We start from the raw sequence: 57,671 nt of genomic DNA, 5'->3' as shown, positions 1-57,671 counted from the left end.
GCGCGCGAGCATTGCGGCGCGTGGCCGATAATTTCGGTGCGGCGGCGCGTGCGCAGTATGTGCAAGGCATCGTCGCGGGCGAGCGGCTTGCCGCGCGTGGTCGCTGGGATCTCGGCGAGCAGTTGCGCTGGCTTGCATCGATTCGCGAGTACGTTGCGTTCGCGCATCGCATCAGCGCGCGCATCGACGCCGAGTGCCCGGGCATCGACCGCGAGACGTTCGTCGAACCGCATGAAATGTGTTCGACGACGCACGTGCACAACGATCATCGCCTCGTCACGATCGAGGAGGGCGACATGCTCTTCTGGGGCAACGTCGGCATGCAGCACGCAATGCACAAAGGCGACATGGTGCTGATCCCCGATGGACGTCTGCATGGCTCGACGGTGGTGTCGAACGAATGCACGTATCACCAGCCGATCATTCCCGATGCGTGGATCGAGGCCCTCGTCGCCGAGCTCGACGAACCGGCGACGGCCACGACGTAAGCGAATACAAACAAGAAGAAAACCGCAGCACCATGCAGGCGCCCACGGCGAAGATCGACAACAGAGGTGCCTCTTCCCCACGACAGTATCGACGTCCCGGCCACGCGGTCCGGGATGCCTCGCGCGCTCGGCGCGCACAACAGTGGGTCAGGAAGAGAGAGCGAACGATGCAAGCAGGCAACAGTGCTGTCGGAGACGCCGATCGATTCGAGGTCAGCGACTGGAAGAGCCGGATCATTGCCGGCAGAGCGACGGGCGCCGCGGTGTCCGCGCCCGCGTGGCTGGACGCTTCGTATGCGACGCTGCGCGAGCAGGTGCTCAATCCGGCGTATCCGTGCTTTTTCGGCACGATGGCGGAGCGGCGCGGCGAGATGTTCTATTCGTTCGTGAACGGCCGCGATCTGCGCGATCTTCCCGCGACGATGCAAACTTTCGCGGAGCTCGCGGTGCGGCCGGAGTACAGGAGAAACAACATCGCGGTATTCTTCGAGCCGGACCCGGAGCCGCTTTCGCACGATGCATATCGAACGCTTTTCTGGGGCATTCTGCAGCGGTTGCACGACATCGACCCGGACCCGGCGGCAGACCAGCAGCCGGACCCGATGGATGAAGCGTGGGAGTTTTCATATGCGGGTGTGCAGATGTTCGTGGTGTGCGCGTGTCCGTCGTTTCGCGCGCGCCATAGCCGTAATTTAGGTCCTGGAATGGTGCTGCTGTTCCAGCCGCGTTCGGTATTTGTCGATACCATCACCAACAAGGTGATTGGCCGTGAGGCACGCAATCAGGTGCGCAAGCGTCTGGAAACATGGGACGACATTCCCGCGCATCCGGATCTCGGCTTTTACGGCGATCCGGGCAACCTCGAATGGAAGCAGTACTTTCTCGACGATGCGAACGCGCCCATCGAGGAACGCTGTCCGTTCTTGAAGCGCCGCGCGCAGGCCGCGGCACATTCGGCGCAGGCGCGCCGTCATGTGCCCGCGCACGGCGCGCGTAACGAACACGAAAAAGCCTTCGCGCATTGGGACGATGCGCGGGGCGCCGATAACTGACGCGGCCCCTTGCATTGACGCCGCGACGAAAGGAGCTTCATGTCCGTACTTTTGCAACTGGTCAGCAAATCGCGCTGGATGATAGCGGTCGCGCTGATCGCGAGCGTGCTCGGCGGCCTCGGCAATGCCGCGCTGCTCGCCCTCATCAACCAGGCGCTGGTCGCGACGCCCGATGGCCTCGCGCGGCTCGGCTTGCAGTTTCTTGCGGTGGGCCTCGGCGTGCTCGCGATGCGCGCGCTCGCGCAGTCGCTCTTCATGTGGCTCGGTCAGCAGGCGAAGGCAACGCTGCGCATGCGCACGATTCGTCGCATCGGCGACGCCGCGTTTGCGCATCTGGAAAAGCAGGGCGCGGCGAAATCGCTCGCGGTGCTCACGCAGGACCTCGATACCATCGTCGTGTTTTTCGTGAGCCTGCCTTCGCTCGCGATGCAAAGCGCGGTGATCGTCGGCTGCCTCGCGTATCTCGGCTATATGTCGTGGCCGATTCTCATCGTCGCGATCGTGACGATCGTGCTCGGCATGACGGGTTTTCGCTACGCGCATAGCCGCGCGATGTTTCATCTGCGCGCGTCGCGCAAGCGCGAGGACGATCTGGTCAAGCACTTCCGCGCGCTCTTTGACGGCGCGAAGGAACTGAAGCTGCATCGCGCCCGCAAGCACGCGTTCGTCGAAGACACGCTTGCGAGCAACGTCGAAGCGGTGCGCGTGCAGCGCACGCGCGGCTACATGTTGTACGCGGCGGCGTCGAGCTGGGGCAACTTCATTCTGTTCGCGTTCATCGGCCTGACGCTCTTCGTGTTCGCGCGCTACATCCGCGTCGATCCGCATGTGATGTCGGGCTACGCGATCGTGTTCGTCTACATGATCATGCCGATCGAAGCCGTCCTCGCCGCGATGCCGAGCCTGAGTTCGGCGCGCGTCGCGCTCGAGCGCATCGAACAGGTCAATGCCGAACTACCGAGCGAGGTGATGCTCGAGCCGTCTGTCGCGGCATGGTTCGAAAGCATTGCGCTCGACGGCGCCACGCATCGCTACTTCCGCGAAAAAGAAAACGAGGTGTTCACGCTGGGACCGATCGACCTCGCGTTCCGTCCGGGCGAACTCGTGTATCTGATCGGCGGCAACGGCAGCGGCAAGACGACGCTCGCGAAAATGCTGGTCGGACTTTATGTGCCGGAGAGCGGCCGCGTGCTGCTGAACGGCGAGCCCGTCGACGAAGCGCGGCGCGACGCCTACCGTCAACATTTCTCGGTCGTGTTCAGCGACTTCTTTCTGTTCGATACGCTGCTCGGCATGCATACCCACGGACTCGATGCGCTCGCGCAACAACTGCTCGCCGATCTGCAACTGGATCACAAGGTCAGCGTGAAGGACGGCAAGTTCTCGACGCTCGATCTGTCGCAAGGGCAGCGCAAGCGGCTCGCGCTCGTCGTCGCGTATCTGGAAGACCGGCCGTTCTACGTATTCGACGAATGGGCCGCGGACCAGGACCCGCTTTTCAAGGACGTCTTCTACAAGCGTCTGCTGCCGGAGCTGAAGGCCAAGGGCAAGACCGTGCTCGTCATCACGCACGACGACCGTTACTTCCATCTCGCCGAGCGCTTTATCAAGCTCGATTTCGGCCAGATCGTCGAAGACGGCTCGGGCGCCGCGCATGCCGCGAGTCTCGCGTCCGCTTATCACTGATCAGGATTCACCGCTCATGAATGCCAATCCGTCCGTTATTTCCGCGTCCGCGCAGCTTGCGCACGGCGAGCCGATGTACGAACTCGACGGCGTGTCGTTTCGCATCGGCGAACGCGTGCTGTTGCATCCGCTCGCGCTCACGCTGCCGAAGGGACGCGTGTGTGGTCTGATCGGCCACAACGGCTCGGGCAAATCGACGCTGCTCAAACTGCTCGCGCGTCAACAGTCGCCGAGTGCGGGCACGCTGCGTTTCGCGGGCCGTCCGTTGCGCGAGTGGGAGAACCGCGAGTTCGCGCGCCAGGTCGCGTATTTGCCGCAGCAGCAGCCCGCGGCGAGCGGCATGACGGTGCGCGAACTCGTCGCGCTCGGCCGCTATCCGTGGCATGGCGCGCTTGGCCGCTTTACCGGCGTCGACGGCGAGAAGGTTCATGAGGCGATGGATCTGACGGACATCACGCGTTTCGCGGATCGCGCAGTGGACAGTCTGTCGGGCGGCGAACGGCAACGCGCGTGGATCGCGATGCTGGTCGCGCAGGACAGCCAGTGCCTGCTGCTCGACGAGCCGATCTCGGCGCTCGACATCGCGCATCAACTGGAAGTGCTCGACCTCGTGCGTACGCTGAGTCAGCAGCGCGGTCTCGGCGTGGTCGTCGTATTGCACGACGTCAACATGGCCGCGCGTTTCTGCGACGACCTGATCGCGCTGAAGGGCGGCCGCCTGCTTGCGAGCGGCAGCGCGCACGAGCTGATCGAAGAAGAGATGCTCGGCGCGATTTATGGCGTGCCGATGGGCACGGTTGCGCATCCGCGCGGCGGCACGCCAATCAGTTTCGCGTATTGATCGTCATGTGCCGGGCCGCGTTTGCATCGCTGTGATGCACCGTAACCGGCACCGCATGACCCGCATCACATAACGGCGTTCCCAAGAGACGCCTTGCTCCCCGCAATGACTACGAAATTGACGCCCGCCGTCGCAACGCATGCGACGGCGGCGATCGCTGTGCGCCGCGCGATGCGGTCCAGCGCGACGACGGCCGCGCGGCGCGCGGCAAATCTCGGGAGGCGAGGATGTCTGTTATCAATACGCCGCGCCACGATGGCGCGGACAAGCACGCGGCGAATTGCGCTGCTCACGAACACGCGGTAAGCAATACGGCGGCATTCGATGACGCGCCGTTCCAGACCGCGGCGGCGCCCGCGAACGACCTTGTCTCGGTGATGAAGCTGCACGTTGCCGAGCGCCCCGATCAACTGGCAGTGCGCTTTCTCGTCGACGGCGACACCGACGCGCACGAGCTCACCTACGCAGCGCTCGACGCGCGCGCCCGGCGTCTTGCCGCGGTCCTTCGCCAACACGGTGCGCCGAACGACCGCGTGCTGCTGATGCTGCCGAGCGGGCTCGATTACGTCATGTCGTTCTTCGCCTGCCAGTATGCGGGAATGATCGCGGTTCCCGCGTATCCGGCCGAAGCGCTGCAAAGCGGACATATCGAACGGCTGCGGCGCATGTCGGGCGACTGCATGGCGCGTCTCGCGGTGGTCGAGCGCGCATCGCGGGCGTCGCTTGCTGCGTTGAATCACGAGCCGGGCTTGAACGGCGCGACGCTCGTGTCGCCGGACGAAAGCAGCGACGACGGCTTCTGCATCGAGCGCGCCGAACCCGATGCGATCGCGTTCCTGCAATACACGTCCGGTTCGACCGCGTCGCCGAAAGGCGTCATCGTTAGTCATGCCAACTTATGTGCGAACGTGAGTGCAATGTCGCGCGGCATGGGTTGCCGCGCCGGCGACCGCATGTTCTCGTGGCTGCCGCTTTATCACGACATGGGACTGATCGGCAGCGTGTTGATGCCGGTGCTGTGCGGCTTCCAGGTCACGCTGATTTCGCCGCTGCATTTTCTGGAGCGGCCGGCGCGCTGGCTCGCCGGCATCGCACGAGAACGCGCGACCGTCACGGGCGGTCCCGACTTCGCGTATCGACTCTGCACGGACCGCGTGCGAGATGCGCAGCTTGCAGGACTCGACCTGTCGTCGCTGCGTGTGGCGTTCTGCGGCTCGGAGCCGATTCGCCAGACGACGCTCGACGGTTTCGCCACGCGCTTTAGCGCCCACGGTCTCGATCCCCGCGCGATGTACGCCTGTTATGGGCTCGCTGAGGCAACGCTGTTTCTGACCGGCGTTGAGGTCGGCACAGGTTCGCCTGAGACGCGCTTTTCGGCATCGGCGCTCGCGCAGCCGTCGCCGATTGCGCGGGCCGTCGCTTCGAACAACGAGAGCAATGACGATAGCAAGGCTGTCGTCGGTTGCGGCGTGACGGCGTTCGGTCACGAGCTTGCGATCGTCGACGCGCGCACAGGCGAGCGCTTGCCGGAGCGGCATGTCGGCGAGATATGGTGCGGCGGCCCGAGCATCACGCACGGTTACTGGCAAAACCCGGAGGCCACAGCCGCTGTGTTTCTCGAAGACGCGCCCGGTTTCCGCGGACGCTGGCTGCGCACGGGCGACCTGGGTTTCGTCGACGGCGGGCGGTTGTTTTTTTGCGGACGGCGCAAGGACATGATCGTGCTGCGCGGCGAGAACGTGTATCCGCAGGATCTCGAAACAATGCTCGCGGATCGCGTCGAGTGGCTGCGCCGTGGGCGCATCACCGCGTTTCCGGTTGAAGCAGCGGATGGCGCCGAAGCGATCGGCGTCGCGGCGGAAGTGCCGCGCGGCAGAACGCGGCAGGTGTCGCCGGAGACGATTTTCGATGCGATCGCGGCCGCGCTCGGTGACGTATTTCAGTACGAAGCCGCGTTGATTCTGCTGCTCGAACCCGGCGATTTGCCGCGTACTTCGAGCGGGAAACTGCAGCGCAGCGCGTGCGTTGCCGCATGGCAAAGCGGTGCGTTGGTGCCGTTTGCGGTACGTGATTCGAGATTTGCTCCGACGCAAGGTGCCGCGATGGGTGCACTCGCTTCAAACACGAAGGACGGTGCATTAACGCCGACCGCGCAAGTCATCGCTCGCGTGTGGAGCGAGGTGCTCGACGTGCCGACACCTTGCGCATCGGATGATTTCTTCGCGCTCGGCGGGCGGTCGCTGCTGGCCGCGAAGGTTGCGTCGCGGTTGCGCGCGCAGTTCGGGCGCGAAGTGCCGGTTGGCCTGTTGTTTGGTCATCCGAAGCTTTGTGTTCTGGCGGATGCGCTAGATAAGCGCTGGGCCGCCCCGTCGCAGGACACATCAACGGTTGCCGCTCTCACGCGCCGCGCTGAAGGCGAGCGCGGCGAGGCGCCGCTCTCGTTGCCGCAGGAACGTCTATGGGTATTGTGGCAACTCGACCCGGATAGTCCCGCGTACAACATCTCGGCGGCGCTCGCGATGAGCGGTCCGCTCGACGGCGACGCCGTCCAAAGCGCGCTCGATGCGCTGGTGCATCGTCATGAGATGTTGCGCACGCGTTTTGACGATAGCGGCGACGCGCCGCGTCAACTGATTGCGCCGGTAGAAGACCTGGCGGCTGTTCGCAACGCGTGGCATTGGGAAACCGTCGACGCACGCAACCTAACCGACGACGCCTTCAACGCGCAATTGCGCCGCCTTGCCCGCGAGCCGTTCGATCTGACGCGCGGTCCGTTGTTTCGCGCGACGCTGTTCATCCGCGACGATGAGCGACATGTACTGCATTTCGTCATGCATCACATCGTCGCGGACGGTTGGTCGATCAATGTGCTGCTGCGCGACTTCGCTGCTTGTTATCGCGCGGCGCGGCAGGGCGCGGAGCAGGCACTAAACGCGCTGCCTGCGTTAGCGATCCAATACGCCGATTACGCCGCGTGGCAGCGCGAGCGTTTCGCGATCCATGGCGGCGCGCAACTCGACGCGCAACTCGACTACTGGCGCGGCCGTCTCGCGGGTTATGACACTTTGCTCGATCTGCCGACCCTGCACGAACGCGGCCGTCCTTATGAGCCTCGCGCCGCGCGCGTCGGCGCACACATTCCGGCTGCGCTTGCGAGCCGTCTCGAGTCGCTTGCGCGCGCGGAAAACGCCACGTTGTTCATGGTGCTGCTCGCCGCGTTTGCTGCGCTGCTCTCGCGCTACAGCGGCGCACAGGACGTGGCGATCGCGGTGCCCGTCGCCGGCCGCGACCGGCTGGAAACGGAGCCGCTGATCGGCTTCTTCGTCAACACGCTCGCGATACGCGCGTCGGTGAAGGGCGCGAAGCCGTTCGCCACATTGCTGCGCGAAGTGCGCGACGACAGCATCGACGCGCAGACGAATGCCGACGTGCCGTTCGAGCGCGTCGTGGCCGCGTTGCACTCGGGGCGCCGTGCGGGTGGCAGTCCGCTCGCGCAGATCAAGTTCGTGCTGCACGACGAGTTCGACACGGCGCTCGACCTCGACGGCGTGCATTGCGCGTTGATCGATGCGGACGCAAGCGACGCGCGCTTCGAACTCGCGCTCGACGTGCTGCGCGAGGGCGACCACGGACTGCGCTGCGTGTTCGCGTACGCGGCCGAGCTTTACGACGACGCGTTCGTCGCGCAGTTCGCGCGGCACTACGTCGAGCTGCTCGAACAGGTCGTGGACACGCCGCGTTGCGCGATCGGCGAATTGCGTCTTGATGACGAAGAAGCGGCCAACAGCGCGTCGCCGGTTGCGGGCGCGTACGCGCTCTGAGCGCGCTGCTTATCGCGTGTCGACGCGCATCGACTCATCTCGGCCCGCGCTTACGCGCGCGGGCGTCAGACATCTGAATACATCTGCATTCTTCACGGACACCATGCAAGCCATCCATTTCGATACCGATTTTTTGCCCGCCCGCGTCGCGCGGTTCGCCATCGAACGGGCCGACGCCGTTGCGCTTGTCGATAGCGACGGGCCGCTGTCGTGGCGCGATTTGTGGGCCTGGTCGGGGCGGCTTGCCGCGGCGCTCGCCGACCAGGGCGTGCGGCCGGGAGACCACGTGGTGCTCGCGCTACCGCGCTGCTCGGCGCTCGTCGCGGCGATACTGGCGGTGTGGCGATTGCGCGCGTGTTACGTGCCGCTCGATCCGGCGTCGCCGCAAGCGCGGCTGCGCTGGCAGGCTGAGGATTGCGGCGCGCGGGTGGTTGTGATGGGCGGGGCTTTAGGGGTGGTGGTCGACGCGAAGCCCGCAGCGAACGCTTCAACGAATCTCTTCACAACTGCCGCCACGAACTCAGGCGCTAACGCGGCACTAAAATCAGCCGCGCCCTCATGGCTACCCGACGGCATCGCGACGCTGAACCCACACACGCTACGCGACGCTACTAACAGCGCCGCACTCGCCGCTCATCCCGGCGATGCCGCCGCCAATCCGCAACCCACCGACGCCATCCTCGTCTGGCCCGCCTACGTGATCTACACATCGGGCTCCACTGGCCGCCCGAAGGGCGTCGTGCAAAGCCATGCCGCGCTCGCTGCATATCTGCGCGGCGTCTCCGAGCGGCTGCCCGGGGACATCGCGAGCGCCGCGTATCTGTCGACGCCTGCCGCCGATCTCGGCCACACGTCGTTGTTCGGCGCGCTCTGGCACGGCTGGACGCTGCACCTAATCGACGCCGACATCGCCGCCGATCCCGATGCCTTCGCCGCCTACATGCACACGCATTCCGTCGACCTCCTAAAGATAGTGCCGAGCCATCTCGACGCGCTGTTGCAGGCGCAGTTGCCCGAGCGCGTGCTGCCGCGCCGTTGCCTCGTGATGGGCGGCGAGCCCGCGCCGACGCGTCTTGCCGAGCGCATCGCGACGCTGCGTCCCGAATGCCGGTTGATCAATCACTACGGGCCGACAGAGACGGCTGTCGGCGTGCTCACGCGCTGCGGCGCGCAAAGCCGCGCGGCGACGTTGCCGCTTGGGCATCCGCTCGCGCACGTCGACGCACGCATCGTCGATGCTGACGGCAACGCGGTGCCGAAGGGCGCGGCGGGCGAGCTGTGCATCGGCGGCGCGACTGTCGCGTATGGTTATCTGAACAGGCCGTCGCTGACGGCTGAGCGCTTCGTGCCCGACCCCGACGGTCGGGGCACGCGGCTTTATCGAACGGGCGACCGCAGCCGCCGTCTGCCGGACGGCGAATTCGCGTTTCTTGGCCGTCTCGATGACCAGGTGAAGATCCGCGGCTTTCGTGTCGAGCCCGAAGAGATCGCCGCGCGTCTGCGTGCCGAGGATGGCGTGCGCGACGCGGTCGTGATCGCGCACACGGATAGCGAGGGCGCGGCCAGCAGCGCGCCGCGCCTCGTCGCCTATCTGAGTTCCGCCGAGGCGCTCGACGTTGACGCGATCCGCGCGCGTCTCGCCGCGGAACTGCCCGACTATATGGTGCCGTCGTCGCTGCAAGTGCTCGGCGCGTTGCCGCTCACCGCGAACGGCAAGATCGATCGCGCCGCGTTGCCCGCGCCGCGCGAACACGAGGCCGCGAATGCCGCGCGCGTCGAGCCGCGCAACGACACCGAGCGCACGCTTGCCGGGATCTGGAAGCGTGTGCTGAAACGCGAGGACATCGGCGTAACGGACAACTACTTTGAGATCGGCGGCGATTCGATTCTCAGCTTGCAGATCATCGCGAAGGCGCGCAGCGCGGGGCTCAAGCTGACGCCGAAGCAGATGTTCGACTATCCGACGATCGAGGCCGCGGCGCGGGTCGCGGTGGCGGTGGTGGGGAATGCGAGTGCGAATGCTGGGGCGGGCATGCAGGCGAGCGGTGGGGGAAGCGTTGGCGCATCGGGCGGTGCGTCTGCGTATGACTTCGTGGGTACTCGCGTCGGCACCAACGCAACCAACGCAACCAACGCAACCAACGCCACCCCAATCGCGGCAGCGCAAGCCACGAACGCCACCACACATCCATCGCCCACCGCGCAACTCGCGGCCGGCGACGACCTCTTGTTCGCACAAGCCGGCGCCTCACGCGAGTCAGTAGAGGCCGTCTATCCGGCCACGCCAATGCAGCAGGGTCTGCTATTTCACGGGATGCTCGACGGCGAGCCCGGCATGTACGTATCGCAATTGCGTCTGACGATCGACGCGCTGAACCTCGACACGATGCGCGCGGCGTGGCAGGCGGTGATCGCGCGTCATCCGGTTTTGCGCACGCGTTTCGTGTGGCCTGCTGGCGGCGAGCCGTTGCAAGTCGTCGAGCGGCGCGTACGTATGCCGTTCGAAGTCCATGCGTGCATCGTTCCTGTTGCGCCTGGTTCGTCGGATACCACGTCGATAAATGCTCAGTACGACGACGCATATGAAACCGCGCGGACGGCACTCGTCGCGCGCGGTTTCGAGCCGAGCGTTGCGCCGCTAATGCGCGTCGATGTATTCGAGCGTCCCGACGGCGCGCACGATCTGTTGTGGACTCACCATCATGCGCTGACCGACGGCTGGAGCACCGCGCAGGTCGTCACCGAAGTGGCGCGCGCGTACGCCGCGCTCGACGCAGGCCGCGCGGCCGATGCGTCGCCTGGTGCGCCGTATGCGGATTACGTCGACTGGCTGCGCAACCAACCCGACACCGAGGCGTTCTGGCGCGCACGGCTCGCGACGCGCGATGACCCAGCGCGTCTTGCCGATGCGCTCGGCAGTGCGTTCCGATCATCGTCGTCGAACGGTGTCGACGGTTCGGTGGCGCAAGCACTGATCCGCGAAGTCGACGGCGACTCACACGCGCGCCTGAAGCGCGCCGCGCAGCGTGCACAGGTCACGCTGAACACGCTCGTGCAGGCAGCGTGGGCGCTCGTGCTCGCGCGTTTTTCGGGGCGCACGCAAGTGGCATTCGGCATGACCGTGTCCGGTCGGCCGGTGGATCTGCCGAATGCGCAGGCGATCGTCGGTCTCTTCATCAACAGCTTGCCGCTGTGGGTCGATGTGAAGTCCGATGCGCCGTTGCGCTCGTGGCTCACCGCGTTGCAGCGGCATAACGCGGAGTTGCGCGAAGTCGAGCACACGCCGCTCGCGAGCTTGCAGCAGTGGGCGGACTCGAGCGTCGACGCGTTGTTCGACAGCCTGATCGTGTTCGAAAACTATCCGCTCGACGACGCGCTCGATGCGATCGGCGGCGTGCCGCGCGTGCGCGCCGTCAACGCGCACAACCGCAGTCATTTTCCGCTGATGCTCGTCGTCGCGCCGCGTCACGTCGGCGGCGGCGATGCACTGAGGCTCGAGTGGCATCGGCATGCGGCGCGTGTGCGGGCGGAAGATGTCGCACGCGTCGCCGAATATTTCGAGCAGATGCTGGATGGGCTCGCGAAGGCGCTTGTCGACAGCAATGGCACCGATGTGCGGCTGCGTGATTTGACGAGTGGTCTTGCTGCGGATTCGGTCGCGGTTGCTAAAGCCTCGTTTGCGTACGAGCCGGTGACTGCGCGCATTGTTGCGCAGGCGCACGCGCGGCCTGACGCTGTTGCACTCGTCGATGGCGAAGAGGAGGTGACCTATGCGCAGCTCGATGCGTGGTCGCGCGCGATTGCGCGTGAGTTGATTCGTCTCGGCGCAGGAACTGAAGTGCGTGTGGGTGTCGCGATGCAGCGCTCGGCGGCGCTGGTTGCATCGCTGCTCGGCGTGTTGCGCGCGGGTGCCGCTTATGTGCCGCTCGATCCGTCGTATCCGGCGGAGCGCCTTGCGCATATCGTCGATGACTCGCAGTTGCGTCTGATCGTCACCGATGCGCCGAGTCTCGCGCAGCATGCGGCGTTGTTCGGCACGCGGCCGACGCTTGATGCTCTAGCGTTGCGCGATGCGTTGCAGAATGATGAGCCGCTCGACGTCGCGATGTATCCGCATTCGCAACAGCTTGCCTACGTGATCTACACCTCGGGCTCGACGGGCACACCAAAAGGCGTAGGCATCACACACGAAAACATCGCACGCCTGTTCGACGCAACGCAATCCCGCTTCGCATTCGATGCAGCCGATGTCTGGACCCTGTTCCATTCGTACGCATTCGACTTCTCGGTATGGGAAATCTTCGGCGCCCTCGTGCATGGCGCGCGTCTCGTGATCGTGCCGCACTGGAGCGCACGCGAACCCGCGGCGTTTCATACGTTGCTGCGCAAAGAGCGCGTGACGGTGTTAAACCAGACGCCCTCGGCCTTCATGCAACTGACGCACGCCGACGACGACAACACGCTTGATTCACTGCGCGTGGTGATCTTCGGCGGCGAGCGTCTGGAGCCTGCGTCATTGGCGCGATGGGCGGACGGCGCGCGTCGCAAGGGCGTGCTGCCGTCGCTCGTGAACATGTACGGCATCACCGAGACGACGGTTCACGTCACGCATCGCGCACTCGATGACGCAGGGCTGCGCGATGCGCGCAGCGTGATCGGCGCGCCGCTCGACGATCTCACGCTGCATGTGCTCGATGCCGATATGAACCGCGTGCCGATGGGCGCGGTGGGCGAGTTGTATGTAGGCGGCGCGGGTCTCGCGCGCGGCTATCAGGGCCGCGCCGAGTTGACCGCACAACGCTTCGTGCCCGATCCGTATGGTGCGCCGGGCGCGCGTTTATACCGCTCGGGCGACCTCGCGCGACGGCTGCCCGATGGCGACCTCGAATACCTGGGCCGCAATGACGATCAGGTGAAAATCCGCGGCTTCCGGATCGAGCTCGGAGAGATTCAGTCGGCACTGCTTGCGCATCCGGAAGTGCGCGAGGCTGCGGTGCTCGTGTCGGGCGGCAGTGCGAACGCAAACGCCAGTGACCAGCGCCTCGTCGCCTACATCGTGCCGCGCGAAGAACCGCATACGCGCGACATCGCGCGCTGGCAGACATGGCTTGCCGAGCGTTTGCCGGCGCACATGGTGCCGGCATCGTATGTGGAGATGGAGCGCTTTCCGCTGACGCGCAACGGCAAGCTCGATCGACGCGCGTTGCCTGCGCCCGAGGACGTCGCCAACGCAAAGGGCCGTGCATCTTACGTCGCGCCGCGCGACGAAACCGAGGCGCGGCTTGCAGCGATCTGGCAACAGGTGCTCGGGGTTGAGCGTGTCGGCGCACTCGACGATTTCTTCCTGCTCGGCGGGCATTCGCTGCTGGCGGTGCGCGTCGTGTCGGCGGTGCGGACGGCCTTCGGCGATGCGCCAGGATTGCGCGCGTTGTTCGAGCATCCGCGGCTCGACGACTTTGCGACGCTGCTGCGCGGCGCGCAAATTTCCAGCGGTGATGCGCTGGCGCGGGCGTCGGAAGTAGTCGGCGCTTTTATTGCTACTGTGGACACCAGTTCGTCTGATGCGCGCGCAGTGCCAGCCACCACAGGACAACTATTCACCAACACACCCACTCAATCCACCCTAACCGCACCGATTCCTCTATCGCCATCGCAGCAAAGCCTGTGGTTTTTATGGAAGCTCGACCCGCAAAGCGCGGCATACCACGTGAACGGTGCGCTGCGTTTTGACGGCCGCCTCGATGTCGATGCACTACGTGCCGCGTTCCGCGCGCTGGTCGAACGACACCCCGCACTGCGAATGCGTTTCGCCGAAGTAGAGGGCGTTCCGTTTCAACATATCGATGCCGCGAGCCACAGCGAAATCCGCCTGCTCGACCTGCCGCCGACAGAAGAGAAGTCCGCGTCCGATGACACAGACAACGCCGGCGACAAAGCACTGACCGATTGTCTTTCAGCGCTCGCCCGCATGCCTTTCGACCTGACCGCCGAGCCGCCGGTCCGCGCGACGCTCGTGCGCATCGACGAAAATCATCACGCGCTGCATCTGGTGCTGCATCACATCGTTAGCGACGACTGGTCGATCGGCCTGTTGTTCGCCGACTTCTCGCGCCTCTATCGCGAGCATTGCGCGGCAGCGCTCACGGGTTCCGTCGAACCCGCCACTAACGATGCGAACGACGCAGCCGAATTAGCGGCTGCCTATCGCGACATCGTTGCCGCACGCGCCGCGCAACTCACACCCGAGCGCGAGTCCGAACAACTCGCATGGTGGCGCGCCACGCTCGCCACCGACGACGATTCGCCCGCAACCCTCGCGCTGCCCTACGACCGCGTTCGCACCGGCACGCGCCGCGCGCCTGGCGCGCGCCATCGCGCACGCGTGCCGGCCGCCACCGCGAATGCGCTGCGCGCGCTCGCAAGCACGCATCGCGCGACGCTCTTCATGACGCTTCTCGCTGCGTTCGACGCGTTGCTCTATCGATACTCGGGCCAATCCGACATTCGCATCGGCGTGCCGCTCGCGGGCCGCGATTCGCCGGATACGGCGAACGTCGTGGGCTTTTTCGTCAACACCGTCGTGATTCGCACCGCGCCGCGCGGCGAGATGCGCGCGGCGCAACTCATCGACGATGTGCGCGAGCGGTTCTTCGACGCATACGCGAACCAGGACGTGCCGTTTGCGAGCGTCGTCAAGGCGGTGCAGTCCGAGCGCGATCTCACGCACACGCCGCTTTTTCAGGTGCTCGTGAATCAGCAGCAGCGCCACAATCTGACGACATCGTTTGGCGATGGGTTGCGCGTGTCGCTGCAGGAAGTCGACAACGGCGAGGCGCAGTTCGATCTGATGCTCAACATCGCTGAGAGTGCCCGCGACGCGATCGACCTGACGTTCACCTACGCGACCGATGTGTTCGACGCGTCGACTATCGAACGGCTCGCTCGCAATTTCACGGGATTGCTCGAGCAGTGGAGCGCGGCGCCGCAGGCACGGCTTGCGTCGGTCGAATTGCCTGAGTTGCGTGACGACGCGGCGCGTTGTATGCCCGCCGTGTTCGCATACGAGCCGGTGACCACGCGCATTGCCGCGCAGACGCGTGCGCGGCCCGATGCTGTTGCACTCGTCGATGGCAATGAAGAGGTGACGTATGCGCAACTCGATGCATGGTCGCGCGCGATCGCGCGTGAGCTGATTCGCCTCGGCGCAAGAGCGGAAGTGCGCGTGGGTGTCGCGATGCAGCGCTCGGCGGCGCTGGTTGCATCGCTGCTCGGCGTGTTGCGCGCGGGCGCGGCGTATGTGCCGCTCGATCCGTCGTATCCGGCCGAGCGCCTTGCGCATATCGTTGACGACTCGCAGTTGCGTCTGATCGTCACCGATGCGCCGAGTCTCGCGCAGCATGCGGCGTTGTTCGGCACGCGGCCGACGCTTGATGCTCTAGCGTTGCGCGATGCGTTGCCGAATGATGAGCCGCTCGACGTCGCGATGTATCCGCATTCGCAACAGCTTGCCTACGTGATCTACACCTCGGGCTCAACGGGCACACCAAAAGGCGTAGGCATCACACACGAAAACATCGCACGCCTCTTCGACGCAACGCAATCGAGCTTCGCATTCGATGCAGCCGATGTCTGGACCCTGTTCCATTCGTACGCATTCGACTTCTCAGTATGGGAAATCTTCGGCGCACTCGTGCATGGCGCACGGCTCGTAATCGTGCCGCACTGGAGCGCACGCGAACCCGCGGCGTTTCATGCGCTGCTGCGCAAAGAGCGCGTGACGGTGCTGAACCAGACGCCCTCGGCATTCACGCAACTGACGCACGCCGACGATGACAACACGCTCGATTCACTGCGCGTGGTGGTCTTCGGCGGAGAGCGTCTCGAGCCCGCATCGCTCGCGCGATGGGCCGACGGCGCGCGTCGCAAGGGCGTACTGCCGACGCTCGTGAACATGTACGGCATCACCGAGACGACGGTTCACGTCACGCATCGCGCGCTTGATGAGCCAGCGTTGCGCGATGCCCGCAGCGTGATCGGCGCGCCGCTCGACGATCTCACGCTGCATGTGCTCGATGCCGATATGAACCGCGTGCCAGTGGGCGCGGTGGGCGAGTTGTATGTAGGCGGCGCGGGTCTCGCGCGCGGCTATCAGGGCCGCGCCGAGTTGACCGCACAACGCTTCGTGCCCGATCCATACGGCGCACCTGGCACGCGTCTGTATCGCTCAGGCGATCTCGCGCGACGGCTGCCGGATGGCGACCTCGAATACCTGGGCCGCAACGACGATCAGGTGAAAATCCGCGGCTTCCGGATCGAACTGGGAGAGATCCAGTCCGCACTGCTTGCGCATCCCGAAGTGCGCGAGGCTGCGGTGCTGGTGTCGGGCGGCGGTGCGAACGCAAACGCCAGTGACCAGCGCCTCGTCGCTTACATCGTGCCGCGCGAAGAACCGCATACGCGCGACATCGCGCGCTGGCAGACATGGCTTGCCGCGCGCTTGCCGGCGCACATGGTGCCGTCATCGTATGTGGAGATGGAGCGCTTTCCGCTGACGCCCAACGGCAAGCTCGACCGACGCGCGTTGCCTGCGCCCGAGGACGTCGCCAACGCCGCGCAAGCCGTCGCCGCATCGACGCCTGCCGAGGCTGCTTTGCTGACCGTCTGGCGCGCGGTGCTGAGGCGCGACGACATTGGCGTGACCGACAATTTCTTCGTGATCGGCGGCGATTCGATTCTGAGTCTGCAGATCGTCTCGAAGGCACGCGATGCCGGTTTTCTGGTCACGCCGCGCATGGTGTTCGAAGCGCCGACCGTGCAGCAGCTCGCGCGCGCGGCGCGACCGTTGGCCGCTGAGTCGGGGTCGACATCGACGTCCACGTTCACGTCCACCACGGCTGCGGACGCAGTGCCTGGCGCGAACGGTTCGTCATCGTCCGATTTGTGGCGCGCGCTCGGCCTCACGCCCGAGCATATCGAGGACGTGTATCCGGCGACGCCGCTGCAAGCCGGCTTGCTCTATCACACGCTCGCCGACGCGGGGCAGGGCGCGTATCTGAATCAGATGCGCGCGACGCTGTCCGGCGCGCTCGACGTCGCCGCGATGCAGGCCGCGTGGCAGGCCGCGCTTGAACGTCACGCGATTTTGCGCACGGTTTTCGCGTGGCAGCATGGCGGCGCCGTCATGCAGATCGTCCATCGCAAGATCGCATTGCCGTTCGAGACACACGACTGGTCAGCCGCCGCGGACTACGACGCGCGTCTCGCCGAGTGGCGCGCGCGCGATCTCGCGGACGGCATCGCGCCCGACGCCGCGCCGCTGATGCGTATCGCGCTCTTCGTTCGCGACGCACACACCGCCGACCTCGTGTGGACGCATCATCATCTGTTGCTTGACGGCTGGAGCGTGTCGCTGCTATTCGCCGAAATTCTGCGCGATTATCGGATGCGCGCAAACGGCGCGGCCGCGGCGTTCGAAACGGCGCCGCCATATCGTCAGTACATCGAATGGATTCGCGAGGCCGCCGACGATCCCGCGACCGAGACATGGTGGCGCGCGTGGGCCGCGCGCGCCGACGATCCCGCGACGCTCACTGCGAGTCTCGGGGAGCCGCGCGCGGCCGAGCCCGGCGCGCATGCGCGGCGCCGCGCGCTCGACGAAACGCTCGTCGCGCGTTTGCAGGCGACGGCGCGTCGTCACGAGATCACGCTCAATACGCTGATGCAGGGCGCGTGGGCGGTGCTGCTCGCGCGCTATGGACATCGGCGCGGTGTCGCTTACGGCACGACGTTCGCGGGACGGCCGGCGCATCTGCCGGGCGTCGAACGGATGCTCGGGCTGTTCATCAATACGCTGCCGGTGTGCGTCGATGTGGACGCGAGCGCTGAACTCGGCGCATGGTTGCGCAAACTGCAAGGCGAACTGACCGAGCTGCGCCAGCACGAACACACGCCGCTCGCGCGCGTGCAGCAGTGGAGCGGGCGCAGCGGCGATGCGCTGTTCGACAGCATCGTCGTGTTCGAAAACTATCCCGTCGATGCCGCTCGCAACGGCGATGCGGGCCTGAAGGTCGCGTCCGTCGATTCAATTGACCCGACGCATTACCCGCTCGCGCTCGCGATCATTCCGCGCGGGCAGACGCTTTCGCTCGAATGGGCGTGGGACGGCGAGCGCATCGACCGCGAGACCGTGGAGCGGATCGAAGCGCAGTATCAAGCGGTGCTTGCGCAGATGGTTGATGATGTGGAGCGAAGGGTTGGGTCGTTGACGTTGCCTTTGCAGCGTGAAGCGAAGCCGCTGACGTCTTATGCGTTCGAGTCGCTTGGGATCGCGCTTGCGGCGCAGGCAAAGCGCACGCCGCAGGCGATTGCGCTGCGCTGCGAAGATGAGTCGCTCACGTATGCTGAACTTGATGCGTGGTCGGCGGCAATTGCTTCGCGGCTCATCGCTCGAGGTGTGGGTGCTGAGCGGCGCGTGGGGCTGTGCGTCGCGCGAGGGCCGGCGCTGATCGCGGCGTTGCTCGGGATTATTCGCTCGGGCGGTGCGTTCGTGCCGCTCGACCCGGATTACCCGGCCGCGCGCCTCGCGCAGATGATCGGCGATGCCGGGATCGTGCAGGTGGTGGCGGATGCGGCGAGTGCGGCGCGGGTTGGTGAGGTGCTTGCGGGGTGTGAAGTAGTGGAGGTAGGGGCAACGGCGGTAGCTGCGGCTGCTGCGGAAGCGCACGCGAAGGCGCAGTCACAGTCGCAGTCGAACGTTGCTTCAGCGGCGCCACGGACGGGCGCAGCGCGCGAGTCACTGATGGGCACTGAGACACCGCAACACTCTGACGCAGAAACGATGATAAGCACAGCCACCGAGCAAGAGTCGAAGCCGCACATCGACATCGCGTTGCACCCCGACCAGCTCGCCTACGTGCTCTACACCTCGGGCTCGACCGGCCGGCCAAAGGGTGTGGGAGTGAGCCACGGCGCGTTATGGACCCACCTGCGGGACTTCCTCACAACCTACCGCATCTCTAGCGACGACACAGTGCTCCACTCATCGACGATCAATTTCGACGTCGCGTTGCACGAAACGCTGCCCGCACTCCTGCGCGGCGCGACGGTCGAAATGCGCGGCGTGCAGCCGTGGGATCTCGAAAGCCTGAGCGAACGACTCGTGAAACGACAAGTGACGTTCGCGCGGATTCCGACGGCGCTGTGGCAGCAGTGGAATCGCCATGCGCCACCGCGCGCGCAGCTTGCGCTGCGCCAGGTGACGGTCGGCGGCGAGGCGCTGCCTGGCGACGCGCTCGCGCGCTGGCGCGACGGACCGCTCGCGGACATCCGGCTCGATAACCTGTACGGACCGACGGAGACGACAGTCGCCGCGTTGTATCGCCGCACTGTGGCCGACGATGTTCACGAGGTGACGGTGCCGATCGGCCATCCGTATCCGGGCCGCACGGCGCGCGTGTTCGACGCATTCGGTGATGAAGCGCCGGTCGGCGGGTTCGGAGAACTGTGCATCGGCGGACCGACAGTGGCGCGCGGTTATCTGGGCCGCGCGGCTCTCACCGCCGAGCGTTTTGTGCCGGACCCGCACGGCGCGCCGGGCGCACGCATGTATCGCAGCGGCGACCTGTGCCGCATGCGCGCGGACGGCACCGTGGAGTTTCTCGGACGGCTCGATCAGCAGGTGAAGCTGCGCGGGCAGCGCATCGAACCAGGCGAGGTCGAGGCGGTGTTGCGTCAGTGCGAGGGCGTGCGCGAGGCGGCGGTGATTGTCGTCGGCGAAGGGCAGACGCAGCGGTTGGCGGCGTATGTGGCGGGAGATGGTGGCGCGGTAGAGGCTGACGTGGCGACGACGGATGCAGCAAGTACCGCTGCAAAGACAGGCGCAGCAACGACTACCACGACGACATCACCCACCCTCGACGCCGCACGCCTTCTCCGCGAACTCGAGCACAAGCTCCCGGCCTACATGGTCCCGTCATCGGTGACGATACTCGCGCGGCTGCCGTGGATGCCTAACGGCAAGCTCGACCGCGCCGCACTGCCCGCGCCGCAGACGGGCGCGCGCGAGTGCGTGGCGCCATCGAACGAGATCGAATCGGTGCTGCTGTCGATCTGGAGCGCCGTGCTCGGACGCGACGATCTGGGCGTCACCGACAACTTCTTCGAAGCTGGCGGCGACTCGATCCAGAGCCTGCAGATCATCGCACGGGCGCGCGAAGCGGGATGGCGGCTGACACCGCGGCAGATCTTCGAGCATCCGACGGTGAGCGGTCTCGCGCAGCGCGCGCAACGGCTCGATTCGCACATCGCGCTTGAGGCCGACGACGGCGCGCCGCTCGCACTGACGCCGATCCAGCGGCTGTTCTTCGAGCGCTATCCGCAAGGGGAATCGCACTGGAACCAGGCGGTGCTGCTGAAGGTGAAGGGGCGGCTCGTGCCTGAGGCGCTCGAGCGCGCGGTCGCGGCCCTGGAGGCGCGCCATGACGCGCTGCGTCTGCGCTTCGTAAAAGACGCCGGGGAGTGGAAGCAGATCGCGGTGACGGAAGCGACGAAGGATTCGCAAACCGCCATCGTCCGCCACGAAAAACTCTCGTCGCTCGCAGACCTTGCAACCGCCTGCACGAACATCCAGTCGAGCCTCGACATCGAGCGCGGCCCGCTGTGGCGCATCGGTTACTTCGAGACTCCAAACGAAACCCGTCTGCTGATCGCGATCCATCACCTGTCAGTGGACGGCGTCTCGTGGCGCGTGCTTCTCGATGAACTGCAAACCGCCTATGAACAAGCAGAACGCAACGAGCCCATCCACCTGCCGGCCCCGTCGATGCCCTGGCGCGCATGGGTCCGCGAACTTCATCAGTATGCCGAATCAACTGCCGTCAAATCCGAAGCAAACTGGTGGCGGGAAGCGCTAGGCGTCGTCGACGCTGCTCCCGATCTTCCACTTCGCGCACCCGCAGGCACGCGCGTCGCCGAAAGCGAAACGATCGACTGGACACTCGATGCACGCCGCACACGCGAACTGCTGCACAACGCGTCGCGCGCGTATCGGACGCGAGTCGACGAACTTCTACTCGCGGCGCTCGCGCAGGCGCTCGGCGCCTGGAGCGGCGCGGCCGAGATCGCCGTCGAACTGGAAGGCCACGGCCGCGAGGACGTGATCGACGGCGCGGATCTGAGCCGCACCGTCGGCTGGTTCACGACGCGTTTCCCGGTCGCGCTGCCCGCGTCGCCCGCTGCGCCGGGGGACGCGCTCATCGCCGTCAAGGAACGTGTGCGCGCGGTGCCGAACAAGGGCTTGCATTGGGGATTGCTCGACGCGAGCCGCACGCGGCCGCGCCCCGCGATCAGCTTCAACTATCTCGGGCGCTTCGATCAGTCGTTCGATCCAGCGTCGCGTTTCGCCTTTAGTTCCGAGGATGCCGGCAGCAGTCATGGCGCCGGTGCACGCCTCGACTATGCGCTCGACCTGAACGGCATCGTCACCGGCGACACGCTGTTGCTGCGTTGGCGTTTCGACCCGGCGCGGATCGATCGCGAGAGCGTCGAGCGCATCGTCGATACTTTCGGTCAGCATGTCGACGCGATGATCGCGCATTGCGTCGCCGCGCCCCAAGGCGCGACGGCATCGGACTTCCCTCTGTCGGGCCTCGATCAAACGCAGCTACGCGCGCTGAACCTGGCGCTTGGCGGCATCGCCGACATCTATCCCGCGACGCCCTTGCAGCAGGGTCTGCTTTATCACAGCGAGTTGCAGCGTGGCGAAGGCGTCTACGTGAATCAGTTGCAATTGACGCTCGACGGCCGCCTCGACGCCACCGCGCTGCGCGTGGCCTGGCAGGCCGCTATCGCGCGGCACGACATGTTGCGCACGCGTTTCGAGTGGCGTCATGGTGAAGCCGCATTGCAGATCGTGCAGCGCGAAGCCGTGCTGCCATTCGCGGTCCACGACTGGCGCGATGTGCAGGACTACGATGCGCGTCTTGCCGAGTGGCGTTCGGCGGATGTCGCCGCCGGCATCGACCCGTCGCGTGCGCCGCTGATGCGCGTCAATGTGTTCCGCCGTCCCGATGGCCGCTTCGATCTCGTGCGCACGCATCATCATGTGCTGACGGATGGCTGGAGCGGTGCACGGCTTCTCGCCGAAGTCTTCGACGACTACGAGCGCGCGTTGGGCGTCACGCACGCCGCTGCGCACACCGCTGCGCACGCCCCCGCGCATACACCGCCGTCGTATCGTCGTTACGTCGAATGGCTCGCGGCGCAGCCCGATCCGCGCGACTGGTGGAGCGAGCGCCTGAAAGCCGCCGACGATGCCGGCACCTTGACCGCGAGCCTCGCCGCGCCGCTCGACACGGCTTCGAGCGAACCCGCGAGCGCTGCGCGCAAGATCGCGCTGAAACTCGACGCGCCGCTCGATGCGCGCGTGCGCCGCGCCGCACAGCGGCATCGCGTGACGCTCAATACGCTGATGCAGGGCGCGTGGGCCGTGCTGCTCGCGCGGCTGAGCGGCAAGCAGTCGGTCGCGTTCGGCGTGACGGTGGCGGGGCGCCCCGCATCGTTGCCTCACGCCGAGGATATGTTCGGACTGTTTATCAATAGTCTGCCGGTGTTCTCGACGGTGCGCGGCGACGCCACGATAGCCGCGTGGCTCGACGCGTTGCAGTCGTACAACCTGCAAATGCGCGAGGTCGAGCATACGCCGCTCGCGTCGTTGCAGCAGTGGGCGGGGCGCAGCGGCGACGCGCTGTTCGACAGTCTGATCGTGTTCGAGAACTATCCGGTTGCGACGCGCGCGGCGTCGGCGCAAGCGGGCGCGCTGCGCGTCGACTCCGTCGATTCATTCGAGCGCACGCACTATCCGCTGACGCTGACGATCCTCCCGGCCACGCGCATCGAACTGCAATGGCAGTGGGACAGCCGGCGCGTTGCGCGCACGCAGATCGAGCAGTTGCAGCGGCAATACCTCGCGCTCATCGAGCAACTCGCCGATGAAGGAGAGCGCGCGCCGCGCTTCGTCGGCGAACTCGCGGCGCGGCGCGGTGCGCCGCAAGCCGAGCCGTTGCTATTGCCACCGCCCGCGCTGCGCGCCTGCCACGAGCGCTTTGCGGTCGAAGCCGCGCGCGTGCCGCAGCGCGTCGCGGTGCGCCAGAACGGCGAGGCCTTCGACTACGCGACGCTCGCCCGCTGGTCCGTCGCAATCGATGCACGCTTGCGCGCGAGCGGCGTCGCGCGAGAGGAGCGCGTGGCCGTCTGCATGCGCCGCTCGCCCGCGCTGATCGCGAGCATGCTCGGCGTGTGGCGAAGCGGCGCGGCTTATGTGCCGCTCGATCCGTCGTTCCCGGCCGAACGCCTCGCGGGCATGCTGGAAGATGCGGGCGTTGCGCGCGTCATCGCGGATGACGAGGGCCGCGCGCGACTCGGTGGCGCGCTCGATAACCGCATTGTGCTCGACGCGGGAAGCGCAGAAGATGCCTTCGTCCACGACGCAGCAAGCGAGCAGCCGCCCATATCGCCGTGCACGGATTCACAGCTTGCCTACGTGATTTATACGTCGGGCTCGACGGGCCGGCCGAAAGGCGTTGCGGTTTCGCACGGCGCGCTGGCGCGGCTGCTTGCAAGCGTCGGCATCGCGCCGGGACTTCATCAGGATGACGTACTATTGTCGGTCACGACGCCGTCGTTCGATATTTCGCTGCTCGAATTCTGGTTGCCGTTGACGCGAGGCGCCTGTGTCGAAATGGCCGACGCGCAAACGGTGGCGGACGGCGCGGCGCTCGCGCGGCTTATCGACGAAAGCGGCGCGACTTTCATGCAGGCGACGCCGAGCGGCTGGCGTCTGCTCATCGAATCCGGTTGGCATGGGGCGTCGCGCGGGCGGCTTACCGGCATCGCGGGCGGCGAGCCGTTGCCCGCCGATCTCGCGGCGCAGCTTGTGCAACGCGGCGTCGAGTTGTGGAACCTGTACGGTCCCACGGAGACGACGATCTGGTCGAGTTGCGCTCGCGTGTCTGGGAGTGGACCTATCACGATCGGTCGCGCGTTGCATGCGAACGCGCTGCGCATCGTCGACGCGAGCGGGCAGTTGACGCTGCAAGGCGGCGTCGGCGAGCTGTGCATCGGCGGCGAAAATCTTGCGCGCGGTTATCTGGGCCGCGCGGGTCTCACCGCCGAGCGCTTCGTGCCCGATCCATACGGCGCGCCGGGCGCGCGCATGTACCGCACTGGCGACCTGTGCCGCGAGCGGACCGACGGCGAATTTGAATGTCTCGGCCGGATCGATCAGCAGGTGAAGCTGCGCGGCTATCGGATCGAACTCGGCGAGATCGAGGCGGCGCTGCGCGAGTGCGACGGCGTGCTCGACGCGGCCGTCGCGCTCGTGCCGGGTGCGGGCGATGCCGAGGCGCGGCTCGTCGCGTATGTCGTCGGTGCAGTTGTTAATGAGCCTGATCGTGAAGCGCGCGCGGTGCCGGCCGGCTGGCGGCAGATGCTTGCCGCGCGGCTGCCCGGCTACATGATTCCGGCGGCGCTCTATGCGATCGACGCGTTGCCGCGCACTGCGAACGGCAAGCTGGATCGCAACGCGCTCGCGCGCTTCGAGACGACGCCTGCGACCGAGTCGTCGTGGGTCGAGCCGTCGGGCGAAATGGAAATGCTTATCGCGCGGCTTTTTGGCGATGTGCTTGGGCTCGAGCGGGTCGGTGCGGACGATGATTTCTTCGCGCTCGGTGGACACTCGCTCGCGGCTGTGCGCGTCGTTGCGCGGCTGTCGGAGCAACTCGGCCGCAAGGTTGCGCTCGCCGCGCTGTTCGAGCAGTCGACGCCGGCGCTCTTGGCCGCGTTGCTTGACGATCGCGTCGAGGGGGAGGCTTCTGGCAGGGCTTCGTCGAACGATGAACTGCAGGCGCTCGATGGGTTGTTCGATGGACTCGATTGAAATCCGCGAGGGAATGGCGGTTGCGCAATGGCGCTGTTCGCCAGGTCGGCGCGCGCACGGTTGCATGGTCCGCGTCGAATGCATCGCTTGTTCAGCGTTCGACGCGAATCGCGCGTGGGCGAAGCCGTGCCGTCGATATGTCAGCGTCACGCCATCACCTCGCGCAAGCAAGCGCATGCACGACAAGACTGCGCGGCTCGAACTCAACGACCCAAGCCGCTCATCGCTCAAAGACAAACATCACACGCGGCCGCGAAGCCGCGTTGACCTATTCAGATTGCCACTATGCTGACTACGATTCGCAACGAACCGGCTGCGACGGTTGCTTCTACTGGTTCTTCTGCTACCGCTAACGCTACCGTGAGCGAAGCGCCGAGCCAGGCGCTGGCGATTGCGCGCAAGTACGCGGCGCTATCGCCGGAACGTCGGCGGCGGTTTCGCGAGAAGGCGCGCGAGCAGGGTATCGATCCCGCGCGTCTGCCGATCGTGCCGTTGTCGCGCGAAGTTGATGACGCAACTAAATCAGCAGACGCAGAAGCGTCGAGCGCCGATGCGTCTTCTTCGTTTTCGCGCGCGGCAACTTATCCGCTCGCTCCCGCGCAGGAACGTCTGTGGTTCCTCTGGAAGCTCGATCCGCTGAACCCCGCGTATAACCTGTCGCGCGCGCTGCGTTTGACGGGGCATCTCGATGTGCGTGCATTGCGCCGTGCGTTCGATGCGCTCGTCGCTCGCCACGGCGCGTTGCGTGCACGCTTCGTCGAGACGCGCGGCGTCGCGGCCCAGCGCATCGCCGCGGACGCGTGCTACCTGTGGCGCGAACATACGCTCGACGATCCCGCGCAATTGCGCGACATGCTGCGTGCCGCCGCGCGCGAACCGTTCGATCTCGAGCAAGGGCCGCTGCTGCGCGTCGACCTCATCGCGATCGATGCGCAATGTCACGCGCTGTCGATCGTCGTGCATCACATCGTGTCCGACGGCTGGTCGCAGGCGCTCTTCGTTCGCGAACTCGCGGTGCTGTATCGCGCGGCGCTCGATGGTCAGCATGACGCGTTGACTTGCGCACTGCCGCCGCTCGACATTCATTTCGGCGATGTCGCGGCGTGGCAGAACGAATGGCAAGACGGCGCATTTGCCGACGATCTTGCGTACTGGAAACGGCGCCTTGGAGCCGAGCGTCCCGCGCTCGAATTGCCGTTGGACCGGCCGCGAGCAGCGGTGCGTGGCGTCGAAGGCGGACGCGTGCGGCGCGATGTCGGCCCGGCTCTCGCCGAGCGTCTGCGCGAACTCGCGCGTGCACAGCGCACGACGCTTTTCACCGTGTTGCTCGGCGCTTATGCCGCGCTGCTGTACCGCTACGGCGGTCAGCCGGGCTTGCGGATCGGCGTGCCGTCGGCGGGACGGCAGCGCAGCGAGACCGAGGGGCTGATTGGTTTTTTCGTCAACACGCTCGTGATCGACGTCGATGTCGACGGCACCATGCCGTGTGCGACGTTGCTGTCGCGACTGCATGAGCGCGTGCTCGAGGCGCATGCGCATCACTCGATACCGTTCGGCCGCATTCTCGACGCGTTGCGGATCGATCGCGAGCTCGGACGTTCGCCGCTGTTCCAGGTCATGTTCAATCTCGAGCAGGCGACGAGCGAGGCATCGGTTGCGATGCCCGGTCTCGTCGTTGAGCCGGAGGCGGGCGGCACGGATACGGCGCGTTTCGATCTGGTGCTGAACGTCGTGGACGATGGGCGCAGCTTGCGCCTGATGTTCAACTATGCGGCCGATGTGTTCGATGCGGGCACTGTGGAGCGGATTGCATCGCAGTACGAAGCGGTGCTTGAGCAGATGGTTGATGATGTGGAGCGACGGGTTGGGTCGTTGACGTTGCCTTTGCAGCATGAAGCGAAGCCGCTGATGTCTTATGCGTTCGAGTCGCTTGGGATCGCGCTTGCGGCGCAGGCAAAGCGCACGCCGCAGGCGATTGCGCTGCGCTGTGAAGATGAGTCGCTCACGTATGCTGAACTTGATGCGTGGTCGGCGGCAATTGCTTCGCGGCTCATCGCGCGAGGTGTGGGTGCTGAGCGGCGCGTCGGGCTGTGCGTCGCGCGAGGGCCGGCGCTGATCGCGGCGTTGCTTGGGATTATTCGCTCCGGTGGTGCGTTCGTGCCGCTCGACCCGGATTACCCGGCCGCGCGCCTCGCGCAGATGATCGGCGATGCCGGGATCGTGCAGGTGGTGGCGGATGCGGCGAGTGCGGCGCGGGTTGGTGAGGTGCTTGCGGGGTGTGAAGTAGTGGAGGTAGGGGCAACGGCGGTAGCTGCGGCTGCTGCGGAAGCGCACGCGAAGGCGCAGTCACAGTCGCAGTCGAACGTTGCTTCAGCGGCGCCACGGACGGGCGCAGCGCGCGAGTCACTGATGGGCACTGAGACACCGCAACACTCTGACGCAGAAACGATGATAAGCACAGCCACCGAGCAAGAGTCGAAGCGGCACATTGACGTTGTGCTGCACCCCGACCAGCTCGCCTATGTGCTCTACACCTCGGGCTCGACCGGCCGGCCAAAGGGCGTCGGCGTGAGCCACGGCGCGTTATGGACCCACCTGCGGGACTTCCTCACAACCTATGGCATCTCTAGCGACGACACGGTCCTCCACTCATCGACGATCAATTTCGACGTCGCGTTGCACGAAACGCTGCCCGCACTCCTGCGCGGCGCGACGGTCGAAATGCGCGGGATGCAGCCGTGGGATCTGCAAAGCCTGAGCGAACGGCTGGTGAAACGGCAAGTGACATTCGCGCGGATTCCGACGGCGCTGTGGCAGCAGTGGCATCGCCATGCGCCACCGCGCGCGCAGCTTGCGCTGCGCCAGGTGACGGTCGGCGGCGAGGCGCTGCCTGGCGACGCGCTCGCGCGCTGGCGCGACGGACCGCTCGCTGACATCCGGCTCGATAACCTGTACGGACCGACGGAGACGACAGTCGCCGCGTTGTACCGCCGCACTGTGGCCGACGACGTGCACGAGGTGACTGTGCCGATTGGCCATCCGTATCCGGGCCGTACGGCGCGCGTGTTCGACGCATTCGGTGATGAAGCGCCGGTCGGCGGGCTCGGGGAGTTATGCATCGGCGGGCCGACGGTGGCGCGCGGTTATCTGGGCCGCGCGGGTCTCACCGCGGAGCGCTTTGTGCCCGATCCGCACGGCGCGCCGGGTGCGCGCATGTATCGCAGCGGCGATCTGTGCCGAATGCGCGCGGACGGCACCGTGGAGTTTCTCGGACGGCTCGATCAGCAGGTGAAGCTGCGCGGGCAGCGCATCGAACCGGGCGAGATCGAGGCGGTGTTGCGTCAGTGCGAGGGTGTGCGCGAGGCGGCGGTGATTGTCGTCGGAGAAGGGCAGACGCAGCGGTTGGCGGCGTATGTGGCGGGCGAGGGTGGCGCGGTAGAGGCTGACGTGGCGGCGACGGATGCAGCAAGTACCGCTGCAAAGACAGGCGCAGCAACGACTACCACGACGACATCACCCACCCTCGACGCCGCACGCCTTCTCCGCGAACTCGAGCACAAGCTCCCGAGCTACATGGTCCCTTCATCGGTGACGATACTCGCGCGGCTGCCGTGGATGCCTAACGGCAAGCTCGACCGCGCCGCTTTGCCCGCGCCGCAGACGGGCGCACGCGAGCGCGTGGCGCCATCGAACGAGATCGAATCGGTGCTGCTGTCGATCTGGAGCGCCGTGCTCGGACGCGACGATCTGGGCGTCACCGACAACTTCTTCGAAGCTGGCGGCGACTCGATCCAGAGCCTGCAGATCATCGCACGGGCGCGCGAGGCGGGATGGCGGCTGACACCGCGGCAGATCTTCGAGCATCCGACGGTGAGCGGTCTCGCGCAGCGTGCGCAACGGCTCGATTCGCCGAGCGCGCATGAAATCGACGACGGCGCCGCGCTCGCCCTCACGCCGATCCAGCGGCTGTTCTTCGAGCGCTATCCGCAAGGGGAATCGCACTGGAACCAGGCGGTGCTGCTGAAGGTGAAGGGGCGGCTCGTGCCTGAGGCGCTCGAGCGCGCGGTCGCGGCCCTGGAGGCACGCCACGACGCGCTGCGTCTGCGGTTCGTAAAAGAGGCGGGCGAGTGGAAGCAGACCGTAGCGAGCGGAGAGTCTGCGGACACACTGACAGGAGCGACGCACGATTCGCAACCGTCACAAGCGTCGCAAGGCTCACAAGTATCGCTGTCGTCAGAGGAACCGCGGACAACACACGTATCGCAGCCCGCCACCCCCACAGTCCGCCACGAAAAACTCTCGTCGCTCGCCGACCTCGCAACGGCCTGCACCAACATCCAGTCGAGCCTCGACATCGAGCGCGGCCCGCTCTGGCGCATCGGCTGCTTCGAGACTCCAAACGAAACCCGTCTGCTAATCGCGATCCATCACCTGTCAGTGGACGGCGTCTCCTGGCGCGTGCTTCTCGAAGAACTGCAAACCGCCTATGAACAAGCCGAACGCAAGGAGCCCATCCACCTACCAGTCCCGTCGATGCCCTGGCGCGTATGGGTCCGTGAACTTCATCAGTATGCCGAATCATCGGAGCGTGTCGCTGAACTCGCATGGTGGCAAACCGCGCTCGACGCGCCTGCATTGCGCGCCGGCCCGCTGTTTCCGGCCATCGAGCCGCATCCGCAGCCGCAAAAGACGCTGCTGAAAAAGCTTTCGCCCGAACTCACCGCGGCGCTCCTGCGTGAAGCACCGCGCGTGTACCGGATGCGCGTCGACGAAGTGCTGCTTGCGGCGCTCGCGCGCGCCATCGGCGATGCGGTGTCGCGTGATGAAGTGCTCGTCGAGCTGGAAGGCCACGGTCGCGAGGATGTCATCGACGGTGCCGAGCTGAGCCGCACCGTCGGCTGGTTCACGAGCCAGTATCCGCTCGCGTTGCCGCGCGGCACCGACGCGGCCGATGCGCTGCTGCAGGTGCGCGAGCGTCTCGCGGCCGTCCCGTTGCGCGGACTGGGCTGGGGCCTGCTCTCGTGCTGCGCGGACGCCGCGAGTCGGTCGGCGCTGCGCGCGCTGCCCACGCCGGAGATCGGCTTCAACTATCTGGGCCGCTTCGATCAGACTTTCGACGATGCAAGCCGCTTCGGCTTCGCGGCCGAAACGCCGGGCGACGCCATCGCACCCCGCGCGCGGCTGCCCGACCGTGCGCTCGACATCAACGGCTGGATTGCCGGCGATTCGCTCGCGCTCAACTGGGGCTACGCGCCGCAGTTCGTGTCGGACGCGCTCGCCGAAAAATTGCTGGCGTCGTTCGAGTCGTCGCTCGTCGCGCTGGTCGAACATCTGCGCACCGCCACATCGCAACAGCAACCGCAACAGCCACAACAACCACAAGCCCCCAAACCGCGCCCACCCGTTCCCGATTCCGTCGAAACGCTGGCGCAGCGCGACACCATCGCCGCAAGCTGGACCGCGCGCGCCGTATACGAAGCCAGCCTGCCCGCGCCTCCCGCCGATGCGCTCGCCGCCTGGTTCGCGCGACGCCGGCCTCAAGACGCAAACTCTCGCGCCCAGGCCGCACGATCGCCGGCCGTGCCGCTCAACGCGCTCGGCGCGCCGGCAACGCTGTTCTGTCTGCACCCCGGCTACGGCATGGTCGGCGAATACCGCACGCTCGCGCAGGCGCTGAACGGCCGCGTGAGCCTGATCGCCATTCAGGCCCCGGCTGTGCGCGGCGAGCCGTGGCAAGGCGACACGTTCGAAGCGCTCGCCGCGCACTACGCCGACAGCATCGAAGCGCTCCAGCCGCACGGCGACTACGCGCTGCTCGGCTGGTCGTTCGGCGGCCGGCTCGCGATCGCCATCACGGATCATTTCGAGCGGCGCGGCATGCGCGTGTCGTTCGTCGGTATCGTCGATACGGCGACGCATCGGGAGGAGGGCGCCGGCTTTGCCACCACCGTCAAAGAAGACGAAGGCGAAGACAGTGCGCCGGCCGCCGCGCTTACGCTGCTCGACAACGCGGGCCCGTCGCTGCTCGGCGACGCGCTCGCCGCCGATGCGTTGCACGCCGATCTGATGTCGCGGCATGTGCTGCCGCGCATCGCCTGCGATCTGCATGTGTGGCGCGCGCTGCGCATCGCCGATCCGCGGCGCAGGATGGCGTGGGCGGACCACACGCGGGGCCGGCTGCACGAGTTCGACGTCGACGCGAGTCATTCGAGCATCGTCCACCATCCGCTTCTTGCCGCGCAGCTTGAGCAGCGGTTCGCACCATCGGCGCCGCAAAGCGAGGCGACGGCACGCACTCAGCCCGATCCCGTCACCGATCTCCACCGCTAGCACCCCCAGCCGCTGGCGCGGCGGGCACGCGTTTTCGCCCGCCTCGCGCCAACGGCTGTGTCTCCTGTTCCCTACAGTTTTATTCACATTGAATGCGAACGATTATTGTTTACATTACTATCCCGTCTTGAGAGAATCATCGGGCACCAGGCCGGCGTCCGCGCGTCTGGCTTGATTCGGGGATAGAAGAAAGGGGATCAAGAAGAATGAAGGTTGAGAAAGCCGGGAAATGCGTTGCTTTGCGGGAGCGCGGCTTGCCGCACCCGCGTCCGATTTACGTCGCGTTGATGCTGGGTCTGGCCAGCCTCGGCGCGCACGCGCAGGAATCGCCGGCCGCTGCATCGGGCACGGACGCCGCGAAGGAATTGCCTGCCGTTCAGGTGCGCAGTTCTGCTGAAGATCCGCTAGGGCCGGGCGTCGGCTATGTCGCCAAACGTTCGATGACCGGCACCAAGACGGATTCGTCGCTGCTCACGAATCCGCAGAGCGTGTCCGTCGTCACGCGCCAGCAGATGGACGACCAGGGCGCGCAGACCGTCGACCAGGCGCTGCGCTACACGCCGGGCGTCTACTCGCAGGACGGCACCGACATCCGCGCCGATCAGCTATACGGCCGCGGCTTTCCGCTCGACTCGTATCTGGACGGCCTGCATCTGTACCAGTCGCCGCGCTTCGCCACGCCGCGCATCGACCCGTACTTCATGGAGCGCCTGGAAGTGCTGCATGGCCCGGCGTCGGTGTTGTACGGGCAGGGCAGTCCGGGCGGTCTCGTCAATTACGTGAGCAAGCTGCCGATGGAGCAGCCCTATCACGAAGTGATGATGCAGATCGGCAACCACAACAACTATCAGTTGGGCTTCGACCTGAGCGGTCCCGTCGACAAGAACGGCACCGTGCTGTATCGGCTCACGGGTGTCGCGCGCACTGCGGAGACGCAGGTCAGCGACATCAAGGACCAGCGCCTTGCAATCGCGCCGTCGGTCACGATCCGGCCGAACCGCGATACGACGTTCACGCTGCAGGGCAGCTTCCAGCGCGACCCGAACGGCGGTCTGTTCAACCCGGTGCCCGCAGGTGCGACATTGTTTAGTAACCCGAACGGTCAACTCGGGCCGGACAAATATTTCGGCGACCCGGACCGCGACGGCATGCATCGCACGCAGTACTGGTTCGGTTATCAGTTCGATCACGCGATCAACGACAAGATCAGCGTGTCGCAGAATCTGCGCTATCTGCATATCGACCAGCATTATTACCAGACCTCGGTGACGAGTGCGCTCGGCGCGGATCAGCGCACGGTGTCGATGTGGGGCAACGTCGACAACGAGCACTACACGCAATTCCAGGTCGACACGCACGCGCAGGCGAAGGTGGCGACGGGCGCCGTTCAGCACACGTTGCTGTTCGGTCTCGACTATCAGCGCTCGATGCTCGGCGACACGGAAGGCAACTCCGTCCTCGGTACGGTGGATCTGTACAACCCGAACTTCTCGTCGCTGCCGATGCAGCAGGCCAACACGCGCCTCGATTATTCGTTGAGCACGGTCGGCGTGTATGCGCAGGACGAAGCGCGCTGGCGTAACTGGGTGCTCACGTTCGGCGTGCGCCAGGACTGGACGGGCGGCAATCAGCAGACCACCTTGCTCACGACGGGAAAGGGCAGCATTTACCACACGAACGATCATGCGTTCACGTGGCGCGCGGGCCTCGCGTATCAATTCGAAAGCGGCATCGCGCCGTATGTCAGCTATTCGCGGTCGTTCCAACCGGTCCTGGGCGCGACGTTTTCCGGCGCTCCGTTCTCGCCGACGAAGGGCCGGCAAGTCGAAGCGGGCGTGCGTTATCAGCCGAAATGGTTTGACGGCTTCTTCTCGCTCGCGGCGTTTACGCTCACGCAGGACAATGTGTCGGTGGTCGATCCCGATCATCCGGGCAACGCGATACAGACCGGCCAGGTCCGCTCGCGCGGCGTCGAGTTCGAAGCCCACGCGAACGTCACCGCCGATCTTAAAGTGATTGCGTCGTACACCTATTTGAACCAGCAGGTGACGAGCACCACGACGCCCACCAGTTTCGGCAAGCGTCCGACCATCGCGCCGCGCAATACCGCTTCGCTGTGGGCCGATTACACGTTCCATCGCGGACCGCTGCGCAACTTCGGCGTCGGCTCCGGCGTGCGTTATATGAGCAGTTCGGCGGGCGATGCAGCGAACACCTTCACCGTGCCGGGGCGTGTGCTCGTCGACCTCGGCGCGCACTACGACATTCAGAACTGGCGCCTGTCGCTCAATCTGAACAACGTGTTCGATCGCGAGTACATCTCGTACTGCACGACCGCCTCGGTGTGCTACTGGGGCGCGACGCGCACGGTGCTCGGCACGGCGCGCTATCAATGGTGATCGGCATGACGAAGGGCCCGGCGGATCGCATGCGGCACACGTTGCCATGACGACAGGCGTGCGCTTTAACGGCAAGCGGCGCCTCGCGCTTGCGGGGTTGGGCGCGGCCGCGCTTATGGCGGCGGGCGCACGGTCGGCGCGCGCGGCGGATGCGGCGGGTGCCGTTTCTGCGGCCGCTTCGATTTCAGGCTCGGCCGCAGGTTCCGCAGCGGCGCCCGCCGCTCGCGTCGTCGTGCTCGACTGGCCGCTGACGGAAGTCGTGTTGTCGCTCGGCGTTGTGCCCGTCGGCGTGTCGCGTCCCGCGTGGTATGCGAAGCTCGACGGCGTGCCGGCGTTGCCGCCGTCGGTCGTCGATACCGGCTTGCTGTATCAGCCGAACTTCGAAGTGCTCGCCGCGCTAAAGCCCGAGCTTATCGTCATCACGCCGTGGCACGCGCCGCTGCGCGGGTTGCTCGAACGCATCGCGCCGACGCTGACGGTGCAACTGTTCGGCCCCGGCATCGACGTCTATCCCGCTGTTCACGCCGCGACCCGCAAGCTCGCCGACGCGCTCGGCCGCAACGCCGCGGCCGATGCGCTGTTCGCGCAAGCCGATGCCCGCGTCGCCGATGCGTCCGCGCGTCTCGCGGGCTTTCGCGCGATGCGGCGTCCCGTCTATCTACTGCGTCCGATCGACGACCGTCACATCGCCGTATTCGGCAGAAACAGCCTGTTCGGCGGCGTGCTCCACGCGCTCGGAATCGATAACGCGTGGCAAGACTTCGCCGATCCGCAAGGCATGACCGAAGCGGACCTCGGCGCGCTCGCACGACATGCCGATGCGCAAGTCGTCACCATCGGCGTGCCGCCCGGGGTCGCGGCGCAACTCGCGCGCAGCCCGTTATGGGGCGCGCTGCCGTTCGTGCGGCAAAACCGCGTCCGGCACATCGGCCCGTTGCCGGCGCTCGGCGGCCTCGTCGCGTCGATGCGTTTCGCCGACAGCCTCGCCGGCGCGCTGCAAGGAGTCACCCAATGAACCGCTCGATGGCGACTGTCACCGCCGCCGCGCCGCGCGCGTGGCGGCTGCCCGCGCTGCTGCTGATGCTGGCCGCGTGGCTCGTTTATCACACACTGTCCGCGCGGCTGCCTGTCGCGCAATGGCCCGGCGCGCTGTTGCCTCGTGCCGATGCCACGTTGCCGCAGCTTGTCGTGCGCTATGGCTGGCTGCCGCGCTTCGCGATCGCGCTGATCGCCGGCGCGGCGTTGTCGCTCGCGGGCGTGGTCTTTCAGCAGGTGCTGCGCAATCCGCTTGCCGAGCCGCTCACGCTCGGCGTGTCGGCGGGCGCGTATCTCGCGTTGACGATCGCCGCGGTGGCCGCGCCCGCGCTGGCCGTCGATATGCGCTTCGCGGTCGCGCTGGCAGGCGCCGCGCTCGCGATGTTCGCCACCATGGCGATGACGTGGCGCAAGGGCTTCGCGGCAGTCTCCATCGTGCTCGCGGGCATGATCGTGAATCTGTACTGCGGCGCATTGTCAGTGATCCTGACGATTGTGTTCGAGCGTTCGTTGACGTCGGTGTTCATCTGGGGCGGCGGCTCGCTCGTGCAAAACGGCTGGGCGAGCGTCGTGTGGCTGCTGCCGCGCGTGCTCGCCTGCGGCGTCGCCACGGCGCTGCTGGTGCGTCCCTTAACGCTCTTTTCACTCGACGACGGCAGCGCGAGCCAGCTCGGCATGTCGCTGAAATGGACGCGTCCGCTCGCGCTCGGCGTCGCCGTCACGTTGAGCGCATTCGTTGCGAGCGCGGTCGGCGTGATCGGCTTCATCGGACTCGGCGGGCCGGTGCTCGCGCGTCTGATGGGCGCACGCCGCGTGCGCGACCAGTTGCTATGGGCGCCGCTCGTCGGCGCACTGTTGCTCGCGATCGCCGATCAGGCCGTGCAGAGTTTGCCGAGCGTACTCGGCGAACTGCTGCCGACGGGCGCGGCGGTCGCGCTCTGCGGCGGGCCGCTGCTGCTGTGGATGCTGCGCCGCGTGCATATCGAGGCGCCGCGTCCCGCGTCTGCGGAGAACGCGCCGCCGCGGCGCGCGTTAACGATGCCCGCACTGCTGCTCGGCGTCCTGCTCGTCGCCGCGGTCGTCGTGTCGCTGCTCTTTTCGACGACGCTGCACGGCTGGCAATGGACCGGCGCGCAGCAATGGAGCGACGTGTGGTTCTGGCGCGTGCCGCGCCTCGCCGCATCGCTGGGCGCGGGGGTGATGGTGGCGCTCGCGGGGACGATCCTGCAACGCGTCACCGGCAATCCGATGGCAAGCCCCGATCTGCTTGGCGTGAGCGGCGGCGCGATGCTCGGCATGCTGGCCGCCGCAGTCGTGGCGAGCGCGCCGTCGACGCCCGTGCTGCTCGCGGGTTCGTCGGCGGGCGCGCTGATCTGCCTCGTGACGATCGTCGCGCTCGGCCGCCGCAGCGGTTTTGCGCCGGAGCATGTGCTGCTTGCGGGCATCGCCCTCAGCGCGTTTTCGCAGGCGCTGGTCATGCTCGCGACGGCGAGCGGTGGCGCGTACGCGAACCTCCTGCGTCCGCTGCAATATGGCTCGACCTACCTGATCGCGCCGGCGACGGCAATCGCCGTCGGCGCGTGCACGGTCGTCGCGGTGGTCGTCGCGTATCTGGGCGCGCGTTGGCTCGAGATCCTGCCGCTCGGCGCGAACGTGGCGAATGCGCTCGGCGTCGGCGCGCAACGCGCGCGGCTCATGCTGCTCGCGCTGGCCGCGATCCTCACGGCGGGCGCGACGGTCGTGATCGGCCCGATGTCGTTCGTCGGCCTGATGGCGCCGCATCTCGCGCGGCTGCTCGGCTTTCCGCGCGCGCGTTCGCAGATGCTCGTCGCGGCGCTGATCGGCGGCTTGCTGATGGTGCTGTCGGACTGGCTCGGCCGCAACATGATCTTTCCGCAGCAACTGCCGGCCGGCGTCATTGCGACGCTTCTGGGCGGCCCTTATCTGATGTGGTTGCTGCGTCGTTGATGCGTCGAACAAGGTGAGCCGAGGCGCGCATCGCGCGCCTCATGACTCTCGACGAACCCCGCTGCGTCAGAACGAAAACGTCGTATTCAACATCACGAGCCGCGCTTCGCCGACCGCGATAATCAGATTGCTGTTGCTCGACGGATAGTACGTTTTGTCGAACACGTTCTTCACATTCAGTTGCACATGCGTCGGGATCTTGCCGATCTTCGTGTCATAAGCGGCGAACAGGTCTGCCACGACATAACCTGGCAACGTGAAGCTGTTGGCCGTGTCGCCCGGACGCTTGCTCACTAGCCGCGCGCCGCCGCCAAAACGCCATTGCCCCGGCAGATACGGCAGCATCGTGTCGTAGACGGCGAAGACACTGCCGGTATGGCGCGCCGCGTTCACGAGGCGCGTGCCGTTGTCGCGGTCGGTTGCGTTCGTGTATGCATAGCTGCCGATCACGCTTACGTGCTGTGTGAGCCGGCCCGCAACATCGAGCTCGATGCCGCGCGACCTCGCGCTGCCCACCGTCTCCGTCGTATCGCCGACCGTGACCGCCACATTGTTCTTGTCGATCTGATAGACGGCGAGCGTGCCCGTGATGCCGTGCGCGTCGAGCTTGAGGCCCGTTTCATAGACGCGTCCACGCTCCGGCGCGAGCGGCTCGCTGACTTGCGTGGCGACGTTCGGCACGAACGATTTGCTGAAGTTCGCGTACGCGGACAGCGCCGGCGTGAGCCGGTAAACGAGGCCGAATTGCGGCAGCCATACCTGCCCATGCGAGTGATCGGCGATCACGAACGGACGGCCCACGCCCGACAGTTGCTGCCAGTTCTCCCAACGCAGGCCGCCGACCGCGATCAGCCTGTCGGTCAGATGAACCGTGTCCTGCGTCACGACGGAATAGGTATGCACCTTCGACAAGCTGTCGCTCTGCGTCGCGCTCGGCGTGCCGCCCGGCGACAGTTGTCCATAGACGGGGTCGAACAGATCGAAGCCCGACACCGCCTTGCCGCGTATGGTGTCGCCGCGGAAGCTGCGTTGACGCTCGTACTCGCCGCCGACGTACAACTCGTGACGCATGCCGCCGAGCTTCAGATTGCCGAGCACGCCGACGGTCGCGATCTCGTCGGAATCGTTGCGCTGCAGGTTCGCATCCGACGAGCGGCTCATGATGCCGGTCCTGCTGTTGAACGCCGTCGCGCGCGTGATGTACTGGTCGTAGCGGTCGCGGCTCCATCCGTAGGTTGCGCGCACGCGCCATTCGTCGGAAAAGCGGTGTTCGATTTTCGCGCGCAGCGTTTCCTGCTCGCCTGAGTTTTGCGCCCACGCTTCTTCATAGCGCGTGTAACGCAAGGCATCGTCGGGATGACCGTTGACGAGCACCGTGCCGCGGTCGAACGGCGTCGTGTAGTCGACGTACTGGTAGCTCACGTCGATCGACGTATTCGCGTCGTGCCACGACAGCGACGGCGCGATCAGCGCGTCGCGCTGGCGTCCGAAGCTGCGCCAGTAGCGCGCGGTGTTGTACTCGCCGGTCAGGCGAAACGCGAGCGTGCCGCCCGCGACCTGGCCCGCTTCGCCGATCGGTCCGGTGAGGTCGAAGCTCGTGCCGCTGCCGCGATGGCTCGTGTAGTTCGCAGAGACCGAGCCGTGAAAAGTGTCTTCCGGTTTCCGGGTGATCAGGTTGATCACGCCGCCTGGCTCCTGAATGCCGTAAAGCAGCGAAGCCGGGCCCTTGAGCACTTCGACGCGGTCGATCGTCGCGAGATAGTTGTGAAGCGTCGGCGAGCGCATGCCGTCGACGAGAATCGAGCCGTCGTCGTTCGAGCCGAAGCCGCGCTTGATGAACGCATCGCGCGTTCCGCCGAGCGTGTTCGTTTGCGTGATGCCGCTCACGTTGCCGAGCACGTCGTCGAGCGTGCGCGCCTGCTGGTCCTGCATCACGCTCGAGCTGACCACCGCGACGGACTGCGGAATGTCGCTGATTTTCGTCGCGATGCCGCTCGCGGTTTCACTCGTGCGCGGACGATAACCGGCGGTCGGGTCGGCGAGCGCGGCGGCCTGCACGGCGACCGCCGGCAGTTCGGTGGGGGCGGCGGTCGAGGCGGCGGGCGGGGCGCTCGCGGCATCCGGCGAAGCGGCGGCGGCGAGTGCGGCGGGCGCGGTCGCCATGTACATCAACATCGAAAGGGGAATGCGGAGGCCGCGGCGGCGAGGGCGGCCTGGCGGCGCGGAGGTTTTGACGAAGCGCATGGATGGTTTGAACGACGAGATTCCTGGACGACGCGTATCCCGCACCAGAGCGGCCGGGCAGCTCAGCGGCGTCGGTTGTTATTAAGGATGCGAGAGGATAATGTAAATGAGAATGATTATCAAATGAAAACATAATGACGCGGACTCGCGGATGCCCACCGCGCCAGCAAGACCGGCTGCGTTGCTCTAAACTAGCCGCCGCTCACGCCAGCCACGCCAGCCACGCCAACACTCACGACCTCGATGCCTCCCGTTCCCGCCGACTCCAGCGACACCGCCGATTCCTCCTCCGTCAGCCTGCCGAAGCAACCGGCGTTTCAACGCTTCTGGTGCACGCGCATTCTCTCGTCGCTGTCGTTCCAGATGCTCGCGGTCGCGATGGGGTGGCACATCTACGCGCTCACGCACAGCGCGTTCGCGCTCGGCCTCGTCGGACTCGCGCAGTTCCTGCCGATGTTCCTGCTGACGCTCGTCGTCGGCCATTTCGCGGACCGCTACGATCGCCGGCGCATCGCGGCCATCTGTCAAAGCCTCGAAAGCGTCGCGGCATTGCTGTTCGCGTGGGGCACGTTCGGCGGATGGATCAGCGCACCCGTGATCTACGTGCTCGCTGCCTGCGTGGGCGCGGCGCGCGCGTTCGAATCGCCGGCGGTCGCGTCGTTGCTGCCCGGCGTCGTGCCGCGCGGGCAATTGCCGAAGGCGACGGCGTGGGCGACCTCGGCGAACCAGACCGCGCAGATCGCCGGTCCCGCGCTCGGCGGTCTGCTTTACGGCATCGGCCCGGGCGCCGCTTATCTCGCGTGCACGCTGTCGTTCGCCGCCGCGGCCACGGCCGTGTGGGGCATTCCGCTGCGCGCGAAGCCGGCGAGCCGCGCGCCCGTCACGCTCGAATCGGTGTTCTCGGGCATCGCCTTCATTCGCAAGCAACCGGTGATACTCGGCGCGTTGTCGCTCGATCTGTTCGCGGTGCTGTTCGGCGGCGCGACCGCGCTGTTGCCGGTGTTCGCACGCGATGTGCTGCATACCGGGCCGCTCGGGCTCGGCCTGTTGCGCTCGGGCACCGCGATCGGCGCGCTCGCGGGCACCATCTGGCTCGCGCATTTTCCGCTGCGCAACCGGCCGGGCGCGGCGATGTTCGGCGGCGTGATCGCGTTCGGCGTGGCGACGCTCGTGTTCGGCATGTCGCATCAGTTCATCGTGTCGCTGCTCGCGCTGATGGCGCTCGGCGCGTCGGACACCATCAGCGTCGTCGTGCGTCTGTCGCTCGTGCAGCTTCGCACGCCGGATGAAATGCTCGGACGCGTGAGCGCCGTCAATTCGCTTTTCATTGGCACATCGAATCAATTGGGTGAATTCGAATCGGGTATCACCGCCGGCTGGTGGGGCGCGCGAACGGCGGTGCTGGTCGGCGGCATCGCGACGATCACGGTCGCCTTGCTGTGGATGAAGCTCTTCCCCGAATTGAGGAACACGCGTTCGCTCGAACGCGAAGAGGAACTGGCGCCGAGCGCCTGAGCGGCACGCGGCTTTGCACGGCGCGCGGCCTGGCACGGCACGCGGCCTGGCACGGCGCGCGACTCTCGTTCGATGAGAAGCGGCTTCTCGTTCAGGCCGGCTACCGCGCCACGGCTCATGCGCGTAAGGTTGAGCGCGTCACTTGCGGGAATGCCCGCCAAGGAGCCGTTTCATGACACACCCTGACTCGCACCAGCACGCTTATCCGAGCGACATCGCGTTCACGCCCACGGTCAAGGCATTGCAAAGCCGCAACGGTTCGCGCGATGCGTATGCGCGGATGGAAGAGGAACACGGCTGGCAGACGCGTCTCACGCCCGACGTCGCGGGTTTCATCGAGCAGCAGACGAGCGTGTTTCTTGCGACCGTCAGCTCGGAAGGGCAGCCGTATATCCAGCATCGCGGCGGTCCCGCTGGTTTTCTGCGCGTGCTCGACGATCACACCATTGCGTTCGCGGATTTTGCAGGCAACCGGCAGTACATCACGGCCGGCAATCTCGCGGAAAATCCGAAGGCGCATCTGTTTCTGATGGACTATGCGCATCGCCGGCGCATCAAGATCTGGGGCGAGGCGCGCGTGGTCGACGACGATCCCGCGTTGCTCGCGAAGCTGATGCCCGAGGGTTACAAGGCGCGCGGCGAACGCGTGATCGTGATGACGGTGCGCGCGTGGGACGTCAATTGTCCGAAGCATATTCCGCAGCGTTTCGAAGCGGCGGATGTAGCCGCCGCATTGCAGGAACGCGACGAGCGCATCCAGCAACTCGAGGCGCAAGTGGCCGAGCTTAAACGCGAGGCAGCGGTTCGCGGCGATTGATGCGCGCGCACTCGTTCCGTAGAATCGTGGCGCTTAGCGCGTGACATATGACGCTTGCTTGCAAGCGCAACGATTCGCGCGATCACGAGGAGAATGCGCATGAGTCTGCACACCACGGAGCCGATCGCGGCGACCGTTTATCGCGGCAATTCTGTTGAAAACACGCACCGCGCGCATGTCGCGGTTGTCGATGCCGCCGGCCGCCTGCTGTATTCGTTCGGCGATCCGTCGCGCGTCACCTTGGCGCGTTCCGCCGCCAAGCCGGCGCAAGCGCTCGCGGTGCTGGAAACCGGCGCGCTGGAGCGCTTCGGTTTCGACGATGCGGACCTCGCGCTGATGTGCGCGTCGCACAGCAGCGAGCCGCGTCACATCGAGCGTGCGCGCGGCATGCTCGCGAAGGCGAAGGCAAGCGAAGCGGATCTTCGCTGCGGCGGTCATCCGCCGCTCTCCGATGCGGTCTACGCGGACTGGATCAAGCGCGATTTCAAGCCGGGCGCCGTGTGCAGCAACTGTTCGGGCAAGCACGCGGGCATGCTCGCCGGCGCGCGTTCGATCGGCGCCGCGCTGAGCGGTTACGAAGAGCCGGATCATCCGTTGCAAGTGCGTGTGAAGCACACGGTCGCCAACGTCTGCGATCTGCCGGACGAGGGCGTGCAATGGGCGATCGACGGATGCAATCTGCCCACGCCGGCCTTTGCGCTGGACCGTCTTGCGCGACTCTTCGTCAAGCTGGCCGCTGCCGAGGATGAAGTGTCCTCCGGTGCGTCCAACGCTGAGCCTACTTCGCGCACGGCGGCGCTCGCGCGCATCTATCGTGCGATGACGGCTTATCCGGAACTGGTGGCAGGAGAGGGCCGCTTTTGCACGCTGCTGATGAACGCGTTCGAAGGCGCGCTGGTCGGGAAACTCGGTGCGGACGGCAGTTATGCGATCGGCGTGCGCGCGTCGAAGCAGACGGCGGCGCACACAGGCAAGGAGGGCGCGCAAGGCGCGCTCGGCATCGCGGTGAAAGTCGAGGATGGCAACGTCAGCATGCTGTATGCGGTGGTCGCCGAAGTGCTCGCGCTGCTCGATATCGGCACGGCTGGACAGCGCGCGAAGCTCGACGCTTTTCACGCGCCCAGAACGCTCAACACGATGGGCGTCGCGACGAGCCGCGTCGTGTTTTCGGTTGCGCTCGCCGCGGCTCGGTAAAGCGGGTGTGCGTCGTTAGTGCTGGCTCGGCGCACGGCCGCGCGGCCGCGCGGTCGCTTCACATCGTCAGGCTGCAGCCTCGGCCGCGGACATCAGCGCAGTACGTATCGCATGCGCGAGCTCGCCCGCCTGGAACTTGGCGACATAGCCGTTCGCGCCGGCGTTCTTCACATGCGCCTCGTTGGCCGCGCCCGTCAGCGATGAATGGATGATCACCGGAACGTCGCGCATCCGCTCATCCGCCTTGATCTGGCGCGTCAGCATGAAGCCGTCCATCTCGGGCATTTCGAGGTCGGTCAGCACGAGCGCGATGCTGTCCTTCACGCGCACGCCGTTGGCCTCGGCTTCTTCCGCGACCTGCTGCAAGGTCTGCCACGCCTCTTCGCCGGTCTTGGTCATCACGAACTCGGCGCCGATCGCGGTCAACGCCTGCTCGATCAGCTTGCGGGCAAAGCCGGAGTCGTCGGCGGCAAGAATCTTCGCGCCCGGGCGAATGCCCAGCGCATCGCCCACCGACGTCGGGTCCACGCTCGGATGCTGCGACGGGAACACGTCGCGCAGCACCTGCTCGACGTCGATCACCTGCGCGAGCCGCGAGTCGCCCGTATTGCCGTCGATCCGCGCAATGCTCGTGACGAGATTGCCGCCGGCCGCGCCTTCCGCGGACAGCACCTGATTCCATTCGAGGCGCACGATGTCGTCGACTTCCTCGACCGCGAACGCCTGCGTCGAGCGCGCGAATTCGGTGACGAGCAGGATGTTCAGGCCGCGCGTGGGCTCGCAGCCCATCAGCCGCGGCAAGTCGATCACGGGGATGATCTGCCCGCGAATATCGACCGCGCCCATCACGAACGGCGACGAACCGGCGATCGGCGTGACCGGCGGCATCGTCGAAATTTCGCGCACCTTGAACACGTTGATGCCGTAAAGCTCGTGCGCGTCGCTGCCGGGCACCGAGCCGAGACGGTACAGCAGCAACTCGAATTTGTTGGAACTGGTCAGGTTGGTGCGTTCGTCGTGCGCGCGGTTATCTACTGCCATCGAATCTCTCCGGGATTGCGGTGCGTGGGCGCGCGCTTGCGTTGGTTGATGCCGACGCGCTTCTTACTTTCTGTTATCGGCGCGGCTGCCGAAAAATTCAGCGGCTCGCCGGCTTTTGCTGGCAATCCCTGGGTGCGCGCGGTTTTCGCTCACAAGCGGACGGCATTCGTGTGAAGGTTACCTAACGTTACACAAGCGACAGCGTCGTATCACATGGCATCGGGCGCGGCTTCTAGAATTTTTTCCGACGATCGAATGCGGCGCTTTGCGGCGCTTCACGGCAGCAGACGAGCCGGCCGCGGCCTCTCGCGCTCACATGTCCTCGCGCGCCGCATCGTTGCCGTTTCGCTTCCAATCCAAGGAGAACGTATGACCCGCTTGCCTCTCGCCACCATCACGAGCGCCTGCATGGCCAGTCTGCTGATGCTCGCCGCTTCCGCCACGACGGCCAACGCCCAGACCGCGCCCGCCGCCGCGCCGGACGCGGGCCGTCTGCATGCCGCCGACCAGACGTTCATCGCCGAGGGCACGCAGGCCGTCGCCACGCAACGCGATGCGGCGCGCATCGCGACGTCGCGCTCGACCGACCGCGACGTGAAGGCATTCGCCGAGCGCGTCTCGGCCGATAACGCCAAGATCACCGACGCACTGCGCGCGGCCAGCCCGCGCGGCGTCGACGTGCCGAAGAACGACCCCGACACGGCGGTGCTCGCGAGCATCAACAACCTGCGCGGCGCCGAGTTCGACAAGACCTATATCGAGCAGGTCGCGCTGGCCGGCGAGCAGAAGGCGCTGTCGGCGTTCCAGGCGGAAATCGCCTCGGGCCGCGATCCGCAGTTGAAGGATGCGGCGAAGAAGGCGTTGCCTGTTCTGCAGGAGCATTACGCGATGGCGCAGGAACTGGCGCAACGCAAGCATCTGCCGGCAGCAGCGCACTGAGTTTGCGGAGGCGGGCGACGCCGGCGACGCGTCCGCGCCGACCGGCGTAAACTGAACCTCCGTTCAAACGACGGCTATGCCACGGAGATTCATCAATGGAATACAGACATCTGGGTGCGTCCGGTTTCAAGGTGCCGGTGCTGAGTTTCGGCACGGGCACGTTCGGCGGCAAGGGCGAATTTTTTGAGGCGTGGGGCGCGACCGACGTCGCCGAAGCGCGCCGTCTGATCGACATCTGTTTCGATGCGGGCGTCACGATGTTCGACACCGCGGACATCTATTCGCGCGGCGCATCCGAGTCGGTGCTCGGCGAAGCGCTCAAGGGCAAGCGCGACAAGGCGATCCTCTCGACCAAGGCGACGTTCCGTTTCGACGACGGCCCGAACAACGTGGGCTCGTCGCGCTTTCACCTGATTCAGGCGGTCGACGCGGCGCTCAAGCGCCTGCAAACCGACTACATCGACCTCTTTCAGTTGCACGGTTTCGACGCGCGGACGCCGGTCGCCGAAGTGCTGTCCACGCTCGACGACCTGGTGCGCGCGGGCAAGATCCGCTACACGGGCGTGTCGAACTTTTCCGGCTGGCATCTGATGAAGTCGCTCGATACCGCCGACCGCTACGGCTATCCGCGCTACGTCGCGAACCAGACGTATTACTCGCTCGTCGGCCGCGATTACGAGTGGGAGCTGATGCCGCTCGGCATCGATCAGGGCGTGGGCGCGGTGGTGTGGAGCCCGCTCGGCTGGGGGCGTCTGACGGGCAAGATCAAGCGCGGCCAGCCGCTGCCGCAGCAAAGCCGCTTGCACAAGACCGCCGACATGGGCCCGCCGGTGCCGGAGGACTACCTGTTCCGCGTGCTCGACGCAATCGACGAGATCGCCGTCGAAACCGGCAAGACCGTCCCGCAGATTGCATTGAACTGGCTGTTGCAGCGCCCGACGGTGTCGACGGTGCTGATCGGCGCTCGCAATGAAGAGCAGTTGCGGCAGAACCTGGGCGCGGTCGGCTGGAATCTGACGCCCGAGCAGGTCGCGCGGCTCGATGCGGCGAGCGCGGTGCGGCCTGCTTATCCGTACTGGCATCAGGAAGGATTCGCCGAGCGCAATCCGAAAGCGGTTTAAGCGGGCGAGTCGGGGCGCTTTTTAGGTGCGTTGGTTGCCGGTGCCGCTTCCGCAGCGCCCGAAACCAACGCGGGCCTCAACCCTCAATGCCCAATCCTCAAGCCAGCCCGCCGTTCGCGCGCAATACCTGGCCGTTGACCCAGCCGGCCTGCGAACTCGCGAGGAACGCCACCACCGAAGCAATATCCTCCGGTTGCCCGAGGCGCTCGAGCGGCGGCATCTTCGCGAAGTGCTGGATCTGCTCCTGGGTCTTGCCGTCGAAAAAGAGCGACGTCGCGACCGGTCCCGGCGCGACCGCGTTCACGGTGATGTTGCGCCCGCGCAGTTCCTTCGCGAAAACGTGCGTGAACGTTTCGACCGCCGCCTTCGTCGCGCTGTAAATCGCGTAACCCGGCATGTTCAGCGCGACGGTCGTGCTCGAAAAGTTGACGATGCGCCCGCCGTCGTTCATGCGGCCCGCCGCTTCGCGCAGCGTGTTGAAAGTGCCGCGCACGTTGATGTCGAACGTGCGGTCGTACAACTCGTCACTGGTGTCGGCAAGCGGCGTCGGCTGGATCACGCCCGCGTTGTTGACCAGCACGTCAACCTTTCCCAGTTGCTGCTCGGCTGTCTCAAACATGCGGCGCACGTCGCCGGCTTTCGACACGTCCGCCTTGACCGCGATCGCCCGGCCGCCCGCCGCAATCAGTTCGGCGACGAGCGCTTCGGCTTCGTTCGAGCTTGCGGCGTAATTGACGACGACGGCGAAACCGTCGTTCGACAGACGGCGTGCGATGGCCGCGCCGATGCCGCGCGAGGCGCCGGTCACGATGGCGATCTGGGCGTTTGTTGTCGTGTTCATGATGCGTTTCCTTGTCGGTAGGGGATCGGTGAGTGAATGATGAACGCTTTCTGTTCTGAGATAATCGGGCCGGCCTCACCATCATCATTCCACTTGCTTTAACAAAACGAACCAAAGGGCACACCAAACATGGACCGTTTCGAGGAAATGCGCGTTTTCGTGCGGGTGGCCGAGCGGCAGAGCTTCACGCGCGCGTCCGACGACCTGCAGATACCGCGTGCCACCGTCACCAATCTCGTCAAGCGGATGGAGGAGCGGCTCGGCGCGCGGCTGCTCGAGCGCACCACGCGCACGGTTCGTCTGACGCCGGACGGCCAGGCGTACTACGGCCGCTGCGTGCGGCTGATCGCCGATCTGGAGGACGCCGAAGGCTCGTTCTCGAACCTCGCGCCGAAGGGCCTGCTGCGCGTGAACCTGCAAGGCACGCTCGCGCGCCACTTCGTCGTGCCGTCCTTGCCGGCGTTTCTGACGCGCTACCCGGACATCGAACTGACGATCGGCGAAGACGACCGGCTGGTCGATCTGGTGCGCGAGGGCGTCGACTGCGTGCTGCGCGCGGGCAACCTGCAGGATTCGTCGATGGTCGGACGGCGCGTCGCGCAACTGCCGCAAGTCACGGTAGCGAGCCCGGCCTATCTGGAAAAATACGGCGAGCCCGCGGACCCGTCGGCGCTCGCCGCGCACCGCGCCGTCAACTACGTGTCGAGCGCGACCGGCAAGCCGGTGCCGCTGGAATTCAGCATCGAAGGACGCAATACGCCGATGCTGCTGCCGGGCGCGGTGTCGGTGACGGGCGTCGAACTCTACACGGGCTCGGCGCTCGCCGGGCTCGGGATCGTGCAGGTGCCGCGCTACCGCGTGCGCGACGAACTCGCGGCGGGGCGCCTGAAGATCATCCTCGCCGGCTTCCCGCCGCCGCCGCTGCCGGTGTCGGTGCTGTATCCGCAGAACCGGCAACTGTCGTCGCGGGTGCGCGTGTTCGCGCAGTGGTTGCGCGACATCTTCGAGACGGCGGCCACCGCGTAAGCGGCGTAGTTCGCGGCCCGTGCGCCTACGCAAACGCGCATGCGCGGCTCGTGGAAAACTGTATAGATATACAGTATAGTGTCCAACTGCACGCGAGCCGCGGCGCGAACGCCGCCGCTCCGTTTGCACCGAACTTGCGCGGTCGCGAGGCGTCCGTGAGAGGTGGTCCACTCATTCAGACGGTCGAAAAATTGTCATCCAACGGCATTATCAAGATTCGCGGCGCGCGCCAGCACAACCTGAAGAACGTCGATCTCGACGTCAAAACCGGCGAAATGACGGTCGTCACCGGGCCGTCCGGTTCCGGCAAGTCGAGCCTCGTGTTCGACACGCTTTACGCGGAAGGGCAGCGGCGCTACGTCGAAACGTTTAGCGCTTATGCGCGGCAGTTCCTCGACCGCATGGACCGGCCGCAGGTCGACCGGGTGGACGGCGTGCCGCCCGCCATCGCGATCGACCAGACCAATCCGGTGCGCAGTTCGCGCTCCACCGTCGGCACCATGACGGAGCTGAACGACCACCTGAAGCTGTTGTACGCGCGCGCGGCCGAGCTGTTCGACCGCAAGACGGCGCGCCAGGTGCGTCACGACACGCCGGAGACCATTTACGCGGAATTGCTCGAACGCACGGCCGGCAGCGATCCGCGGCTCGTCGTCACGTTTCCGGTCGAGTTGCCGGAGTCGGCTTCCGAGCAGGAGGTCGAGCAATGGCTGTCGGCAAGCGGCTATACGCGCGTGCAGGCACAGCGCGAGGTCGATTCGCCCACCGGCAAGCGCAAGCTGCTCGATGTGGTCGCCGACCGCTTCCGCGTGGCGCAGGCCGACAAGCAACGGGTGGTCGAGGCGATCGAGGCGTCGCTCAAGCGCGGCGGCGGGCGCGTCAATATCTACGTGTTGCCGCCGGCTTCAGACGCGCCGCTCGCGCCCGAGGCGCAGCCGGCCGAGCCGGAAATCTGGCGCTTCTCAACGGGGCTGCATAGCCCGGAAAGCGACCTGCGCTATGCCGATCCGCAGCCGGCGCTGTTTTCGTTCAACTCGGCCTACGGCGCGTGCGACGTCTGCCGCGGCTTTGGCCGCGTGATCGGCGTCGACCTCGGCCTCGTGATCCCGGACGCGCGCAAAACGCTGCGCGACGGCGCGATCAAGCCGATGCAAACGCCCGCGTGGAAGGAGTGTCAGGACGATCTGATGCGCTACGCGGCGAAGGCCGACATCCGCCGCGGCACGCCGTGGGGCGAACTGACGGACGCGGAGCGCGACTGGGTCATCAACGGTTCGCCGGACTGGAACGGCAAGTGGCAAAGCCAGTGGTACGGCGTCAAACGCTTCTTCGAATATCTCGAATCGAAAGCGTACAAGATGCACATTCGCGTGCTGCTGTCGAAGTACCGCAGCTACACGCCGTGCGAAACCTGCGGCGGCGCGCGTCTGAAAACCGAGTCGCTGCTGTGGCGTCTCGGCAGCAAGGCTAATGCGGACCAGGTGCTGGCGCCCGCGCAGCGCTTCATGCCGCGCGGCGTCGAATGGAAGCGCGCGCAGCTCGAGGCGCTGCCGGGCCTCACCGTGCACGACCTGATGCTGATGCCGATCGAGCGCATCCGCCGCTTCTTCGACGAAATCAGTTTGCCGAGCGCGCTGCTCGACGACGCGCTCAAGCTGCTGCTCGCCGAAGTGCGCACGCGCCTCAAATATCTGTGCGACGTCGGGCTCGGCTATCTGACGCTCGACCGGCAAAGCCGCACGTTGTCGGGCGGCGAAGTGCAGCGGATCAATCTGACCACGGCGCTCGGCACATCGCTCACGAAAACGCTGTTCGTGCTGGACGAACCGAGTATCGGTCTGCATCCGCGCGATCTGAACCGGATCGTGGAGGCCATGCATCGTCTGCGGGACGCGGGCAATACGCTCGTGGTGGTGGAACACGACCCGTCGGTGATGCTTGCGGCGGACCGGCTGATCGACATGGGGCCGGGGCCGGGCGAGCGTGGCGGCTCGATCATTTTCGACGGCGCGCCCGAGTTGATCCGTTCGTCGGGCACGCTGACCGGCGAGTATCTCGGCGGGCGCCGGCACGTCGCGGACGCGGCGCACTGGTCGCAGCGCCCTGTGGACGCGAGCACGCCGAGCATCGTGCTGGAAGGCGCGACCGAGCACAATCTGCGCGACGTTACGGTGGAAATTCCGTTGCAGCGGCTCGTCTGCGTGACGGGCGTGTCGGGCTCGGGCAAGTCGACGCTGTTGCAAGACGTGCTGTACCCGGCCATGGCGCGGCATTTCGGCCTCGCCACCGAATCGCCGGGCGCATTCCGCAACCTGACCGGCGCGGATCAGGTTACCGACGTGGTGTTCGTCGACCAGTCGCCGATCGGCAAGACCGCGCGCTCGAATCCGGCCAGCTACGTCGGCGCGTTCGACGAAATCCGCAAGCTGTTTGCGAAGGCGCCGCTCGCGCAACAACGCGCCTACGGGCCGGGCATGTTCAGCTTCAATTCCGGCGACGGACGTTGCCCGACTTGCGGCGGTTCGGGTTTCGAGCACATCGAAATGCAGTTTTTGAGCGACGTGTACCTGCGCTGTCCCGACTGTGACGGGCGCCGTTACCGCGCGGAACTGCTCGAGGTGAAGATCGAGCGCGGCGAACCGGCGCGCGCTTTGAGTATTGCCGACGTGCTGGAGTTGACCGTCAGCGAAGCCGCCGCGTACTTCGCGAACGACGCCGAAGTGTTGCGCGTGCTGCAGCCCATTGTCGACGTCGGCCTCGAATATGTGAAGCTCGGTCAGCCGGTGCCAACGTTGTCGGGCGGCGAAGCGCAGCGGCTCAAGCTCGCCGGCTTTCTCGCCGAATCGGCCCAGGCGCGCAGTGCGCGCAGCGCGAAGCAGGCCGTCGCCAAACGGCTCTTCATGTTCGACGAACCCACCACGGGCCTGCATTTCGACGACATCGCCAAGCTGATGCAGGCGTTCGGCAAGCTGCTCGCAAGCGGCCATTCGCTGATCGTGATCGAGCATAACCTCGACGTGATCCGCGCGGCCGACTGGATCATCGACCTCGGTCCCGAAGGCGGCGACGGCGGCGGCCGCGTGCTGTGCGCGGGCACGCCTGAGGACGTCAAGCGCTGTGCCGAATCGCATACCGGTGTGGCGCTGCTGCAGTACGACCGCGCAATGAACGCGGCGGCAGAACCTGCAGACGCGGCCTCGCAGGGCATCCCGTTGCAGAAGGCGCTGAGCGCGGCGCGCGCGCGGCGTGCGATCGAAGGCGAGGACGTGGTGCGCATCGTCAACGCGCGCGAGCACAACCTGAAGGCGCTGGACGTCGACATTCCGCACGGCAAGTTCAATGTGATCACTGGCGTGTCCGGTTCGGGCAAGTCGACGCTCGCGTTCGACATTCTTTTTCACGAAGGCCAGCGCCGTTATCTCGAATCGCTGAATGCGTATGCACGCTCCATCGTTCAGCCGGCGGGGCGCCCCGAGGTCGACGCCGTGTACGGCATTCCGCCGACCGTCGCGATCGAGCAGCGCCTGTCGCGCGGCGGTCGCAAGAGTACCGTCGCGACCACGTCCGAAGTTTGGCACTTCCTGCGTCTGCTCTATGTGAAGCTCGGCTTGCAGCATTGCATTCACGACGGCACACCGGTTACGTCGCAGAGCGTCGAGTCGATCGCGGCGCAGTTGCTGCGCGACCATAAGGGGCAACACGTCGGCTTCCTCGCGCCGCTGGTGGTGAACCGCAAGGGCGTGTACACCGATCTGGCGAAGTGGGCCAAGGCGCGCGGCAATACGCATCTGCGGGTGGACGGCGAATTCGTGCCGGTCGACCCGTGGCCGAAGCTCGACCGCTTCCGCGAACACACCATTGAGTTGCCGGTCGCCGACCTGGTGGTATCGGCGGACGACGAAGCGCAACTGCGTCACGCGCTCGACCAGACGCTCGAAATCGGCAAGGGCGTGATGCATCTGCTTGCGCCGCTCGACGGCTTGGACCACGCGATGAACGGCGGGCTGCCCACCGCGAAACTCGGCGCCGTGAAAGTGCTGTCCACCAAGCGCGCGTGTCCGGTGTGCGGCACGAGCTATCCGGAGCTCGACCCGCGCATGTTCTCGTATAACAGCAAGCACGGCTGGTGCACGACCTGCGTCGGCACCGGCCTCGCGCTCACGCGCGAGCAACGCGCCGCGTATGACGACACGATCGTCGTCGACGACAATCGCGGCCGCGAACAGAGCTTGCCGTCGGAAGAGCAGGAACCGGAGGGGCTCGTCGACGAACCGTGTCCGGATTGCGCGGGCACGCGGCTTAATCTCACCGCGCGCGCGGTCACGTTCGACGCGCATGCGATCACCGACGTCGCGCAGTGGACCGTGTCGGACACGCGTGCGTGGATCGACGGTCTGCGCATGACCGGGCGCGATGCGGAGATTGCGCGCGACGTGGTCAGCGAAATCGGCAGCCGCTTGCAGTTTCTCGAAGAAGTCGGGCTCGGTTATCTGAGCCTCGACCGCGCGGCGCCGAGCCTGTCGGGCGGCGAGGCGCAGCGCATCCGGCTTGCCGCGCAGTTGGGCAGCAATCTGCAAGGCGTCTGCTATGTGCTGGACGAGCCGACCATCGGCCTGCATCCGCGCGACAACCAGATACTGCTGAACGCGCTGCGCAAGCTCGGCGACAAGGGCAATACGCTCGTGGTCGTCGAGCACGACGAAGATACGATCCGGCGGGCCGATCACATCATCGATATTGGTCCCGGCGCCGGCAAGCGCGGCGGCACGCTGATCGCCCAGGGCAGTGTGGCCGATCTGTCGGCGCAGCCCGAATCGCTGACCGGCCAGTTCCTGGCCTCGCCTATCGTGCATCCGTTGCAGCCGCGCCGGAAGGTCGTCGCGCCGGGCAAGCGCGCGGCGGCGGTGCCGGAGAACTGGCTGACCGTGCACGGCGGCAAGCTGCACAATCTGCGCAACGTGACGGTGCATATTCCGCTGTCGCGGCTCGTCGCGGTGACGGGCGTCAGCGGTTCGGGCAAGTCCACGCTCGCGCGCGACGTGCTGATGGCCAACCTGCTCGACGCGGTTGGGCGTTCGGTGTTGTCGTCACCGGCTACGCGGCGGGCGCGCGCCGCGGCGCAGGACAAGCAGGCCGCGAATCAGCAGGCCGCGCGCCGGTCGAGCGTACTCGCGCGCAGCGCGCCGCGTGCGCCGCTGAACGTCACGCATGCGTGGCAGGGCTGCGATTCGATCACGGGTTGGGAGAGCATCGACCGTGTGCTGGAGGTCGATCAGACGCCGATCGGCAAGACGCCGCGCTCGTGTCCCGCCACGTATATCGGCGTGTGGGACGCAATCCGCAAGCTGTTCGCCGGTACGCTCGAAGCGCGGGCGCGCGGCTACACCGCGTCGCGCTTCTCGTTCAATACGGGCGAAGGCCGTTGCCCCGCTTGCGAAGGGCAGGGCGTGCGCACCATCGGCATGAGTTTCCTGCCGGACGTCAAGGTGCCGTGCGACGTGTGCCACGGGCAGCGCTTCAATCCGGAAACGCTGGCGGTGACGTGGCGCGGCAAGAATATCGGCGACGTCCTGACCATGGAAATCGACGAGGCAGTCGAGTTCTTCGCGCCGATCTCGAACATCGCGCACCCCTTGCAGTTGATGAAAGACGTGGGGCTCGGTTATCTCACGCTCGGTCAGCCGTCGCCGACGTTATCGGGCGGCGAGGCGCAGCGGATCAAGCTCGTCACCGAGTTGAGCAAGGTGCGCGACGACGTGACGCGGCGCGGTCAGAAGCCGCCGCATACGTTGTACGTGCTGGACGAGCCGACTGTCGGCCTGCATATGGCCGACGTCGCGAAGCTGATTCGCGTGCTGCATCGTCTCGCGGACGGCGGGCATAGCGTGGTCGTCATCGAACACGATCTGGATGTGATCGCCGAGGCGGACTGGATCATCGACCTGGGTCCGGAGGGCGGCGTGGGCGGCGGCGCGATCGTCGCGGCCACCGACCCCGAGGGCATCGTGCAGGTCCGCAAAAGTCACACCGGGGCCGCTCTAAGGCCGGTGCTCGAGCGCGTAGCCAACGCAGGCGCCGGCAGCGGCGCAGGCGTCGGTGCTGTGCGCGAACCGGGCGAAGGCACGAACGGCTAGCGCGCCGTTTCCTGCTACACAACAGCCCCGCGTCTCGATGCAGAGACGCGGGACTGTTGCCGCCTGTCTCTGTCCCTAATTGCGTCCCGAACCGCTCCGCCGACCGGGCATTAACTCCGACGAATCCAGAAAGCGAAATGAAGGACTTTGCGCGTTATTAATCCGACGAATCAAAATTGATGTTTCAAAAGTGAAACATTTTTTGATGCGTCGAAGCGCCGCATATTAACGCGTTAATTCCACGAGTGGAATGCCGCGCGCCTAATTGCCAATAGAAATGGCGCTGATTCGAGACTCGCGAATTACCGATGCAATTAAAAGGGCCAACGTCGGCGGCCCGTGTGTTCAGCTTTGAAACATTTTTCGTCATCGCCCGAATGCGGCCTGAAGCGGCTGATGCGCGCTGAATCGACACGTTACCACAGCGCGGCGCGGAGACGCACGGCGTGTGCGGCTGCGCGGGCCCGCCGCCGGCGCGGACGGTATGTTTTTCCGCTGCATGTGAATGCATTGTCACTTATTACTTGCATCAAATGAGAATATTTTTCGTCGTACTTTTATTCGATGATCATTTCGATAGTTTTCAAATTTACTAATGCGGTTCATTCGGCTAACATCGCTGATAATCTCTGAAGCGGCGTTTGCCGATGTCGAATTGCGATTATCAATTCACTGATATCGTCGGAGCAACGCGCGTCTCGTCCAACCATGTAGACATTTTGAGGAAGACCATGTCCCACATTCACGTCGATTCCGCGAGGGTTACCTGGTTACACACGCCGACCGTCAACGTTCGCACTGCCGCGCGCCGCATCGGCGTGCTGCTGTTCGACGGGTTCTGGCTGCTGGGCCCCGGCACGGTCGTCGAAATGTTCCAGACCGCCAACGAACTGGCCGGCACGCGGCCCGGCGAAGAGCCGCCGTATGAAGTGCAGTTCCTGTCGCTCGACGGCGGCAGCGTGCCGAGTTCGTCGGCGGCGCGCATCTGGACCGACCGTATCGACACGCGTTTTGGAACCGGCTTCGACGTTCTCTTCATCGCCGGCGGACACGGCGCGCATCAGGCGGCCCGCGACCAGCGGCTGCTTGGCTGGCTGCGCACGGTGCAGGCGCGCACGCGGGCGATCGAAACCATCGGGGAAGGGCGGCTCGTGCTCGAGGCGGCGAACCCCGGCGACCCGGAAGCGCTGCAGATCAACCGCTATGGCCACGGCGCCGCGGACGCCATCCTGAGCGCGGCGAACGATCGAAACGACTGCGCGCGCAGCGCGCTGATGTTCATCAAGCGCGATCTGGGCGCCGAACTCGCGCGCAGCGTCGCCGAACGCGTGATGCCCGGCATGGCCGCGACCTGGGTGCCGTTGCCGTCCGAGGGCGGAACGCTGAGCGTCGCTGAGAAGATTCGCGCGGCGGCGCGCTGGATGGAAGCGAACTGCGACCGCCCGGTCTCGGTCGCCGACGCCGCGCAGGTCGCCGCCATGAGCGAGCGCAATTTCCTGCGCCGCTTCAAGCATGAAATGCACGTCACACCGTCCGACTATCTGCTACAGGTGCGGCTGCGCATTGCATGCAACTTCCTGACCGAAACCGAACTGCCGGTCGACAAGATCGCGCGTCGCAGCGGCACCGGCAACGGCGACCGCCTCGCCAAGATCTTCCGCAAGCGCATGGCGTTGTCGCCCACCGAATATCGCGCCCGCAGCCGGCTCGCCGCGTCCGAGCTCTGACAATCAATCAGCGCGCCTTTGAGGCACGCGCGTTTTACAACCGCCACGCGCGAGCGCGGCGGCATCCGGGTGTTTGTCGAGCAGCTTCTTACGGGCACAGTGGCAATGGGCAACCAGGTGTTGGCAACGGCACTACCGGAAGTGAAACTTATCGAACCCGAGGTGTTTGGCGACGAATCCGGTTTCTGTTACGAGAGCTTCAGCGCTGACGAGTTCATGGACGACGTCGCGCGCGGCTTCGAGTTCGTGCAGGACCGGCATCTGCGTGCGGTGCACGGCGTGCTGCGCGGATTGCACTATCAGGTGCAGCGTCCGCAAGGCCGGCTGATGCAGGTCGTGGTCGGCGAGATCTTCGACGTGGTCGTCGACGTGCGGCTCAAGTCGCCCAACTTCGGCAAATGGTGCGGCGCTTATCTGAGCGCGGAAAATCATCGGCAGGTGTGGGTGCCGCCTGGTTTTGCGCACGGCTTCGTCGTGCTTTCCGAGGTCGCCGAATGTCTGTGGAAGGCCACCGAATACTGGTTCCCGGAACTCGAGCGCTGCATCTTGTGGAGTGATCCGGATATCGGCATCGAATGGCCGATCGGCTTCGAGCCGATCGTCGGCGCGAAGGATGCCGGCGGGCGGCGTTTGTACGAAGCGGAGAACATGGTGTAGGGGCAGCGGGGGTTGCCACCCCGCAACCGCAGCCCTAAGTCCATCTACATCTAACGCCCAGCCGTCACCGCCCCGACGCTCGCGGCGACCACGAGCACCATCCCGGTAATCTGCAAAACGCCCATCGGCTGATGCAATACGATGAAGCCGGCCACCGCGCCGATCGCCGGCTCGACACTCATCAGGATGCCGAACGATCCCGCCGGCATATGACGCAGCGCCACCATTTCGAGCGCATACGGCAAGAGCGGAACGAGTATCGCGAGGCCCGCCGTCGCGACGAGTTGGCCAACTGCGACGTGCATGCCGCTTTCGGCGAGACCAAACGGCGTGGCGACGAGCGCCGCCGCGATCAGCGAAACCGACAGGCCCTCGAGTCCGGCAAACAGCTTGCCGGTCTTTTTCATCAACACGATGTAGCTGCCCCAGCCGCAGGCCGCGGCGCATGCAAGCAGGACGCCGAGCGGTTCGCCGACCCAGCCGGCGCCATCGCGCGAGAGCAGCACGACGCCCGCGATCGCGAGCGCCGGCCACAGCAGTGCGCGAGCGCGGCGCACCGCGAACGTCGCGACCGCCAGCGGGCCGAGGAAATCTATCGCTACCGCAAGTCCAAGCGGAATGCGCTGAAGCGCCGCGAAAAAGCACAACGTCATGCCGGCCATCGCGGCGCCGAGCGCGCCCGCGGCGAACCAGTGCGCGCGCGAGTAGCTGCGAAAGCGCGGGCGCACCAGCACCGCGAGCACGAGCGCGGCCCAGGCGAGACGCAGCCATGTCGTGCTGAGCGAACCGTAGACGGCCATCGTCGGTTCGGACAGTGCGGCGCCGAATTGCACGCTCGACATGGACAGCACGCACAGCAACGCGGCGCCGGCTGCCGCGCGCGTGGGCTTCGTCATGTTGGGCGTCGGGTCGGCTGCGCACTTGATCGTCGTGTCCTGCATGGGTCCTCTTCGCGTCGATGGGAAAGGTCCACCTATCTTATCGGCTCCCACGCTACTAAGATAAGTTGATATTTCTTATGCAGGCTTCAAGAATCGTGATGACCCGTGACCTCGACAGCAGTCTGCTTCGCACCTTCGTGACCGTGGCCGAGACCGGCGCGGTGGGCGCGGCGGCGAGCCGCCTTGCGCGCACGCAGGCTGCCGTCAGCATGCAGTTGCGCCGTCTCGAAGAGGATCTCGGCCAGCGCCTGCTCGACCGCTCGCCGCGCGGCGTGCAGCTTACCGAGGCCGGTCATCTGCTGCTGCCTTATGCGCACGCAATTCTCGGCGCGAGCGCCGATGCGCGGCGCGCGTTGAGCGCCGGGCAAGTCTCGGGCACGGTGCGGCTCGGCATGCTCGAGGACATCGCCGTGGGGCGTTTGCCGCGCGCGTTGCGGCGCTTCTCGATTGCGTATCCGCGCGTTGCGCTGGAAATCGTCGTGGACAGCAGCGCCGCGTTGTCAAAGCGTCTCGCGGATGGCGGCCTCGACGTCGTCGTCGCCGATCCCGCGCTCGTGACCGGCACGCCGCTCTTCACATGGGCGCAGCCGCTGTTTTGGGTCGGCGCGCGCGGCTATCTGCGCGAGGCTAGCGCCCCGTTGCCGCTGGTCGCGTTCGGCGAAACCTGTCTGTGGCAACAGAACGTGTTGACGGCGCTGCGCCGGGCGGGCATCGGCTGCCGGGTCGTCTGCACGAGCACGAGCTTGCCGGCGGTGCAGTCGGCGGTCGAAGCGGGGTTGGGTGTATCGGTATTGCTCGAAGGCAATATTCGTTCGGAGTCCATGAGGATAATCGGACACGCCGATGGCTTGCCCGATGCGCCCGTTGCGGATTTCGGCCTGTTCATGCGTGACGTCGGAGGCGCGCACGCGGCGGCGGTGC

24 protein-coding genes (2 of these 24 only partly in view) are annotated in these 57,671 nt (G+C 66.0%); 20 read left to right on the top strand and 4 right to left on the bottom strand.

Features of this window, described 5'->3' with window-relative positions; all coding sequences use genetic code 11:
- The 10 genes from P0D87_RS02855 to fhuB all read left to right on the top strand — a co-directional run.
- Positions 1 to 488 carry the final stretch of a cupin domain-containing protein gene (locus P0D87_RS02855; RefSeq protein WP_053857845.1) on the top strand. 949 nt of this gene lie to the left of the window's left edge, so only the last 488 of its 1,437 coding nucleotides appear in the window; its start codon lies off the left edge, out of view; its stop codon occupies positions 486 to 488.
- Positions 489 to 655: 167 nt separating this feature from the next.
- Positions 656 to 1,540: a YqcI/YcgG family protein gene (locus P0D87_RS02850; RefSeq protein ID WP_053857846.1), complete on the top strand. Its 885-nt coding sequence runs from the start codon at positions 656 to 658 to the stop codon at positions 1,538 to 1,540.
- A gap of 39 nt (positions 1,541 to 1,579) precedes the next feature.
- Positions 1,580 to 3,226, top strand: a complete 1,647-nt coding sequence (locus tag P0D87_RS02845; protein WP_053857847.1) for a cyclic peptide export ABC transporter — start codon at positions 1,580 to 1,582, stop codon at positions 3,224 to 3,226.
- Positions 3,227 to 3,242: 16 nt separating this feature from the next.
- Positions 3,243 to 4,067 (top strand): ATP-binding cassette domain-containing protein, encoded by an 825-nt coding sequence (locus tag P0D87_RS02840; protein ID WP_053857848.1) that lies wholly within the window; start codon positions 3,243 to 3,245, stop codon positions 4,065 to 4,067.
- Between the two features lie 227 nt (positions 4,068 to 4,294).
- On the top strand, positions 4,295 to 7,888 hold the full coding sequence (locus P0D87_RS02835; protein ID WP_053857849.1) for a condensation domain-containing protein: 3,594 nt from the start codon (positions 4,295 to 4,297) through the stop codon (positions 7,886 to 7,888).
- Positions 7,889 to 7,991: 103 nt separating this feature from the next.
- The gene (locus tag P0D87_RS02830) at positions 7,992 to 24,821 is read left to right on the top strand and encodes a non-ribosomal peptide synthetase (protein WP_408636720.1); all 16,830 of its coding nucleotides are present in this window, start codon (positions 7,992 to 7,994) and stop codon (positions 24,819 to 24,821) included.
- A gap of 285 nt (positions 24,822 to 25,106) precedes the next feature.
- On the top strand, positions 25,107 to 31,151 hold the full coding sequence (locus P0D87_RS02825; RefSeq protein WP_408636719.1) for a non-ribosomal peptide synthetase: 6,045 nt from the start codon (positions 25,107 to 25,109) through the stop codon (positions 31,149 to 31,151).
- Positions 31,152 to 31,357: 206 nt separating this feature from the next.
- Positions 31,358 to 33,550, top strand: coding sequence for a TonB-dependent siderophore receptor (locus P0D87_RS02820; protein WP_053857851.1), 2,193 nt, complete (start codon positions 31,358 to 31,360; stop codon positions 33,548 to 33,550).
- A 46-nt stretch (positions 33,551 to 33,596) separates the two neighbouring features.
- Complete coding sequence (locus tag P0D87_RS02815) at positions 33,597 to 34,565, top strand: ABC transporter substrate-binding protein (RefSeq protein ID WP_053857852.1); 969 nt, start codon at positions 33,597 to 33,599, stop codon at positions 34,563 to 34,565.
- Positions 34,562 to 36,553, top strand: coding sequence for a Fe(3+)-hydroxamate ABC transporter permease FhuB (fhuB, locus tag P0D87_RS02810; RefSeq protein ID WP_053857853.1), 1,992 nt, complete (start codon positions 34,562 to 34,564; stop codon positions 36,551 to 36,553). Before P0D87_RS02815 ends, fhuB begins: the two co-directional genes overlap by 4 nt.
- A 66-nt stretch (positions 36,554 to 36,619) precedes the next feature.
- Here fhuB and P0D87_RS02805 read toward each other — a convergent pair whose 3' ends face one another.
- A complete protein-coding gene (locus tag P0D87_RS02805; RefSeq protein ID WP_171799821.1) occupies positions 36,620 to 38,722 on the bottom strand; it encodes a TonB-dependent siderophore receptor in 2,103 nt (700 codons plus the stop codon).
- A 318-nt stretch (positions 38,723 to 39,040) separates the two neighbouring features.
- On the opposite strand from P0D87_RS02805, the gene P0D87_RS02800 reads away from it, so the two are divergent.
- From P0D87_RS02800 to P0D87_RS02790, 3 genes are all read left to right on the top strand, one after another.
- Positions 39,041 to 40,312 (top strand): MFS transporter, encoded by a 1,272-nt coding sequence (locus P0D87_RS02800; RefSeq protein WP_053857854.1) that lies wholly within the window; start codon positions 39,041 to 39,043, stop codon positions 40,310 to 40,312.
- 172 nt (positions 40,313 to 40,484) lie between these two features.
- A complete protein-coding gene (locus P0D87_RS02795) occupies positions 40,485 to 41,129 on the top strand; it encodes a pyridoxamine 5'-phosphate oxidase family protein (RefSeq protein ID WP_006051161.1) in 645 nt (214 codons plus the stop codon).
- Between the two features lie 99 nt (positions 41,130 to 41,228).
- Complete coding sequence (locus tag P0D87_RS02790) at positions 41,229 to 42,323, top strand: asparaginase (RefSeq protein ID WP_053858995.1); 1,095 nt, start codon at positions 41,229 to 41,231, stop codon at positions 42,321 to 42,323.
- A 66-nt stretch (positions 42,324 to 42,389) separates the two neighbouring features.
- Here P0D87_RS02790 and P0D87_RS02785 read toward each other — a convergent pair whose 3' ends face one another.
- On the bottom strand, positions 42,390 to 43,364 hold the full coding sequence (locus P0D87_RS02785) for a chemotaxis protein (RefSeq protein WP_006051159.1): 975 nt from the start codon (positions 43,362 to 43,364) through the stop codon (positions 42,390 to 42,392).
- A gap of 369 nt (positions 43,365 to 43,733) precedes the next feature.
- Between P0D87_RS02785 and P0D87_RS02780 the strand changes: the two genes are divergently transcribed.
- On the top strand, positions 43,734 to 44,303 hold the full coding sequence (locus tag P0D87_RS02780) for a DUF4142 domain-containing protein (RefSeq protein WP_053857855.1): 570 nt from the start codon (positions 43,734 to 43,736) through the stop codon (positions 44,301 to 44,303).
- A gap of 95 nt (positions 44,304 to 44,398) precedes the next feature.
- On the top strand, positions 44,399 to 45,424 hold the full coding sequence (locus P0D87_RS02775; protein WP_006051157.1) for an aldo/keto reductase: 1,026 nt from the start codon (positions 44,399 to 44,401) through the stop codon (positions 45,422 to 45,424).
- A 97-nt stretch (positions 45,425 to 45,521) separates the two neighbouring features.
- Here the strand turns inward: P0D87_RS02775 and P0D87_RS02770 are convergent, their stop codons facing one another.
- The gene (locus P0D87_RS02770) at positions 45,522 to 46,265 is read right to left on the bottom strand and encodes an SDR family oxidoreductase (RefSeq protein ID WP_053857856.1); all 744 of its coding nucleotides are present in this window, start codon (positions 46,263 to 46,265) and stop codon (positions 45,522 to 45,524) included.
- Between the two features lie 129 nt (positions 46,266 to 46,394).
- Here P0D87_RS02770 and P0D87_RS02765 point away from each other — a divergent pair, with 129 nt between their 5' ends.
- The 4 genes from P0D87_RS02765 to rfbC all read left to right on the top strand — a co-directional run bounded on the left by P0D87_RS02765 (position 46,395) and on the right by rfbC (position 55,809).
- On the top strand, positions 46,395 to 47,291 hold the full coding sequence (locus P0D87_RS02765) for a LysR family transcriptional regulator (RefSeq protein WP_053857857.1): 897 nt from the start codon (positions 46,395 to 46,397) through the stop codon (positions 47,289 to 47,291).
- Between the two features lie 191 nt (positions 47,292 to 47,482).
- Complete coding sequence (uvrA, locus tag P0D87_RS02760) at positions 47,483 to 53,425, top strand: excinuclease ABC subunit UvrA (RefSeq protein ID WP_053858996.1); 5,943 nt, start codon at positions 47,483 to 47,485, stop codon at positions 53,423 to 53,425.
- Between the two features lie 731 nt (positions 53,426 to 54,156).
- The gene (locus P0D87_RS02755; protein WP_006051153.1) at positions 54,157 to 55,152 is read left to right on the top strand and encodes a GlxA family transcriptional regulator; all 996 of its coding nucleotides are present in this window, start codon (positions 54,157 to 54,159) and stop codon (positions 55,150 to 55,152) included.
- Between the two features lie 105 nt (positions 55,153 to 55,257).
- Positions 55,258 to 55,809 (top strand): dTDP-4-dehydrorhamnose 3,5-epimerase, encoded by a 552-nt coding sequence (gene rfbC, locus P0D87_RS02750; RefSeq protein ID WP_006051152.1) that lies wholly within the window; start codon positions 55,258 to 55,260, stop codon positions 55,807 to 55,809.
- 50 nt (positions 55,810 to 55,859) lie between these two features.
- Here the strand turns inward: rfbC and P0D87_RS02745 are convergent, their stop codons facing one another.
- Positions 55,860 to 56,750, bottom strand: coding sequence for an EamA family transporter (locus tag P0D87_RS02745; RefSeq protein ID WP_053857858.1), 891 nt, complete (start codon positions 56,748 to 56,750; stop codon positions 55,860 to 55,862).
- 98 nt (positions 56,751 to 56,848) lie between these two features.
- Here P0D87_RS02745 and P0D87_RS02740 point away from each other — a divergent pair, with 98 nt between their 5' ends.
- On the top strand, positions 56,849 to 57,671 hold the 5' portion of the coding sequence (locus tag P0D87_RS02740) for a LysR substrate-binding domain-containing protein (protein ID WP_053858997.1). The gene runs 92 nt beyond the window's last position; 823 of the gene's 915 nt are visible here — the first part of the coding sequence; its start codon is at positions 56,849 to 56,851; the stop codon falls past the right edge of the window.

This window comes from Paraburkholderia sp. RL17-368-BIF-A, from assembly GCF_046054045.1.
GTDB classification, from domain to species: Bacteria; Pseudomonadota; Gammaproteobacteria; order Burkholderiales; family Burkholderiaceae; genus Paraburkholderia; species Paraburkholderia graminis.
This window is presented reverse-complemented; position numbering and strand designations above follow the sequence as displayed.

What these genes read in the sequence shown, in the direction of transcription:
- P0D87_RS02850 (WP_053857846.1), top strand. Translation starts at nt 656, where the DNA reads ATGCAAGCAGGCAACAGTGCTGTCGGAGACGCCGATCGATTCGAGGTC.
- P0D87_RS02845 (WP_053857847.1), top strand. Translation starts at nt 1,580, where the DNA reads ATGTCCGTACTTTTGCAACTGGTCAGCAAATCGCGCTGGATGATAGCG.
- P0D87_RS02840 (WP_053857848.1), top strand. Translation starts at nt 3,243, where the DNA reads ATGAATGCCAATCCGTCCGTTATTTCCGCGTCCGCGCAGCTTGCGCAC.
- P0D87_RS02835 (WP_053857849.1), top strand. Translation starts at nt 4,295, where the DNA reads ATGTCTGTTATCAATACGCCGCGCCACGATGGCGCGGACAAGCACGCG.
- P0D87_RS02830 (WP_408636720.1), top strand. Translation starts at nt 7,992, where the DNA reads ATGCAAGCCATCCATTTCGATACCGATTTTTTGCCCGCCCGCGTCGCG.
- P0D87_RS02825 (WP_408636719.1), top strand. Translation starts at nt 25,107, where the DNA reads ATGCTGACTACGATTCGCAACGAACCGGCTGCGACGGTTGCTTCTACT.
- P0D87_RS02820 (WP_053857851.1), top strand. Translation starts at nt 31,358, where the DNA reads ATGAAGGTTGAGAAAGCCGGGAAATGCGTTGCTTTGCGGGAGCGCGGC.
- P0D87_RS02815 (WP_053857852.1), top strand. Translation starts at nt 33,597, where the DNA reads ATGACGACAGGCGTGCGCTTTAACGGCAAGCGGCGCCTCGCGCTTGCG.
- fhuB (WP_053857853.1), top strand. Translation starts at nt 34,562, where the DNA reads ATGAACCGCTCGATGGCGACTGTCACCGCCGCCGCGCCGCGCGCGTGG.
- P0D87_RS02805 (WP_171799821.1), bottom strand. Translation starts at nt 38,722, where the DNA reads ATGTACATGGCGACCGCGCCCGCCGCACTCGCCGCCGCCGCTTCGCCG.
- P0D87_RS02800 (WP_053857854.1), top strand. Translation starts at nt 39,041, where the DNA reads ATGCCTCCCGTTCCCGCCGACTCCAGCGACACCGCCGATTCCTCCTCC.
- P0D87_RS02795 (WP_006051161.1), top strand. Translation starts at nt 40,485, where the DNA reads ATGACACACCCTGACTCGCACCAGCACGCTTATCCGAGCGACATCGCG.
- P0D87_RS02790 (WP_053858995.1), top strand. Translation starts at nt 41,229, where the DNA reads ATGAGTCTGCACACCACGGAGCCGATCGCGGCGACCGTTTATCGCGGC.
- P0D87_RS02785 (WP_006051159.1), bottom strand. Translation starts at nt 43,364, where the DNA reads ATGGCAGTAGATAACCGCGCGCACGACGAACGCACCAACCTGACCAGT.
- P0D87_RS02780 (WP_053857855.1), top strand. Translation starts at nt 43,734, where the DNA reads ATGACCCGCTTGCCTCTCGCCACCATCACGAGCGCCTGCATGGCCAGT.
- P0D87_RS02775 (WP_006051157.1), top strand. Translation starts at nt 44,399, where the DNA reads ATGGAATACAGACATCTGGGTGCGTCCGGTTTCAAGGTGCCGGTGCTG.
- P0D87_RS02770 (WP_053857856.1), bottom strand. Translation starts at nt 46,265, where the DNA reads ATGAACACGACAACAAACGCCCAGATCGCCATCGTGACCGGCGCCTCG.
- P0D87_RS02765 (WP_053857857.1), top strand. Translation starts at nt 46,395, where the DNA reads ATGGACCGTTTCGAGGAAATGCGCGTTTTCGTGCGGGTGGCCGAGCGG.
- P0D87_RS02755 (WP_006051153.1), top strand. Translation starts at nt 54,157, where the DNA reads ATGTCCCACATTCACGTCGATTCCGCGAGGGTTACCTGGTTACACACG.
- rfbC (WP_006051152.1), top strand. Translation starts at nt 55,258, where the DNA reads ATGGGCAACCAGGTGTTGGCAACGGCACTACCGGAAGTGAAACTTATC.
- P0D87_RS02745 (WP_053857858.1), bottom strand. Translation starts at nt 56,750, where the DNA reads ATGCAGGACACGACGATCAAGTGCGCAGCCGACCCGACGCCCAACATG.